The 57671-nt window shown below is 63.6% G+C and carries 44 protein-coding genes, 1 pseudogene and 2 riboswitches (2 of these 47 cut by a window edge); of the genes and pseudogenes, 17 read left to right on the top strand and 28 right to left on the bottom strand.

Translation table 11 applies throughout. The features are described from left to right. A protein-coding gene (locus PAQ31011_RS17570; RefSeq protein WP_039402605.1) for an aspartate carbamoyltransferase crosses the window boundary here: on the bottom strand, nt 1–173 show its beginning. 1111 nt of this gene lie to the left of the window's left edge; only the first 173 of its 1284 coding nucleotides appear in the window; the start codon lies at nt 171–173; the stop codon falls past the left edge of the window. Between the two features lie 135 nt (nt 174–308). Between PAQ31011_RS17570 and PAQ31011_RS17565 the strand changes: the two genes are divergently transcribed. From PAQ31011_RS17565 to PAQ31011_RS17550, 4 genes are all read left to right on the top strand, one after another. Then, a complete protein-coding gene (locus PAQ31011_RS17565; RefSeq protein WP_150577039.1) occupies nt 309–1229 on the top strand; it encodes a LysR substrate-binding domain-containing protein in 921 nt (306 codons plus the stop codon). A gap of 194 nt (nt 1230–1423) precedes the next feature. Beyond that, nucleotides 1424–3382: an aconitase family protein gene (locus PAQ31011_RS17560; RefSeq protein ID WP_150577038.1), complete on the top strand. Its 1959-nt coding sequence runs from the start codon at nt 1424–1426 to the stop codon at nt 3380–3382. A gap of 295 nt (nt 3383–3677) precedes the next feature. After that, on the top strand, nt 3678–5096 hold the full coding sequence (locus PAQ31011_RS17555; RefSeq protein ID WP_150577037.1) for an MFS transporter: 1419 nt from the start codon (nt 3678–3680) through the stop codon (nt 5094–5096). A gap of 35 nt (nt 5097–5131) precedes the next feature. Beyond that, nucleotides 5132–5725, top strand: coding sequence for a class I SAM-dependent methyltransferase (locus PAQ31011_RS17550; protein WP_150577036.1), 594 nt, complete (start codon nt 5132–5134; stop codon nt 5723–5725). Nucleotides 5726–5781: 56 nt separating this feature from the next. Here the strand turns inward: PAQ31011_RS17550 and PAQ31011_RS17545 are convergent, their stop codons facing one another. Continuing rightward, nucleotides 5782–6705 (bottom strand): LysR family transcriptional regulator, encoded by a 924-nt coding sequence (locus PAQ31011_RS17545; RefSeq protein WP_150577035.1) that lies wholly within the window; start codon nt 6703–6705, stop codon nt 5782–5784. A gap of 327 nt (nt 6706–7032) precedes the next feature. On the opposite strand from PAQ31011_RS17545, the gene PAQ31011_RS17540 reads away from it, so the two are divergent. Beyond that, entirely contained in the window at nt 7033–7629 is a 597-nt protein-coding gene (locus PAQ31011_RS17540) for a hypothetical protein (RefSeq protein WP_150577034.1), read from the top strand. A gap of 36 nt (nt 7630–7665) precedes the next feature. Here PAQ31011_RS17540 and pepN read toward each other — a convergent pair whose 3' ends face one another. After that, complete coding sequence (gene pepN / locus PAQ31011_RS17535; RefSeq protein WP_150577033.1) at nt 7666–10377, bottom strand: aminopeptidase N; 2712 nt, start codon at nt 10375–10377, stop codon at nt 7666–7668. Between the two features lie 234 nt (nt 10378–10611). Here pepN and PAQ31011_RS17530 point away from each other — a divergent pair, with 234 nt between their 5' ends. Then, nucleotides 10612–11220: a DUF4136 domain-containing protein gene (locus PAQ31011_RS17530; protein WP_150577032.1), complete on the top strand. Its 609-nt coding sequence runs from the start codon at nt 10612–10614 to the stop codon at nt 11218–11220. Between the two features lie 73 nt (nt 11221–11293). Here the strand turns inward: PAQ31011_RS17530 and PAQ31011_RS17525 are convergent, their stop codons facing one another. The 7 genes from PAQ31011_RS17525 to xdhA all read right to left on the bottom strand — a co-directional run bounded on the left by PAQ31011_RS17525 (nt 11294) and on the right by xdhA (nt 21478). Next, complete coding sequence (locus tag PAQ31011_RS17525; RefSeq protein ID WP_246179639.1) at nt 11294–11851, bottom strand: TMEM165/GDT1 family protein; 558 nt, start codon at nt 11849–11851, stop codon at nt 11294–11296. A gap of 13 nt (nt 11852–11864) precedes the next feature. Continuing rightward, a riboswitch (yybP-ykoY riboswitch) is annotated at nt 11865–12049 on the bottom strand. 331 nt (nt 12050–12380) lie between these two features. After that, nucleotides 12381–13718: a guanine deaminase gene (guaD, locus tag PAQ31011_RS17520; RefSeq protein ID WP_150577030.1), complete on the bottom strand. Its 1338-nt coding sequence runs from the start codon at nt 13716–13718 to the stop codon at nt 12381–12383. A 19-nt stretch (nt 13719–13737) separates the two neighbouring features. Continuing rightward, entirely contained in the window at nt 13738–15183 is a 1446-nt protein-coding gene (locus PAQ31011_RS17515) for an NCS2 family permease (RefSeq protein WP_246179638.1), read from the bottom strand. 250 nt (nt 15184–15433) lie between these two features. After that, nucleotides 15434–16474 carry an adenosine deaminase gene (locus PAQ31011_RS17510; RefSeq protein WP_150577029.1) on the bottom strand — a complete coding sequence of 347 codons (1041 nt, stop codon included), beginning with the start codon at nt 16472–16474 and terminating at the stop codon, nt 15434–15436. A gap of 100 nt (nt 16475–16574) precedes the next feature. Further along, entirely contained in the window at nt 16575–17654 is a 1080-nt protein-coding gene (gene xdhC / locus PAQ31011_RS17505) for a xanthine dehydrogenase accessory protein XdhC (RefSeq protein WP_150577028.1), read from the bottom strand. After that, nucleotides 17654–19993, bottom strand: a complete 2340-nt coding sequence (gene xdhB, locus PAQ31011_RS17500; RefSeq protein WP_150577027.1) for a xanthine dehydrogenase molybdopterin binding subunit — start codon at nt 19991–19993, stop codon at nt 17654–17656. Before xdhB ends, xdhC begins: the two co-directional genes overlap by 1 nt. Before the next feature lie 12 nt (nt 19994–20005). After that, nucleotides 20006–21478 carry a xanthine dehydrogenase small subunit gene (gene xdhA, locus PAQ31011_RS17495; RefSeq protein WP_150577026.1) on the bottom strand — a complete coding sequence of 491 codons (1473 nt, stop codon included), beginning with the start codon at nt 21476–21478 and terminating at the stop codon, nt 20006–20008. A 225-nt stretch (nt 21479–21703) separates the two neighbouring features. Between xdhA and PAQ31011_RS17490 the strand changes: the two genes are divergently transcribed. After that, a complete protein-coding gene (locus PAQ31011_RS17490) occupies nt 21704–22669 on the top strand; it encodes a LysR substrate-binding domain-containing protein (RefSeq protein WP_150577025.1) in 966 nt (321 codons plus the stop codon). A 111-nt stretch (nt 22670–22780) separates the two neighbouring features. Here the strand turns inward: PAQ31011_RS17490 and PAQ31011_RS17485 are convergent, their stop codons facing one another. From PAQ31011_RS17485 to PAQ31011_RS17470, 4 genes are all read right to left on the bottom strand, one after another. Further along, nucleotides 22781–23293: a disulfide bond formation protein B gene (locus PAQ31011_RS17485; protein WP_150577024.1), complete on the bottom strand. Its 513-nt coding sequence runs from the start codon at nt 23291–23293 to the stop codon at nt 22781–22783. Between the two features lie 209 nt (nt 23294–23502). After that, nucleotides 23503–24879 carry an amidase gene (locus PAQ31011_RS17480; RefSeq protein WP_150577023.1) on the bottom strand — a complete coding sequence of 459 codons (1377 nt, stop codon included), beginning with the start codon at nt 24877–24879 and terminating at the stop codon, nt 23503–23505. Between the two features lie 2 nt (nt 24880–24881). Next, nucleotides 24882–25550: a GntR family transcriptional regulator gene (locus PAQ31011_RS17475; protein WP_150577281.1), complete on the bottom strand. Its 669-nt coding sequence runs from the start codon at nt 25548–25550 to the stop codon at nt 24882–24884. Between the two features lie 73 nt (nt 25551–25623). Next, nucleotides 25624–26310 (bottom strand): DUF2848 domain-containing protein, encoded by a 687-nt coding sequence (locus PAQ31011_RS17470; RefSeq protein ID WP_150577022.1) that lies wholly within the window; start codon nt 26308–26310, stop codon nt 25624–25626. Between the two features lie 499 nt (nt 26311–26809). Here PAQ31011_RS17470 and PAQ31011_RS17465 point away from each other — a divergent pair, with 499 nt between their 5' ends. Continuing rightward, a complete protein-coding gene (locus PAQ31011_RS17465; protein ID WP_150577021.1) occupies nt 26810–28597 on the top strand; it encodes a cation:proton antiporter in 1788 nt (595 codons plus the stop codon). A 117-nt stretch (nt 28598–28714) separates the two neighbouring features. Here PAQ31011_RS17465 and PAQ31011_RS17460 read toward each other — a convergent pair whose 3' ends face one another. From PAQ31011_RS17460 to PAQ31011_RS17450, 3 genes are all read right to left on the bottom strand, one after another. Then, entirely contained in the window at nt 28715–29281 is a 567-nt protein-coding gene (locus tag PAQ31011_RS17460; RefSeq protein WP_150577020.1) for a PaaI family thioesterase, read from the bottom strand. 212 nt (nt 29282–29493) lie between these two features. After that, entirely contained in the window at nt 29494–30225 is a 732-nt protein-coding gene (gene ribB / locus PAQ31011_RS17455; RefSeq protein ID WP_150577019.1) for a 3,4-dihydroxy-2-butanone-4-phosphate synthase, read from the bottom strand. Nucleotides 30226–30322: 97 nt separating this feature from the next. After that, a riboswitch (FMN riboswitch) is annotated at nt 30323–30499 on the bottom strand. A 279-nt stretch (nt 30500–30778) separates the two neighbouring features. Further along, on the bottom strand, nt 30779–30979 hold the full coding sequence (locus PAQ31011_RS17450) for a heavy-metal-associated domain-containing protein (RefSeq protein ID WP_046292611.1): 201 nt from the start codon (nt 30977–30979) through the stop codon (nt 30779–30781). Nucleotides 30980–31267: 288 nt separating this feature from the next. Between PAQ31011_RS17450 and PAQ31011_RS17445 the strand changes: the two genes are divergently transcribed. The 5 genes and pseudogenes from PAQ31011_RS17445 to PAQ31011_RS17425 all read left to right on the top strand — a co-directional run bounded on the left by PAQ31011_RS17445 (nt 31268) and on the right by PAQ31011_RS17425 (nt 38731). Beyond that, complete coding sequence (locus PAQ31011_RS17445; RefSeq protein ID WP_150577018.1) at nt 31268–33841, top strand: heavy metal translocating P-type ATPase; 2574 nt, start codon at nt 31268–31270, stop codon at nt 33839–33841. A gap of 174 nt (nt 33842–34015) precedes the next feature. Further along, complete coding sequence (locus PAQ31011_RS17440; RefSeq protein ID WP_084104181.1) at nt 34016–34822, top strand: endonuclease/exonuclease/phosphatase family protein; 807 nt, start codon at nt 34016–34018, stop codon at nt 34820–34822. Nucleotides 34823–34829: 7 nt separating this feature from the next. Continuing rightward, a pseudogene (cueR, locus tag PAQ31011_RS17435) lies at nt 34830–35219 on the top strand (Cu(I)-responsive transcriptional regulator); the annotation flags it as partial. A 509-nt stretch (nt 35220–35728) separates the two neighbouring features. Further along, the gene (locus PAQ31011_RS17430; protein WP_072617503.1) at nt 35729–35869 is read left to right on the top strand and encodes a DUF3563 family protein; all 141 of its coding nucleotides are present in this window, start codon (nt 35729–35731) and stop codon (nt 35867–35869) included. A gap of 594 nt (nt 35870–36463) precedes the next feature. Beyond that, nucleotides 36464–38731 carry a TonB-dependent receptor gene (locus PAQ31011_RS17425; protein WP_246179637.1) on the top strand — a complete coding sequence of 756 codons (2268 nt, stop codon included), beginning with the start codon at nt 36464–36466 and terminating at the stop codon, nt 38729–38731. Between the two features lie 122 nt (nt 38732–38853). On the opposite strand, the gene PAQ31011_RS17420 is transcribed toward PAQ31011_RS17425, so the two are convergent. From PAQ31011_RS17420 to PAQ31011_RS17400, 5 genes are all read right to left on the bottom strand, one after another. After that, nucleotides 38854–39297, bottom strand: coding sequence for a DUF995 domain-containing protein (locus PAQ31011_RS17420; RefSeq protein WP_174990173.1), 444 nt, complete (start codon nt 39295–39297; stop codon nt 38854–38856). Between the two features lie 336 nt (nt 39298–39633). Continuing rightward, on the bottom strand, nt 39634–40299 hold the full coding sequence (locus PAQ31011_RS17415) for a DUF799 domain-containing protein (protein ID WP_217424872.1): 666 nt from the start codon (nt 40297–40299) through the stop codon (nt 39634–39636). After that, nucleotides 40296–40673 (bottom strand): DUF4810 domain-containing protein, encoded by a 378-nt coding sequence (locus tag PAQ31011_RS17410; protein ID WP_150577014.1) that lies wholly within the window; start codon nt 40671–40673, stop codon nt 40296–40298. Before PAQ31011_RS17410 ends, PAQ31011_RS17415 begins: the two co-directional genes overlap by 4 nt. A gap of 141 nt (nt 40674–40814) precedes the next feature. Continuing rightward, entirely contained in the window at nt 40815–41456 is a 642-nt protein-coding gene (locus PAQ31011_RS17405; RefSeq protein WP_052253211.1) for a CsgG/HfaB family protein, read from the bottom strand. 247 nt (nt 41457–41703) lie between these two features. Beyond that, nucleotides 41704–43014 (bottom strand): Nramp family divalent metal transporter, encoded by a 1311-nt coding sequence (locus tag PAQ31011_RS17400; protein ID WP_150577013.1) that lies wholly within the window; start codon nt 43012–43014, stop codon nt 41704–41706. A gap of 154 nt (nt 43015–43168) precedes the next feature. Here PAQ31011_RS17400 and imuA point away from each other — a divergent pair, with 154 nt between their 5' ends. The 4 genes from imuA to PAQ31011_RS17380 are packed head-to-tail and all read left to right on the top strand — an operon-like array spanning nt 43169 to nt 49539. Beyond that, a complete protein-coding gene (imuA, locus tag PAQ31011_RS17395) occupies nt 43169–44089 on the top strand; it encodes a translesion DNA synthesis-associated protein ImuA (RefSeq protein ID WP_150577012.1) in 921 nt (306 codons plus the stop codon). Beyond that, entirely contained in the window at nt 43992–45725 is a 1734-nt protein-coding gene (locus PAQ31011_RS17390; protein WP_174990172.1) for a Y-family DNA polymerase, read from the top strand. The genes imuA and PAQ31011_RS17390 overlap by 98 nt, the downstream gene beginning before the upstream one ends. 21 nt (nt 45726–45746) lie before the next feature. Continuing rightward, the gene (locus PAQ31011_RS17385) at nt 45747–49169 is read left to right on the top strand and encodes an error-prone DNA polymerase (RefSeq protein WP_150577010.1); all 3423 of its coding nucleotides are present in this window, start codon (nt 45747–45749) and stop codon (nt 49167–49169) included. Between the two features lie 58 nt (nt 49170–49227). Next, entirely contained in the window at nt 49228–49539 is a 312-nt protein-coding gene (locus PAQ31011_RS17380; protein ID WP_150577009.1) for a HigA family addiction module antitoxin, read from the top strand. 27 nt (nt 49540–49566) lie between these two features. Here the strand turns inward: PAQ31011_RS17380 and PAQ31011_RS17375 are convergent, their stop codons facing one another. The 6 genes from PAQ31011_RS17375 to PAQ31011_RS17350 form a co-directional block, all read right to left on the bottom strand. Further along, a complete protein-coding gene (locus PAQ31011_RS17375) occupies nt 49567–50937 on the bottom strand; it encodes a nucleobase:cation symporter-2 family protein (RefSeq protein ID WP_150577008.1) in 1371 nt (456 codons plus the stop codon). A 589-nt stretch (nt 50938–51526) separates the two neighbouring features. Next, nucleotides 51527–53026, bottom strand: a complete 1500-nt coding sequence (locus PAQ31011_RS17370) for an HDOD domain-containing protein (protein ID WP_150577007.1) — start codon at nt 53024–53026, stop codon at nt 51527–51529. Nucleotides 53027–53044: 18 nt separating this feature from the next. Further along, a complete protein-coding gene (locus tag PAQ31011_RS17365; protein ID WP_052252588.1) occupies nt 53045–54784 on the bottom strand; it encodes a putative bifunctional diguanylate cyclase/phosphodiesterase in 1740 nt (579 codons plus the stop codon). 561 nt (nt 54785–55345) lie between these two features. Further along, a complete protein-coding gene (cuyB, locus tag PAQ31011_RS17360; protein ID WP_150577006.1) occupies nt 55346–56074 on the bottom strand; it encodes a cysteate racemase in 729 nt (242 codons plus the stop codon). An 87-nt stretch (nt 56075–56161) separates the two neighbouring features. Then, a complete protein-coding gene (locus tag PAQ31011_RS17355) occupies nt 56162–57064 on the bottom strand; it encodes a transporter substrate-binding domain-containing protein (protein ID WP_150577005.1) in 903 nt (300 codons plus the stop codon). A 219-nt stretch (nt 57065–57283) separates the two neighbouring features. Next, nucleotides 57284–57671, bottom strand: the end of a protein-coding gene (locus PAQ31011_RS17350) for a D-amino acid dehydrogenase (protein WP_150577004.1). Its footprint extends 869 nt past the window's final position; the window shows 388 of its 1257 coding nt (coding positions 870–1257); the start codon falls outside the window, past its right edge — the gene reads right to left on this strand; the stop codon is at nt 57284–57286.

Raw genomic sequence — 57671 nt, 5'->3', positions numbered from 1 at the left:
TCACCGACGAATTTCTCCACGATGCTCGGCATCGTGCGATATTCGCTGGAATCTTCGGGCAGCAGCCACGTGTCGAGGGCGCGCCGACGAACGCCGATGCGCTCGGCGAAGGTGTCGCGGGTCATGTTCAGGCGACGCATCGCGTCGCGCAGGAAAGTCTGCTGTGCACTCATGGTCGGGTCGGCAGGAATGTGTACGCGATGCGTATAATAGGCGTCGATTCGTTGTTTGTCCAGCAAAAGACGTGCCCCTCGCGGGGCCGCGCCAGCCGGGCGTTTCCGGCATTTCCGGTGTATTGCCGTACGGGTATGGAAAACCTTCTCCGCAAGCTTGACCTCACTTCTTTGCGTCTTTTCGTGGCCGTCTGCCAGGAGCGGAGCATGGCGCGTGCCGCCGAGCGCGAATTCATCGCGCCTTCGGCCATCAGCCGTCGCATTGCCGACATCGAAGCCATCGTGGGACTCCCGCTTATTCAGCGTCACCAGCGCGGCATCACCGTCACGCCGGTGGGCGAGACCGTGCGCCGTTACGCCGAACGTATTCTAGGCACGATCGAATCGCTGGGCGCCGAGCTGTCCCAATTTCACGAAGGGGCGCGCGGCAGCGTGCGCATTGCGGCCAATCTCTCGGCCATCGTGCAGTTCCTGCCGGAAGACCTGGCGGCGTTCGGGCGCGTCTTTTCGGCGGTGGACGTCGAACTCGACGAACAGCACAGCAACGAGGTGCTGCAACGCGTGGCCGAACGCGCGGTGGACGTGGGCATTTGCAACGCCGTCGAAGGCATCGAGGCGTTCACGATGGTGCCGTACCGCCGCGACCGGCTCGCCATGATTCTGCCGGCGGGGCACCCGCTCGCAGCGCGCACCGGTGAGATCCCGTTTTCCGCGTGTGCCGGAGAGACGCTGGTGGGGCTTCAGGGCAACAGCGCGCTCACGCAGATGCTGCGACAGCAGGCGAGTGCGGCGGGCGAGTCGTTGCGTATCAAGATTCGCGTCTCCAGTCTCGATGCCCTGTGTCGCATGGCGCACGCCGGACTCGGCATCGCCATCGCCCCCGAGCAGGTGGGGCAGTTGTACGTCGGCAAGCTGGATGTGGTGGTGCGCCCGCTCACGGACGAGTGGGCGCATCGCCAGCTCTGGCTGGTCTTCCCGTCGCGCGAGCAATTGAGTGCGACGGCGTCGGCCGTGGTGAATTTCCTCGCACAAGGGCAGGGCGGGGCCTCCGCCTGAGCGCGCATCAGCGGTAGCGAACCCGAACCCGAGCGCAATCGCGCCATATTCGGTCATATCAGGCCATAGCGCGCCAAGGCGCACCGAACCGCACACGGCTGATCCCCTTCGTCATCGGTCACGCCCGCCTTGCCGAAGCGGCACGGCAGGGCGACGACACGGCCGCTATGCTGTCTTCCGGAGGTATTTGCCGCATGGAAGACATCATTCGTTTCGACGGCCGCGTGCTGTTTCTGTCCGACGACCCGGCCATCGTGCGCCGCCAGTTGTCCGGCGAGTCCGTCTCGCGCGCCGAGGCCGGCGCGCTGCGCGACAACGTTTCAACGGACGAAATCACACCCGTCACCGTCATGCTGACGTACGACGAGCGACTCGGACGCTATCCGTACGTCGGTTTCAAAGCGGGAAACGAGATGCCCGTGGGCGAGCACGAGGTGCGTCGCGGCGGCTTTCAGGTCACCGTCGCAGGCAAGCGCTACGGCAAAGGGTCGTCGCGCGAGTCGAGCCCGTTGGCGGAGTTGTCGGCGGGCATCCGGCTGATCGTCGCCGAGAGCTTCGAGCGTATCTATCAGCAGAACTGCGACAACATCGGCATTCTGACGACGACCGACTTCGGCGTACTCGATCGCATTCTCGCGGGCGAAGCCATTCCGATCACCGAGTTCCTCAAGGGGCGCGACGCCCTCACGCAGCAGATCATCCGCAGCGGCGGTTTGCTCGCCTACAGCAAGTTCGCGGAGTGGCCTGCGCCGCTCGCGCATGACGACGCAGCGAAGACACCCACTCAGCCGCCGCGCACGCTCGTCGAGAAGATCATGGCGCGCCGCCTGCATCCGGCCACGCCGGGCGCCGAGCATGGCGACGGTGTGTTCGTGCGCGTCGATTGGCGTTTCTCGCACGACTACTTCACGGGAATGTGTGCGCATCTGATGCATCGCGCGTTCGGTGAGCCGGCGGCGCTGTACGATCCGGCGCGCATCATCGCGTTTCAGGACCATCTGGTGCTCGCGGAGCAGAGCTTCCCGCACGTCTCGCAAGGGCTGTTGCCCGGTGTCGCGAATCTGACGAGCGGTCATCGCGAGTTCGTCGCGCGCTACCCGGTGCTGGCGCACGGGCAACTGGCCGACGACGGTGAACACGGTGCCGACGGCATCTGTCACGCCCTCATGGCCGAGCGCTACGCGTTGCCCGGCCAGATTGTCATCGGCACCGACTCGCACACGCCGCACGCGGGTGCGCTCGGCTGCCTCGCGTTCGGTGCGGGCGCGACAGACATTGCGAATAGCTGGGTGACGGGCTACGTGCGCTGCAAGGTGCCGCAGACATTGCGTATCGAGATTGACGGCGATCTCGCGCCCGGCGTGACGGCCAAGGACGTCGTCCTTCATCTGCTGCGCCTCGACGCGATCCGAAGCGGCGGTGCGATCGGCCTCGTCTTCGAATATGCGGGCAGCGCCGTGCAGGCCATGTCGGTCGACGAGCGCGCCACGCTCACCAATATGGTGGCCGAGCTGGGCGGCTTTACCGGCATCGTCGCACCGGATGAGAAAACGGTGGCGTTCCTCAAGGAGCGGCGGGGCATCGACTTCGCGCTCGAACCGTGGATGACGAGCGACGCCGGCGCGAGTTATCGCGACGTGATCCGCATCGACGCCACCTCGCTCACACCGATGCTCGCGCGTCCCGGCGATCCGGGCAACGGCGTGGCGCTCGCCGAGCTGGACGCCCCCGTCGCCATCGACATCGCCTACGGCGGCTCCTGCACCGCAGGCAAGCGCGACGACTTCGACGCCTATCACGACGTGCTCGCGTGGGGCGTCGCCCACGGCCTGCGCGTTGCACAGGGGCGTTCGTTGTTCCTGCAATTCGGCACGATGGACGTGCGCGCCTACTGCGAAGCGCGAGGCTATCTGAAGACGTTCGAAGACGCCGGTGTGACGCTCATCATGCCCGGCTGCGGCGCATGCGCGAACTGTGGCCCGGGGCAATCGACGTCTGCCGACCAGGTCACCATCAGCGCGATCAACCGCAACTTCCCGGGACGCTCGGGACCGGGCAGCGTGTGGCTCGCGAGTCCTTACACGGTTGCGGCGAGTGCGCTGGCGGGGCGCATCGTCAGCTTCGACGAATTGAAAGCGACGGCGTTGCAGTAACGCGCGTCGCGACGGTTTCGCTGTGTGCGACGCATGCTGCTGCGCATCGACGATTCGACACGATGTGCTGCGCAACGTCGCACCAGAAAGATGCCGTGCTGTTGTTGGTGAACATCGCAATTTTTCGTAGTACGTGGCAAAGGTGACTGGCGCGGTGTCATTCGTGGCACAATTTCGGCCTCGCGCCTGTCGATTCATGGTGTATCCGATGTCCGAAGAGACGTCGGACTGTGAGCAGTTCGGCCATGACCGAACGGGCCCGGAGACGATTTTCATGCCATCCCCCGACGTATCAATGCCTTCCATGCCTCGCGCCGCTCAAGCAACGACAGCGGCAACCCGCCTGACCGCAGGCGACATTTCCGCCCGACTCGACCGTCTGCCCCCGACCCGCACTGTGTGGAAACTGGTGGTGCTGCTCAGTCTCGGTTTCTTCTTCGAACTCTATGACCTGCTCTACACCGGCTACATCGCACCGGGTCTGGTGAAAAGCGGCATCCTGACGCCCACGACACCGGGCCTGTTCGGCACGACCGGGGTGGCGAGCTTCATCGCCGCGTTGTTCTCCGGCCTGTTCATCGGCACCATCGCGTGCGGCTTTCTCGCCGACCGCTTCGGGCGTCGCGCGGTGTTCACCGGCTCGCTGCTCTGGTACACCGTCGCCAACGTCATCATGGCGTTTCAGGAGACGGCCACCGGTGTGAACTTCTGGCGCTTTGTCGTGGGCCTCGGCATCGGCGTGGAGCTGGTGACGATCGGCACCTACATTGCGGAACTCGTGCCCAAGCAGATTCGCGGACGCGCCTTCGCGTGCGAACAGGCCGTCGGGTTCACGGCGGTGCCGGTCGTGGCGTTCCTTGCGTATTGGCTCGTGCCGCGCGAATTCTTCGGTCTGGAAGGCTGGCGCTGGGTGGTGCTCATCGGCGCGCACGGTGCGGTGTTCGTCTGGTGGATTCGCCGTGCCCTGCCGGAAAGCCCGCGCTGGCTCGCGCAGAAGGGACGTCTGGACGAAGCGGATCGCGTGCTCTCGGCGCTCGAAGCCAAGGTCGAGCGCGAGTACGGCAAGCCGCTGCCCCCGCCGGGCGTGCCGGAGCCGGTCGTGCCCAAGAGCGCGTTTCGCGACATGTGGGTGCCGCCGTATCGCAAGCGCGCCATCATGATGATTCTGTTCAACATCTTCCAGACGGTCGGCTTCTACGGCTTCGCGAACTGGGTGCCGACGCTGCTCATCAAGCAGGGCATCACCGTGACGACGAGTCTCGCGTATTCGAGCGTGATCGCGCTGGCCGCACCTGTGGGTCCGCTGATCGGGCTGTGGATGGCCGACAAGGTCGAGCGCAAGCACGCCATCGTGTGGACGGCGGGTATCGGCATCGTGTGCGGGATGGTGTTCTCGCAGGTCACGTCGTCGGTCATGCTGATCGCGATGGGCATTGGCCTGACGCTCGCGAACAACATCATGTCCTACAGCTATCACGCGTATCAGACGGAGTTGTTCCCCACGGGCATTCGTGCGCGCGCGGTCGGTTTCGTCTATTCGTGGAGCCGCTTCTCGGCGATTTTCACGGCGTTTCTGATTGCGTCGGTGCTGCGCAATTTCGGCGTGACCGGTGTGTTCGCGTTCATCTCGTGCGCGATGCTGATCGTCATGCTCGCCATCGGTCTGATGGGCCCGCGCACGAAGGACATCGCGCTGGAGAAGATTTCGCAATAAGCTGGCGTTCCCAGCCTCCCCCGGAGATCCCGACCATGGTGGACCTGAAGACAGAAGCGGCCTACGAGGCCAATGCCGAACGTTACAGTGAAGACTGGCTTGAACAGCCGCCGCCCGACGACATGTACGCATTGCTGATGCGCCATTTCGTGCCGGGCGGCAAGACGGTCGATGTGGGATGCGGGAATGGGCGCGACGCCGCGTGGCTGGCGCAGCAAGGCTTCGACGTCACTGGTTACGACGCCTCGCCGGCGTTCGTGGCGGTGGCGCGCAAAACCTTCCCGTGGGTGACGTTTCACGTCGACCGTCTGCCGTTGATGGAAAGCGTGACGGCGCAGTATGACAACGTGATCTGCGAGACGGTGCTGATGCATCTGCCTGCCGATGAGATCGCGCAGGCTGCCGACCGGCTGTGGACGCTGGTGCGCCCCGGTGGTGTGCTCTACGTGTCGTGGCGTGTGACCGAAGGTGCCGACCTGCGTCACGACGATTGCCGTCTCTACAGTGCTTTCGATTCCGCCGTGGTGCGTGCGGCGCTGCACGAGGGCGTCGTGTTGCACGAGGAGGACGTCACGAGCGCGAGTTCGGGAAAGCGTGTCTGCCGGTTGATTGTGCGGCGTCCCGGCTGACGCGACGACAGCGCGACAATAGCGCGACGGCGACATCCCACCGCTCGCGCACGCCATCAGATCAATTCAATTTCCGGCAGCGTCAGCAGACTCGTCTCGCGCATGATCGAGACGAACTCGCCGATGTACGGGCGTGCCGTCGTCGCCGGTAGCGTGGTGGCCCACAGCTCGGCCGTCAGCCCTTGCGGCGTGATGGGCCGTGCACTCACATAACGACGTTCCAGATACCCGGTCACGGCCCACAGCGGCAGCGCGGCCAGCCCGCGACGGCTCGCGACCAGTTGCAGGATCGCCACCGTCAGTTCGGTCGTGCGGCGTGTCGGCTCGATGCCCGCAGGGCGTAGCACCTGACGCACGATGTCGAGCATGTCGTCGGGCACCGGGTAGGTGATGAGTGTCTCGTCGCGAAAATCCTCGGCATCGACGTGCGATCTGCTTGCCAGCGGATGATCGTTCGCCATGAGCGCGATCATCTGAAAGCGGAACAGCGGATGGAAGTCCACCGCCTCGCCTTCCTCGTGTTCGGAGATGATCGCCAGATCTGCGCGGTCCTGATGCAACAGCCCGATCGGGTCGGCATGAAAGCCCGACACGATGTCCAGTTCCACTTCCGGCCAGCGCTGACGAAACGCGTCCATCGCGGGCATCAGCCAATCGAAGCACGTATGGCATTCGACGGCGATGCGCAATGTCCCCTGCGTGCCTTGTGCGAGCCGGGTGAGATCGCGCCCCGCTTCGTCGACGGCGGGCACAACGTCTTCCGCCAGCGCCAGCAGACGCTTGCCCGCCGGGGTGAACACGAGCGGGGCCGACTTGCGCACGAATAGCGGCAAGCCGTAGAAATCTTCCAATGCCTTGATCTGATGCGAGAGAGCGGATTGCGTCAGGTGAAGCCACAACGCCGCGCGGGAGACGCTGCCGGTGTCGCGCAACGCCAACAAAGTCTGCAAGTGACGAAGTTCGATGGGGGTGCGTTGCATGAATGAAATTAATGGTAAATGCCAAAAATTGTCGTTCAGATAATACATGGGCACCCGGGATACTGCCAGTCACACTGCGCCGAAAGAAAAACGCTGCCGACGCAGAAATGCGGGGCAGCGTTTTTCATTATTGGATCGGAGCGCGCGACGCCGCACCTGTCAGGGTTGACAGGTGCGCAATTGCATTTCGTTGACTAGACTGCGCTCCAAATGGCGCGCATGCATGACACATATTAGAAATAGCAAATTGCGCGCCCGATGCGGGTGGTGGCAAGACACGCTCGCGGCAACGACTCAGGTTTGTAGAGCAGAAGTCGGGAAGTGCGCATGGAAGAGTTCATTCTACTTTCGCGCGGTGATCTCGTGCCGCCAGTTTCCGTCGACAGCCGCTATCCAAGGGTCATGATCGACGAACAGGGAACGCCGGAGCGTGCCGCGTTGCACTATGACGGCAGTATGAAGGCGTCGTGCTACGACGGTCAGAAAACGTGGCACTTTCGACCTGTCGACGTGCGTCTGGATTTCGTGGAGGGCGCGCCCCACTGGTGGAGCGTGCGTGCTGAGGTGCGCTCGCCGGCCGCGTCCAACTTTGCGTTCGACGAGTCACTGCGACTGACGTTTCGCTCAAGTCTGCCCAACGGCGACTACGAGATCGAGAGTCCGCCCGATGCCGACGTGATGATGATTTACCAGTTGACGTTTCGTGATCCGCCCACCTATCCGGGGCAGGACGTGCATATCACGGTCAGCGCGATGAGCGGCAAGTTGATGTTACGCAACGATCCCCGCAACCTTCTCATGGGCGGGGCGTTCGATGAGGTGGTGATTCCGGTGCCGGGGCTGCAACCGCTGATCGGTGTGGGGGAGCGCTGGCCTTACAAACTTTGTCTGAGGAACGGAAGCTTCGAAGTCATGCGGCCGTGACGTCGGTGGTCGACGGCCGCATGGCATCGTCATCGATCAGGCAAGCGCCTTCTCAACGATCTCACGCACGTCCTTCGACAGTGCCTGATGCTGCGCCACCCGCTGCAAGGCGTCACGCATGCGCTCGCGCAGCGCCGGCGTGTATTTGCGCCAGCGGTCGAGCACGCGGGCAAGTCGTGCGGCGACTTGCGGGTTGAGCGCATCGAGCGCCAGCACCTGCTCGGCCCAGAACTGATAGCCCGAACCGTCGGTGGCGTGGAACTGCGCCGGGTTGCCGCTACAGAAGCTGAAGATCAGCGAGCGGGCGCGGTTCGGGTTCTTCAGCGTGAAGGCCGGATGCCCCATGAGCGCACGCACCGCATCGATCACGCAGTGGCTACCGTCGCCGCGTTGCATCGCCTGGAGGGCAAACCACTTGTCGATGGCGAGCGGCTCGTTCTCAAAGCGCTGATAGAAGTCCACGAGCGCTTCGGCCGCATGGTTCGGGCCGTGCGCAGCGTCGCCTTCACGGGCCGCACCGCCGCGTTGCACCAGCGCGGTGAGCGCGGAGAAGCGGTCGGTCATGTTGTCGGCCGTGTCGTATTGCGTGCGTGCGGTTTGCGCCACACCGGCGTCCGACAGTTCCATCAGATACGACAGGGCGAGGTTCTTCAGTGCACGCTCGCCAGCCGACGCGGCATCGGGCTGATACGGGCCCGGCACGCGATGGTTGTGATACGCGGCAAGCCATTCCGTGTGCAGCGACGCGGCCAGACGTTGACGCAGATACTGACGCGCGGCGTGAATGGCGGCCGGATCGATCTCCGTCATCTGCTCGCCGAGATACGACTCGGCCGGCAGCGTGAGGGCTTGCGCGCGGAACGCCGGGTCGAGCGTTTCGTCGCGAAGCACCTGGCGGAAGGCTTCGAGCACGTAGCTGTCCACGCTCGGCAACTGGCCCATCTGAATCGATTCGACGAGGGCGAGCAACTGACGCGTCGCCAGACGCTGCCCGGCTTCCCACCGGTTGAACGGATCGCTGTCGTGCGCCATCAGGAACGCAAGTTCGTCGATGGTGTACTCGTGTTCGACGATCACCGGAGCCGAGAAGCCGCGCAGCAGCGAGGGCATCGGTGTGTGGGCGACGTCGATGAACGTAAAGCTTTGACGCTCCTGCGTGAAGTCGAGCACGCGCGTGGTGGACGCCGGTGCATCGGCGGCTTCACCGGCGAGGCGCAGCACCATGTCGCGGCCGTCGCGATCGAGCAGACCCACGGCGAACGGAATGTGGAACGGCTGCTTGACGAGCGTCTCGTCCTGCAACTCGACGCCGACCTTCGGGCAGCGCTGCGTGAGCGTGAGGGTGTAGGTGCGGGCGGCTTCGTCGTAGACGGCATCGACCGTCACTCGCGGCGTGCCGGCCTGGCTGTACCAGCGACCGAACTGCGTGAGGTCGCGGCCGTTGGCGTCGGCCATCGCGGCGCGGAAGTCGTCGCACGTGACGGCCTGACCGTCGTGACGCTCGAAGTACAGATCCATGCCGCGACGGAAGCCGTCACGGCCGAGCAACGTCTGATACATGCGCACGACTTCGGCGCCTTTCTCGTAGACGGTGACCGTGTAGAAGTTGTTGATCTCGACGTAGCTCTCGGGGCGTACCGGGTGCGCCATCGGACCGGCGTCCTCCGGGAACTGCGCCTGACGCAGCACGCGTACGTCGTCGATGCGCTTGACCGCGCGGCCCGACTCGGAGCCCATCATGTCGGCGGAGAATTCCTGATCGCGGAACACGGTCAGGCCTTCCTTGAGGCTCAACTGGAACCAGTCGCGGCAGGTCACGCGATTGCCGGTCCAGTTGTGGAAGTATTCGTGGCCCACGACCGCTTCGATGTTGCCGAAGTCGTCGTCCGTCGCGGTGGCGGCGTCGGCCAGCACGTACTTCGTGTTGAAGATGTTCAGGCCCTTGTTCTCCATCGCGCCCATGTTGAAGTCGCTCACGGCGACGATCATGAAGCGATCGAGATCGAGCACGCGGCCGAAGCGCTCCTCGTCCCAGCGGATCGAGTTGATGAGCGAATGCATGGCGTGTTCGGTCTTCTCCAGATCCTGCGGCTGGACCCAGACCTGCAGCAGCTTTTCGCGGCCGTCGCCGGCCGTGATGCGTTCCTCCCGGCAAACCAGACGGCCCGCGACGAGTGCGAACAGATAGCTCGGCTTCTTGAACGGGTCGTCCCAGACGGCGAAATGACGTCCGTCCGGCAGATCGCCCTTGTCGATCAGATTGCCGTTGGCGAGCAGCACCGGATACGCTTCGCGGTCGGCGCGCAGCGTCACGGTGTACGTCGCCATCACATCCGGACGGTCGAGGAAGTAGGTGATCTTGCGGAAGCCTTCGGCTTCGCATTGCGTGAAGAAGTTGCCGCCGGAGACGTATAGCCCCATGAGCGACGTGTTCTCTTGCGGACGACAGCGGGTGACCAGCGTGAGCTCGAACGTTTCGGGCGGTGCAACGACGGTCAGCGTTTCTTCGCCGGTGCGGTAGCCGGACCACGGCTTGCCGTCGATTTCGAGGCTGACCAGTTGCAGGCCCTGGCCCACCAGTTCGAGGTCGCCGCCGGGGCCAGCCGGGTTACGGTGGATGCGCAATCGGCTGGTGACGGTGGTCACGTCGGCGGCGAGGTCGAAGTCGAGTTGGACGGTGTCGATCAGATACGCCGGGGGCGTATAGTCGGAACGTTGGATGACACCTGCGAGGTCGGTTCTGAGCATGGACGGTAATGTGCGGACGGCCAAGGATTCACAAATTGTAACGGAGTGGCGCACGCTTCGTGTCCAAGCCGCGAATTTGCTGAATTTTCGTTCAACGCAACCGTCAAACGATTCGGATGTGCGCGAGAGGCCGTCCTATGCTTAAATCGTCGCAACATAACGACCCACGAGGCTGATCGGACGCAGCGGCACCGAGGCGTCTACAGCGGGTTTCGGAATCGGGAGTACTGAATCATGTGGAAACGATGGGGAATGGCGACGTTGGCCGTCGCCAGCGTGTTGCTGGCCGGATGCGCCAGCACAGTGACCAGCCAGGTCACGGCGTTCGGCACTTCGCCGGGCTTCGAGGGGCCGCGCACGTATGCGCTCACGCGCACCGCCGAGCAGCAGAACAATCAGGAACATGCGACGTACGAGCAGTGGCTGCGTAATCGCCTGGCAGGTGACGGTTTCAGTGAGCAAAGCCCTTCGAGTGCGCACTATCTGATCGGCATGTCCTACGGCATTACCCAGCAAGTGATGCGCGTGACGGAACCGGCCTACGACCCGATGTTCGCGCCCGGTCCGTGGGGACCGTGGGGCCGTCCGTGGGGCTGGTACGGGTATCCGTACGGCGCGCCGCCGGCGTACATCCAGCGCGATTACCCCTATGGCCTTGCGGGCTTGCAACTGCGCTTCACGGACCGTCCGACGGGCAAGGAGGTGTATCGCGTGCAGGCCGAGACGAGCGATGCCGGCACGTCGATGGCCTCCGCCATGCCGTTCCTGATCGATGCGGCGCTCAAGCAGCTACCGTTCCCGAGCGGACAAACCGTCAACGTCCAGCAGAAAGTCGGACAGTGACGTTCTGACGGATGTGATGGATGAAGAAAGACCGGCCGATCCCAGGCCGGTCTTTTTTTGTTTGCAGAAGTGCTTACTGCATCAGCGTGATGACGCCGAGTACGAGGAAAATCACGGCCGCTACGGCGTGCACGGCGCGGGTCGGCAAGCGTCCCGAGAACTTGTGGCCGACGAGCACGGCAGGCACGTTCGCAAGCATCATGCCGAGCGTCGTCCCGGCCACCACGCCGAAGAAGTCCTGATAGCGCGCGGCGAGCATGACCGTTGCGATCTGAGTCTTGTCGCCCATTTCGGCGATGAAGAACGTGACGACGGTCGAGAGGAATACGCCGAACTTGCGACGCGTGTTCGCTTCTTCGTCGTCGAGCTTGTCAGGGACGAGAATCCAGATCGCCATGCCGATGAAGGAGGCCACGACGGCCCATTTCATGATGGCCGGGCTGATCGCCGTCGAGAGCCATTCGCCCACGGCACCGGCAAAGGCATGGTTGATCAGCGTGGCGACGAAAATGCCGAGAATGATCGGTACGGGCTTCTTGAAGCGCGCAGCGAGCACAAGGGACAACAACTGGGTTTTATCGCCGATTTCGGCAAGCGCGACCACACCGGTCGATACGAGGAATGGGGACACCTTATTTTTCTCCGCCGGGCCGTGTACATGCGAGCCAATGACAATGCGTCCCGGCCCGGGTGGCGGAAGCATCGTCATCGGTCTCGCCAGGCCCGAGGGCTGCGCACGCCATAGCCGGAATCGGCCAAGTCTGTTGACGTACGCCCCTGCCGAAGACTGATGTCTATGACAGGGCGGCTACTCCCCAATGAATCGAGGCGGATTATAGCATTGGCGCAGAGCCATCGCGCAAGCGACGTTTGCGTGACAGTGCGGTAACCGGCTGCGTTAAGCAAAAAAGGGACGGCCGACGGCTGCTGAATGCAAAAAAGGACGGCCGACGGCTGCTAAATGCAAAAAAGGGCAGCCGATGGCTGCCCAAGGAGATCCCCGACCGTTTGCCCCTTGCGCACGGTCGGCGACCGCGAGGGCGCGTGCGCCGCCAGAGCGATGACACCCGCTCCCTCGCGTAAGACATCAGGTCCGTGGCACGCGCCAACAGACCGGATCGGTGCAACGACTGCGATCAGTGCATCAGGCCGTCATTCCATCAAGCGGCCACGCGGCGATGGACCGGCTTGCCAGCGGCATACGTCGTGGCAATCGCGCGATCGTCGCCGAGCATGGCGAATGCGAACAGCAACTCCTCCAGCGACTCGGCCAGCGCCGTACGACGCGCGAGCAACGGCGTCGCCTTCGGGTCGAGCACCACGAAGTCGGCCTCGGCGCCCACGGCGAGCGTGCCGATGGTGCCGTGCAGATCCAGCGCGTGCGCCGCGCCCTCGGTCGCGAGGTAGAACATGCGTTCGGCCGAGAGGTGATACCCCGACAGGCGCGCGACCTTGTGCGCTTCGTTCATCGTTTGCAACATCGAGAACGTGGAACCGCCGCCTACGTCGGTCGCGAGCGTGACCGGCATACGTGTGGCTTCGGCGGCGGCGAAATCGAACAGGCCGCTGCCGAGGAACTGGTTGGACGTCGGGCAATGCGCAGCCACCGTTCCCGTCTCGAACATACGGCGGCGATCATGCTCGTCGAGCCAGATGCAATGCCCGTACACGGCGCGCTTGCGCAGCAGCTTGTAGTGATCGTAGACGTCGAGATAGCTGCGATGTCCCGGGAACAGCGAGCGCACCCATTCGACTTCGTCGGTGTTCTCGGCGACGTGGCTCTGGATGAACACGTCCTGATACTGCTCGGCCAGTTCACCGCACACGCCCAACTGCGCTTCGGTCGACGTCGGCGCAAAGCGCGGCGTGAGCGCGTACAACTGACGCCCCTTGTTGTGCCAGCGCTGAATCAGCGCTTCGCTGTCGCGTGCGCCGGTCTCGGCCGTGTCGCGCAGGAACTCGGGGCAGTTGCGGTCCATCATCACTTTGCCCGCGATCATGCGCAGGTTGCGCGAATCGCTTTCCTTGAAGAACGCGTCGGCCGAGCCGGGGTGCACCGTGCAGTACACCAGCGCACTCGTGGTGCCGCCGCGCAGCAGTTCGTCGAGGAAGAATTGCGCCACATCTGCCGCATATTCCGGATTCTCGAAACGTCGCTCGGTCGGGAACGTGTACTTCTCGAGCCAGGGCAGCAGTCCCGGCGCGGGCGACGCGATCATGTCCGTTTGCGGATAGTGGATGTGCGTGTCGATGAAGCCCGGCGTGATGACCTTGTCGCGCAGATCCTCGATGGGCGTGCCGGCGGGCAGCGTCGGCGCGACCTTGGCGTAGTCGCCCACGGCCGTGATGCGGCCGTTCTCGAATGCGACGATCCCGTCCGTGTGGTGGACGGTGCCCGGCGTGCCGTCGAGATAGGCGCGCGCCGGATCGTGCGTGAAGTAGACCAGTTGCGCGCGGACGGCGCGCAAGGCCTGCGTCGTCGTGTTTGTGGTGGACATTAGCAGGGTCCTTATGTCGTTACATTTGCGTGAGCAGCAGCACCGCGAGCGCGGCGACGATCCACATCGCAGGCTTGATTTCCTTGATGCGTCCCGTGAACAGCTTGAGGACGACGAAGGCGAGGAAACTGTAGGCGATGCCGTCGGTAATCGAATACGAAATCGGAATCATCACGAGCGCGATGAAACTCGGGATGGCTTCGTCCATCCGATGCCATTCGATGCGCGCGACAGATTCCATCATAAACACACCGACGAGAATCAGCGCCGGGGCCGTGGCGATGGCCGGCACGAGTGAGAGCATCGGCGACAGGAACAGGAACGGCAGGAACAGCAGCGCACAGACAACAGCCGTCAGGCCCGTGCGTCCGCCCTGAGCGATGCCCGCAGCCGATTCGATGTAGGCGTTCGCCGGGCTCGTGCCGAGCGGGCCGGAGATCAGCACCGAGAACGAGTCGACGATCATCGCCTGACGCATATTGCGCGGATTGCCGTCGCGATCCTTCATATTGCCGGCTTCGGCAATGCTCATGAAGGTCGAGAGGGTATCAAAGAACGCCGTGAAGAGCATCACGAAGATGAAGGGCATGTACGCCACTTTCAGCGCGCCCAGCAAGTCGAGCTGACCGATGCCCGAGAAGTCCGGCGCAGCGAAGAAACCCTGGAAGTTCACCAGCGTGGCCGTCGCGATTTCCTTGGGGAAGTAGCCGCTGCCGTCGCCCCAGAGGCGGCCGATGGGCACCGCCATGAGGGTGGTGACGACGATGCCGATCATCAGCGCGCCATTCACGCGACGGGCGACGAGCACGGTCGTAAGCGCGAGGCCGATGAGGAACGTGACGGTCGGCGGCGACAAGTGCGCGAGGCGCACGACCGTGACCGGGTCGCTCACCACGAGCTTTGCATTGACCAGCCCGATCACCGTGATGAACAGGCCGATGCCGCACGAGATCGCGTAGCGCAGGTTCGCGGGAATCGCTTCGACGACGAAGCGTCGCACGTTGAGCGCGGCGAGCAGTGCGAACAGAATGCCGGACCAGAACACGCAGCCCAGCGCCGTCTGCCAGGGCATGCCCACGCCGTGCACCATCGTGAAGGCAAACAGGGCGTTCAGACCCATGCCCGGTGCCACCAGCACCGGATTGCGCGCGTAGAGACCCATCGCACAGCTGCCGAAGAAGCTGATGAGCACGGTAGCGGTGAGTGCGGCAGGAAAGGCCATCCCCGTCTTCGACAGAATGGCCGGGTTCACGACGATGATGTACATCGCCGCGAGGAAAGTCGTGATACCCGCTATCACTTCGGTGCGGAACGTGGAGCCGAGCGCGGTGATACCGAAATAGCGGTCGAGTGTCGACGTCGGTTGCGCGCCCGCCACGCGCGTGTGGTCGTGTGCCGCGTCCGGTGCAGCCGGGGCTGCGTCCAGCGCTACATTACTCGCCGGGGGGCTGAGCGATGAGTCCATGGGGTGTTGTCTCCGATATGTTCTATGTGATGAGCGCCCGGTATTGCGCGGTGTGGGGGCACCTCGCGACGTGTATCAGGGCACGCTCGAAAAATAGCATCGGGTCCCGTTGAAAATATTCCTTATGGGGAATGTTCCACATCATCGGGAGGTAATGTGGCGACGCACACACACGCGGATTTGCGCCGCGCAGGCATAAAAAACGCCCGAATGATTCGGGCATTTGACGTTCGGCGAAGCTAACGGGCGATCAGACCGTCTGCGCGGCGCGGAATCGCTCCAGTTCGCCGACCAGACGCTGCTTCTCGCTGTCGTCGATGAACGACGCCTCGAAGCTGTTCGCGGCCATCGTGTAAGCGTCGTCGAGCGTCATGTCGAGCGCGTCGAACGTGGCGAGGAAGTTCTCGTTGAGATAGCCGCCGAAGTACGCGGGATCGTCCGAGTTGATCGTCACGGCCAGCCCGCGTTTGAGCAGTTGATGCAGCGTGTGCTGTCCCATGTGATCGAACACTTTGAGACGCACGTTCGAGAGCGGGCACACCGTCAGCGCGATCTTCTCGCGGGCCAGGCGATCGAGCAGCGCTTCGTCTTCAATGGCGCGCACGCCATGATCGACGCGCTCTACGTGCAGCATGTCCAGTGCTTCGTGAATGTAAGCGGGCGGGCCTTCCTCGCCAGCGTGCGCCACGATGCGCAGGCCAAGCGCACGGCAGCGCTCGAAGACACGCGCGAACTTGTTGGGCGGGTGGCCTTGTTCCGACGAATCGAGTCCCACGCCTACGAGACGGTGCCCGTGGCTGTTGAAATACGGCAGTGCCGTTTCCAGCGTCTGCAGGGCGTCCTCTTCGGGCAGATGGCGCAGGAAGCACAGAATCATGCGGCTGGTGATGCCGTGCTGCGTCTCGGCTTCGGCCAACGCGCGCTCGATGCCGTTCACGACGGTGGCCATCGACACGCCGCGCGACGTATGCGTCTGCGGGTCGAAGAAGATTTCCGTGTGACGGATGTTGTCGGCGACGGCGCGTTCCATGTAGGCACGCGTCATGTCGTAGAAGTCGTCTTCGGTGAGCAGCACGCTCGCGCCGGCGTAGTAGATGTCCAGAAAGGACTGGAGATCGGTGAAGGCGTAGGCGTCACGCAGGGCTTCGACGCTCGGATACGGCAGCTTGACCTGATTCCGCTCGGCAAGCCGGAAGATCAGCTCGGGCTCCAGCGTGCCCTCGATATGCACATGCAGCTCCGCTTTGGGCATGGCGCAAAGGGTCTTGGCGAGTTCTGGCGTGAGTGGCATGGAGATGTCTTGTTGGGGGGATGGGCGGGATTTTACCGTCGCAAGCGTTTGCCGGTCACGTGGGCGATCGATCCGGTATCCCGGACGCCGGGGCCATGCATCAGGCAGGGACGCCGCTAACCTGCACGCCAGCGGGTGCGCTCAGCCGCATCTGTTGCTCACGCACGCGCAACAGCTGCGCTGTCACGGCAATCGCAATCGTCGCGGGCGCTTTGCCGGAGATGCCCGCCACGCCGATGGGGCAGATCATCTGCTCGAAGCGCTCGGGTGGCACGCCCCGGTCGCGCAGACGATGTTCGAACTGACGGCGCTTGGTCATCGACCCAATCAGCCCGAAATAGGCGAAATCGTCACGTTTGAAGATTTCCTCGCACAGACGCTGGTCGAGCGCATGGTTGTGCGTCATGACGAGGAAGAACGCGCCCGGCGGCGCTTCGGTGACGACGGCCTCGGGCGTATCCGTGGATTCGACGACGGTGTTCGGTGGCACCGTCTCTGGGAACGTTTCGGTGCGCTCGTCGGCCCACGTGACGCGGCACGGCAGCGTGGCGAGCACTTGCACGATGGCCTGTCCGACGTGCCCCGCACCGAACAGCACGATGTGAAAGTCGCTCGGCGCAAGGCGCTCGCTCAGCCACAGCCAGCCGTCGCTGCCTTGCCAGAAGGAACAAGCGGCGTCGTCGGCGTCGCGGGTGAGGGTATGCGGGTGGGCGAGGGGTTCGTCGGCGTCGAGTTCGGTCAGCATGACCGGGCCGCCCTGATGCTGACTCGCGGCGGCGTCTGCGCCGGGCGCGCCGAAGGCTACGCTGCGCAGGCTGGCTTCGCCTGCTGCGAGACGCTTGTGCAGCGCGCTCACCCAGGCCAGGTCGGCCAGCGTGAGCACTTCGAAAGCGAGGGTGACGGCACCGCCGCAGCACTGCCCGAGGCTCGGGCCGAGGGCGAAGCGCTCGACGTGACGTGCGCCTTGCTGCCCGTACTGACGCAGCAACTGACGGGCGACGTCCATCGCCCGCCATTCGAGATGGCCGCCGCCGATCGTCTCCCACACGTGCTCGCGCGTGACGAGCAGATGGGTGCCCGCCTCGCGCGGCGCGGACCCCTCCACGCGCGCGATCGTCACCAATACGGCGGCTTCACCGCGTACGAGCAGTTTGTGGGCGGCGTCGACCCAGCGATGCATCAGGCGGCGCTCCGCGTGCGCAACTCGGTGATCGCCATGAGCAGCGCTTCGGACGTGGCCGGGGCGTTCAGCACCGGTTCGTCGCGATAGTCGTTCACGCTGGCCACGGCGTCGCGCAACGCATTGAAGACCGAGAACGGCAGCAGCAGCGGCGGTTCGCCGACCGCCTTGGAGCGATGGATCGAGTCCATCACGTTGGCGTTGTCGAACAGGTTCACGCGGAAGTCCGTCGGGCAATCGCTGATGCCGGGGATCTTGTACGTGGAGGGGGCGTGCGTCATGAGCTTGCCGTCCTTGTTCCACCAAAGCTCTTCCGTCGTCAGCCAGCCCATGCCCTGAATGAACGCGCCTTCGACCTGTCCGATGTCGAGCGCCGGGTTGATCGACTTGCCGGCGTCGTGCAGCACGTCGGCGCGCAGCAGACGCCACTCGCCGGTGAGCGTGTCGAGAATGACTTCCGAGACTGCCGCGCCGTACGCGAAGTAGAAGAACGGGTTGCCGTTCATCGTCTTGGCGTCCCACGACAGGCCCGGCGTGGCATAGAAGCCGTCCGACCAGAGTTGCACGCGCGCCCAGTAGGCGGCTTCCACGAGATCGGGGAAGGGGATGTGATTCCCGTTTGCACTCACGACATCGTTGGCGAACGTCACTTCGTCGGCGGCGCAGCCGTACTTCTGTGCCGCGAATTCCGCCAGACGCTGACGAATCTGCCACGCAGCGTTCTGCGCGGCCTTGCCGTTCAGGTCCGCACCGGTCGAGGCGGCGGTGGCCGACGTGTTCGCGACCTTGGTCGTGTCGGTTGCCGTCACGCGCACGTGCGAGAGGTCGACGCCCAGTTCGTGCGCGACAACCTGCGCAACCTTGGTGTTCAGGCCCTGACCCATTTCGGTGCCGCCGTGGTTCACGAGCATCGAGCCGTCACGGTAGACGTGCACCAGCGCACCGGCCTGATTGAAGGCCTGCACGTTGAACGAGATGCCGAACTTGAGCGGGGTGAGCGCGAGGCCCTTACGCAACACCGGACTCGTGCGGTTGAACGCCTGCACGGCGTCGCGACGCGCGCGATAGTCGCTCGTCTGTTCCAGCTCGGCGACCAGCTCGTGGATGATGTTGTCCTTGACGAGTTGGCCGTACGGCGTGGTGTTGCGCTCGGTCTTGCCGTAGAAGTTCACGCGGCGCACGTCGAGGGCGTCTTTGCCCAGACGTCGCGCGATGGCGTCCTGCACCACTTCCATGATGAGTGCGCCCTGCGGGCCGCCGAAGCCACGGAAGGCCGTGTTCGACTGCGTGTTCGTTTTGCCGCACAGGGCGCGCAGATCGGCGTCCGGCACGAAGTAGGCGTTGTCGAAGTGGCAGATGGCGCGCGTGGCGACCGGGCCGGACAAGTCGGCCGAGAAGCCTGCGCGCAGCGTCATGTCGACCTTCGCGCCGGTGATGCGGCCGTCGTCGTCGAAGCCGACGTCGTACTCGAAGTAGAAGCCATGACGCTTGCCCGTCATCATGAAGTCGTCGTCACGATCCAGACGCAGCTTGACGGGGCGCTTCAGACGCGAGGCGCACAGCGCGGCCACGCACGCGAACAGGCCCGATTGCGATTCCTTGCCGCCGAAGCCGCCGCCCATGCGTCGGCACTCGACATGCACCTGATGGCTATGCCAGCCCAGTGCGTGGGACACGAGCGCCTGCATCTCGCTCGGGTGCTGCGTCGAGCAGTAGATGTGGATGCCGTCGTTTTCCTTGGGGATGGCGTACGAGATCTGCCCTTCGAGATAGAACTGCTCCTGCCCGTTGCATTCGAACGTGCCGCTGATGCGGTTGGGCGAGGCTTGCAGGGCGGCGTCGGCGTCGCCGCGACGCAGTTGCATCGGCGGCAGCACACCCGCGCCAGCGGCCTTGGCGGCCTGTGGCGTGAGGATGGCGGGCAGGTCTTCGTATTCGCCCTTGGCCAGACGCGCGGCGCGACGGGCAGCGTCATGCGATTCGGCGACCACGGCGAACATCGGCTGGCCGATGTACTGGACGACACCGTCCGCGAGGATCGGATCGTCGTGGATGACCGGGCCGCAGTCGTTCACGCCGGGAATGTCGGCGGCGGTGAGCACGGCGATGACGCCCGGTGCGCGGCGCACGGCGTCGAGATCGAGCGAGAGAATGCGGGCGTGCGCCTTGGGCGACGGGCCGAGCGCGCAGTGCAGCGTGCCTTGCAGCTCGGGGATGTCGTCGGTGTAAGTGGCTTCGCCTGCGACGTGAAGCTCGGCCGACTCATGCGGACGCGAGCGGCCAACCTGCGCAGCGGTCTGTACGGTCTGCGTCATGAAGCCTTCGACTTGCGTGTTCATGGGCGGCTCCGGTTAGACGTTGGCGAACGCGTTGACTTCGTGTGCCGCAAGCGGCGCATCGTTACGCGTTTCCAGGAAAAAACGATACAGCAGATTCTGCGCACCGGCCAGTCGGTAAGCGCTCGTCGCGCGCATGTCCGAGAGCGGCTGGTAGTCCGTCGGCAAGGCGGCCATGGCGGCTCGCACGGTCGCTTCCGTCCACGGCTGGCCGTTCAGCGCGGCTTCGATGGCGCTGCCACGCTTGGGCGTCGCTGCCATGCCGCCGAAGGCGATACGGGCTGAGCGCACGATGTCGCCGTCGAGTTCGACCGCAAACGCGGCGCACACGGCGGAGATGTCCTGATCGAAGCGCTTCGCGAGCTTGTACGTGCGAAAACGTTGCGCCGACACGGGCAGCGGCACGCGAATCCCCTGTACGAATTCGCCCGCTTCGAGGGCGTTCTTCTGATAAGCGATATAGAAGTCTTCGAGCGGCATTTCGCGCACCACGCCTTCGCGGTGCAGCACGATACGCGTGCCGAGCACGATCAGCGCGGGCATCGAGTCGCCGATGGGCGAGCCGTTCGCGACGTTGCCGCCCAGCGTCCCGGCGTTGCGGATCGGGAACGACGCGAAGCGCTGACGCAGTTCGGCCAGCTCCGGATAGTGAGTGACGAGCGCATCGAACGCATCGTTGAGCAGGGCTCCCGCACCGATATAGATGCCGTTCGGACCCTCGGAGATCTCACGCAGTTCCGCCACCTGACCGATGTAGATCAGATGCTTCAGATCGCGGAATTGCTTCGTCACCCACAGGCCGACGTCGGTGCTGCCGGCGAGAATGCGTGCGTCCGGATACGCGGCGCGCAGACGGCCCAGTTCGGCCAGCGTGCGCGGGGCATGGAAGACGTGACCGTCGTGCTCGTACGAGAGCGTGTCGCCGCGTTGCAGCGCCTGCACCTGCTCTGCGAGCGCCTTGCGGTCGAATTCGTGACGCGGCAGGTCGTACATCTTCTGGGCGGCGTCGACGATGGGGCGGTAGCCCGTGCAGCGGCACAGGTTGCCCGACAGGACGTCGTCGATCTCACGGCGGCTCGGGCAGCCCGCTTCGACCGGACGGTTCAGATACATGGCCCACAGCGACATCACGAAGCCCGGTGTGCAGAAACCGCACTGCGAGGCATGGCAATCCACCAGCGCCTGCTGCACCGGGTGCAGCGTGCCGTCGGCGTGGCGCAGGTCTTCGACCGTGAAGAGCGCTTTGCCGTCGAGCGTGGGCAGGAACTGGATGCAGGCGTTGACCGCGCGCAGCGCCACATTGCCATCGTCGGCCAACTCGCCGATCACGACCGTGCAGGCGCCGCAATCGCCCTCGGCACAACCTTCCTTGGTGCCGGTGCAATGCAGGTCTTCGCGCGTGTACTGAAGCACGGTGCGGGTCGTGGCTTCGCCAGTGACCTCGTGCACCTTGCCGCGGTAAAAGAAGCGGATGGCTTGTGTCTCCATGATTCTCAGTGTAGTGCAGTGCAATTGTGGACGCGCCGGCGTTGCTGCATAGGTCTTTTAAGGGCCGGCGTGGGGATGAGCCGAAGATAGCACCGGCGGCACAGGGAAATATTTCGCCGCCATGATGATGGCTATTCGGACGCCCCGATGACCCATCCTTGTCATAAACTACGGCTCAACACGCCGTTTTCCGGTCTTCAACACGCCTTCAGAGCGCCCCTGCACATGCAAAGACCCCGCGAACAGATCGACGCCTACCTGCTGCGGGTACTCCATACGCTGCTCACAGAGCAAAGCGTGTCGCGCGCCGCGCTCAAGCTCGGCCAGTCGCAGCCGGCCATCAGCAACTCGTTGCGCCGTCTGCGCGAGATCACCGGCGACGCCATTCTGGTGCGCGGCAAGAGCGGCATGGTCGCCACCGAGCGCGGCCGGGAGCTGCTGGGCTACGCCACCGACGCGCTCGCCGCCATCGAACGGATTACGCACCCGACCACGGAGTTCGCGCCGCAGACCACCACGCGGGCGTTCCGGCTCGGTGCGCCGGACTATCTCGACGCCGTTTTCCTGCCCAACATCGCCGAAGTGCTGCGCCGCGACGCGCCGTCGGCCCGTCTGCACGTGCAACCCATCAACGCGGGTTTCGACTATGCAGGCGCGCTGGAAAATGGCTCGCTGGACGTGGTGATCGGTAACTGGCTGGAGCCGCCGCCGCAGTTGCATATGTCGCGTCTGTTCGACGATGAAGTGGTATGTATGCTCGGCGCACAGCATCCGTTGGCCAACAAGGGCATCTCGCTCAAGCACTATCTGGAATTGCCGCACCTGGCCCCCATGCCGTATGTGGCCGAGCGTCAGAGCTTCATCGACGGTTTTCTGGCCGAGCAGGGCCTGCGTCGCAATATTCAGATGACGATGCCGTACTTCGGGCTCGTGCCGTACGTGCTGATGCGCACCGATCTGGTGTTCACCACCGGGCGTCAGTTCGCGCAGCATTACGCGCGCTATCTGCCGATCCGCGTGGTGCCGTCGCCGATCAACTTCCCGCCCATGCGCTTCTATCAGCTGTGGCACGAGCGCACGCATGCCGCGCCTGAGGTGACGTGGCTGCGCCGGCGGATCGCGGAAGTGGCGACCGAACTCGACGCCGCCAGCGGTGCAGGAGAGCCGACTCCGGCGCTGGTACGACCCTGACATTCGGACTACTCGGACTGCTCTGACCGTTCGACCGTCTGCCAAAAAGCCAACGGCCGTCGCCCAGAGGGGCAGACGGCCGTTGTGCGTTTGGGCGGTACGCGAGGCGTTTTAGCGCAGCGAAATGGCGCGGCGCGGACGATGCAGCGCCAGCGCCAGGAAGATGACGACGAATGCCGCGAGCGACCACATCGGCAGCGTCAGGCCGAGGATCGGCGGGTACATCGTCTGGCACATGCCCTGCACCTGGAAGACCTGCGGCAACAGGCGCGAGGTCGGCAGCGCGTCCACAAATCCTTCGACGACATCGTAGCCGCAGCTCACCATCGGATTGGCCTGCACGTAGATGAGATACGCCGATGCGGCCATTCCGCCAATCGCCGAGAGCGCCGCGAGCACGCGCGCTACCTTAATTCCTGCCCAGCCACGCGAGACAGCGCCGACCAGCCCGAAGATCGCGATCAGCACGAGCGCGTAGCGCGCCAGAATGCACAGCGGGCACGGGTCTTCGTGAAGCACGTACTGGAAGTACAGCGCACCGCCCAGCAAGGCAAGGCAAACCACGGTGAGCAGGAGATACAGCAGACGTTCGCGGCGAAAAGCCGGGTCGAGTTGAGCGTTCATTTCACTTCAGGCGGTAGGCCATCACGAATCCCACGAATCCCGCTCATCCCCGCATGACGCCGGGCGGCAGGCACTTGGGCTGGGATTGTAACCCCAGCCCGATTCGCATGTGAGATGAAAAATTGCGGGATTTTTCGGAACTTTCCATCAAAAAATCGGACGTTTGCGCGCATTTTTGCGCGAAATCGTCCGAAAGTTGAGGATTGCGTTCAGCGGGCCGGGCGCAGTGCCTGCTCGATGGCGCGGGCGACCGGGAACAGGCGTGCGTCGTCGCCTGCGGCACCGCTGACCATCAGGCCGATGGGGGCTTCGCCCTGACCCTGGCACGGCAGCGAGAAGGCGCAGCCGTCGATCATGTTGATGGCCGTCGGGTTGCGCAGTACGAGGGCGTTGGTGGCGGTAAAGGTCTCGTCGCTGGCTTCGAGCGGCGCGATGGCTGGCGGCGTGAGCGGCACGGTCGGGCACAGCACGGCGTCGAAGCTTTGCCACACGGGATTCGCTGCTGCGATGAGCGCGGCGCGGGCGTTGATCAGATCGACGTAGTCCGCAGCACCTGCCGGTTCGCCCTTGCGAATGCGTACCAGCACGCGCGGGTCGTAGCCATCCGCACGTTCGGCCAGCAACTTGCGATGCCAGGCGTATGCCTCGATGGGCGAGAAGCCGAAGCGGTTGATCGCGGGCAGGGTGTCGAACGGTGCGAATTTGAACTCGACGAGCGTGGCGCCTGCCTTGGCGAGCGTGGCGAGGGCGCGCTCGTAGATGGCGAGCGCGGCGGGTTCCGCGCCGTCGAGCACGAAATTCGTCAAGACGCCGAAGCGCATACCACGCAGATCGCGCGGTGCAGCCGGTGTTTCATTTGGGACATTGCCCGACAGAATCGCGTCTACCCACGCACAGCAATCGACCGAGCGGCCGATGGGGCCGACGGAGTCGAGCGTGGTCGAGAGCGGCAGCGCGCCGTCGCGCGGCGTACGCGACGCCGTCGGCTTGAAGCCGGTCAGGCCACAGAACGCGGCGGGAATGCGGATCGAACCGCCGGTATCCGTGCCGAGACCGACGGCGGCCATGCCATCGGCCACGGAAGCGGCTGCGCCCGACGACGAACCACCGGCAATGTGCCCGACCTCGCGCTGCCACGGCGAGCGCGGCGTGCCGTAGTGCGGATTCAGGCCGAGACCGGAGAAGGCGAACTCGGTCATGTTGGTGCGACCGACGATCACGGCACCCGCCTGACGCAGACGCGCGACGGCCAGTGCGTCGTGCGTGGCGGGGGCAGCGTCCGAGAGCACTGTGGAGCCTGCGCGTGTGACCTGACCCGCAACGTCGAACAGATCCTTCACCGAGACGGGAATGCCCATTAGCGGCGACAAACGGGCACCGGCGCGACGCAGGGCGTCGAGGCCGTCGGCGGCGTCGCGAGCGGCTTGGGCGTCGACTTGCGTGAAGACGACGCTGCCCTGACCGGCCGGATCGGCGATGCGGGCGAGCGCCTGCTCGGTGAGGGCACGGCTGGTGGTGCGGCCTGCGTCGAGCGCGGCAGCGAGGTCGGACAGGGGGCGTTGCAGATCGATGGCGTCGTGGCTCATGTTCAGATCGCTTTCAGAATATGGGTGCGGAATTCTTCGATATGACGGGCAATGGCCCGGCGGGCGCGTTCGCCGTCATGGGCAGCCAGCGCTTCGAATAGTTCGAGGTGTTCTTCATAGACGCCTTCCAGATGGCTCGGCGTCGACAAGGCAAGAAACCAGAAGCGCAGCGAGCGCTCGTGCAGGCCGCGCAGCAGTTCGGCAAGCGTCTGGTTGCGCGAGGCGCGCGAGATCGCCAGATGGAACTCGCGGTCGATGCGCATCATGGCGGCGACGTCGCGCGCCGCGATGGCTTCGCGCGAGCGGGCCAGCACGGCTTCGATGGCCGCGAGATCCTCCGGCGTGGCCGCGCGGGCGGCCAGCTCGACACAGTACGTCTCGTTGACCATGCGCACGTCGATGATTTCGAGCGCGTCGTTCAGCGAGACGGGGGCGACCATGGCCCCCTTGCGCGGCAGGATGACCAACAACCCTTCGAGTGCCAGACGGTGCATCGCCTGATGCACGGGCGTGCGTCCCAGTCCCGTCGACTGCATCAATTGCGCTTCGTTGAGCGTCTCGCCGGGGCGCAGACGCAACGTGATGATGTCGTGCTTGATGGCTTCGTAGGCGCGCTCGGTCAGGCTGCGGCCGTCGTGAGTCGCGGACGGCACGGACGGCTCGGGCGGCATGCGGTTGGCGTCGCCTGCGACTTCTGTCTGGCGGGGCTCGGAAAGTGTCTCGTTGGGCATCGGGTGGGGGCAGTCAGTCGGCAATCGCCAGCGCCTGCGTGGCGTAGCGGTGCCGGATCGTGCGGCCGAGGACCGGGTCGTGCAGCTCGATCTCGAACTGCTCGCCGCCGGCCACGCCGCCAATGGCAGCGAGTGTGCCACAGAACATTGCTGCGCCTGCGGGCAAGCCATCCGGTCCGAGTTTTGCCATCAGTTCTTGCGGCGAGAGCAGGCCCGCGACCGTGCCTTCCTGATAAAGACGCCGCTCGCCCGCACGCGTCACCCAGGAGCGCAGTTCCAACTGATCCCAGTGCGCTGCGACATCGGCAAAGCGCCATGCCTCGCGCGCCACGGGCTTGGCGCAGACCTGTTTGGAGACGGTGACGCCATAGGCTTCGACTTCGCGGTCGGTGTGGTCCGAGCCGACGCTCACGAACAGTTCGTCGCCGTGGCGGACCAGCACGCATTCGGCTTCGCCGCTGCTCGTCTCACCGACGACGTCGATGGCGTCGTCCTGAGCGAGCAGGGCGGGGGCGAGGCGATAGAAGCAAGGCGTGGTCGACGGGCGGCGTACGCCGAGTGCGGCAAGTTCGGCGATGTGATGCTCGACCGCGTGCCGGTCGCGTCCGGCCCATCCGGCGATGATCAGAGTGTCGACGGCAACGTCGATACGAAGGCCAGCGCCGTCACCGGGCACCGTGAAAGACAAACGGGAACTCATACGTCAACCACTCCAGGGAATCACACAGTGAAATTCAATTGATATTTATGTGATATTTCACAAGGAGGCGAGACAAAAATCAAGAAAAAAAATTTCGCGCGACGGTATGAAAAACGGGAATTTTTTATGAAAACCCCCGTCAATCTTGGGTTGCGCGCGTGTCAGGCCATCGCGTATATTGATTCGGCGCCCGTTTTGGGCCGAATGTTCGTTGGCTTTTCCGTTCCGGTGTCCGAACCGGAGCCCTTTGATACGAGGGCGACGGCAATGGGTTCGGCGGCGGGTCCGTCCGGACTTGCGGGGAATCGGGCGAACGAACGCAACGTCTATCAAGCCGGCAGGCAAGCAGCTCATACGCTGCCCACGGCTGGCTTCCCACCTTCATCAAGCATCACGTCTCGTGTTGTCGCTGCGCCTCCCGGGGGAGACGCGGCGTGTCACCGGCGTGGGGTCAAGAACATCAATATCGGCGCAACGCGCTGCGGGGAGAACGTATCGGATGCATCACGCCATCGACTTCATTCAGGATCTGGCCGTCATCATGCTGCTGGCAGGCATCGTGACGGTCATCTTCAACCGGTTCCGGCAGCCAGTCGTGCTCGGCTACATCGTGGCGGGCGTGATCATCGGGCCGTACACGCCGCCCTTCGCGCTGATACATGACGAGAAGACCATCGGGATCCTTGCCGAACTCGGTGTCGTGTTCCTGATGTTCTCGCTGGGTCTGGAGTTCAGCCTGCGCAAGCTCGCCCGGGTGGGCGTGACGGCATTCGTAGCGGCGATCACCGAAATCGTGCTGATGCTCTGGATCGGCTACGAGATTGGCCGCTTCTTCGGCTGGAAGGCGATGGATTCGATCTTCCTCGGCGCAATGCTCGCGGTCTCGTCGACGACCATCATCGTCAAGGCGCTCGACGAACTCGGCATGAAGCGCGAACGTTTTGCGCAACTGATCTTCGGCGTGCTGATTGTGGAAGACGTGCTCGCCATCGGCATGATCGCGTTGCTCTCGGGCATCGCCATCAGCGGTCAGGTCGACGCGGGCGAAGCCACCTTCACGCTGGGCAAGCTGCTGCTGTTCATGGTCGTGTCGCTGGTCGTGGGCATTCTGCTGGTGCCGCGCATTCTCGGCTATGTGGCGAAGTTCAAGAGCGACGAAATGTTGCTGGTTGTGGTGCTCGGCCTGTGCTTCGGCTTCTGTCTGCTCGTCATTCAGATGGGCTACAGCGTGGCGCTCGGCGCGTTCCTGATCGGCGCGATCATGGCCGAAGCGCGGGAGTTGCACACCATCGAACGCCTGGTCGCGCCACTGCGCGACATGTTCAGTGCGGTGTTCTTCGTGACGATCGGCCTGTTGCTCGACCCGCATGTGCTGGTCACTTACGTGTGGCCGATTCTGGTGATCACGGTGGCCGTGGTGGTCGGCAAGATCGTGTCGTGCGGGCTGGGCTCATACCTCTCGGGGCAGGACGGCCGCACGTCGATGCGCGTGGGCATGGGGCTGTCGCAGATCGGTGAGTTCTCGTTCATCATCGCATCGCTCGGCCTGTCGCTGAAGGTGACCAGCGACTTCCTGTACCCCATTGCGGTGGCCGTCTCGGTCATCACCACGCTGCTCACGCCGTACCTGATCAAGGGGGCCGACCCGTTCACCGGCTGGCTGGGCCGTGTGATGCCGGGGCGTCTGTCCTATGTGCTCGGGCAGTACACGCAGTGGCTGCAAAGCATTCAACTGACGGGCGACAGCGCAGCGCTCGTGACCATCGTGCGTCGTATCGTGGTGAGCGTGGCGATCAATCTGGCGCTCGTTGTGACGATCTTCCTCGGCGGCGCATTCTTCTATCGCCGTCTTGCCGAGCTGATGAAGCCCTGGGTCGCAGACCCGAGCCTGCAAAGTGCGGTGGTCTGGGGCGGGGCGCTGGTGCTGTCGCTGCCGTTCCTGATCGCGGTGTACCGCAAGCTCAAGTCGCTGTCGTTGCTGCTCGTGGAGTTGTCGATCCCACCGAGCCTCACGGGCCGCTACACCTTCGAGGTGCGCCGCGTGGTCGCCGAGATTCTGCCGATCGCTGCGATGGTGGGTGTCATTTTGCTGGTCGCGGCGCTCTCTGCGAGCATCTTGCCGTCGACCGAGATGATCGTGCTGATCGTGGCAGGCACGCTGGTGCTTGGGGTCATCATGCGTAGCTGGTTCGTGCGTATGCACGCCAAGCTCCAGATCGCGCTGAAAGAGACGCTCGAACATCAACCCGATGGCGAGCATGGTGGCGGGGGATCGTCGTCACACTGAAGTACTGGGGGAGGTGCGACGCTTGATCTCGCCCCACCGTCAATAAAGTCAAAAGCCCGCCGGGGATGTCCTCGGCGGGCTTTTTCTTTGGGACGATGCCTGACCTATGCCTTCTTCTTATGCCTTCTTCGGCGGGAAGTCGAAGATCAGGCAGGTGGTCGTAGCGTGGGCGTAGAGCGTGCCGTCCGGCCCGACAATGCGGCCTTCCGCAATGCCGACCTGACGCCCCACCTGAATGACCTTGCCTTCGGCGCGCACGACGGGCACGTCGCGCGTGAGGGCGCGGACCATGTTCGTCTTGAGTTCCAGCGTGGTGTAGCTGCGACCGGCGGGAAGCGTCGAATGGATCGCGCAACCAACGGCCGAGTCGAGCAGCGTGGCAAACCACCCGCCGTGGATGGAACCGAGCGGGTTGTAATACGGCAAGGCCGGACGTCCCTGAAACACGGCGCGGCCATTGGCGATTTCCACGGCGATGAAACCCAGCGTCTCGCTGATCGGTGGCATTGGCAGCTTGCCGTCGAACATCGCGTCGAAGATTTCCTGGCCGGTCAGGCCGATCACGTCGGACGGCGTTGCGACGCCATAACGCGCGGGACCATTGCGCGTGACGCGCTCGCGCACGGCGGCTTCATCGGCTTCCCATTGGGCCAGAACGGCGGCGGCTTCCGGTTTGGTGCTCATGACGTCTTCCTCGTAACTTTTATGATGCTAGGCAATCGGTTTTTCAGCGATTATAGAATTCGCTACGCCCGAATGTGTAGTTCGCGTTAGAGGGAAGCGTCGACCGATCGGTGACGAGGATGCCGGTGGCGCGAGGGAAGTGGAGCGACAACGGCGTGGTGTGCCGTTGCCGCAAGGGCCGTCGCGATCGGACGGCGCGCAATCGCTTGCGATCAGGCGGCTTGCGCGTGGCTCAGGCGATAAGTGGCCAACTCATCGATGGTCAGAATCGGCAGATCGTGTTGCTTGGCGAAGCGCTCGATATCGGCGCCACGCGTCATCGTGCCATCCGGATTCATCAATTCGCACAGCACGGCGGCCGGCTTCAGGCCGGCGAGGATCGCGAGGTCGACGGAGCCTTCCGTGTGACCGCGACGCGTGAGCACGCCACCCGGCTGCGCGCGCAGCGGAAAGACGTGGCCGGGGCGGGACAGGTCGGAGGGCTGGGCGTCGTCGGCGATGGCGGCGCGGATCGTGGTGACGCGGTCGGCAGCGGAAACGCCGGTGCTCACGCCCTGACGCGCTTCGATCGTCACCGTAAAGGCGGTGCCGTAACGGCTCTGGTTCTGCTCGACCATCGGCGGCAGATCGAGGCGGCGCAGCGTCTCGTCCGGCAGACACAGGCAGACGATGCCGCTGCATTCGCGGATCAGCATGGCCATCGTGGCGGGCGTGATTTTCTCGGCGGCGACGATCAGGTCGGCTTCGTTCTCGCGGTCCAGATCGTCCATCAGAATGACGGGACGGCCTTCGCGCATGGCATCGAGTGCAGCGGGCAGACGGACTTCCACCGGCGGCAGATCGACGAATGCGGGATAGGCATGCAGGTCGTCGGTGGCGGCGGTGTCTTGCGGAACAGCTTGGGTAGCTTGGGCAGCTTGGGTGTTGCGGGTACTGGTGGACATGAAACGCTCCTCGCGTAAGTCAATCGGGCGAAAAACGTTTTCGGGGCATGCGAACGGACGTCGCCATGGGATGGCATCCCATAGCACGCGGGTATCGACGCATCTTCTCTCATCCGGACTATGACCGTCGGCTCTGGCTTCGCACCAGATCTGCTGACCCTGTCGATGTCGCGAAAGCGACGGTGACAAGCGCTCGCGGGCTCATGACGACGCAGCGAACTGCGCGATGTCACATACCGCCGGTGGGGACTTTCACCCCGCCCTGAAGACGTGTATGCCGTACGAACGTTGCGTTGCATCGCGTGGTAGTTACGCATTGCGCGGCGCCATTACGTATGCGGCGAGACAGAGCGTAGCACAGGGAGTGAGAGGTCTGCAGGGAAGGCCGCGCGGGGCGCGTGGGATTGCGCATCGGCCACAAGATGCGGGGAGCCGCTTGTGTCCGTGCTTGGGTGGGCTTGATGTGCCTGAGTTAGCTGACTGGGCCGAGGGCGTCGCACTTCCGTCGAACGATGTTCAGGCCAAACTTGGACGCCCGTCAGCCGTCACTCAATCAGACGCTGGTGCCCTTGACGGTGTAACCGGCGTCGGTAATGGCGGCGCTGACCTCTGCGGGCGACAGGTCGCTTTGGACGTCTACGCGACCAGCACCCAGATCGACGTTGACCTTCGCGTCGGCATCCAGCTCGGTGATCGCACGTGTGACGGCTTTGACGCAATGGCCGCAGCTCATACCTTCGACTTGGACTTGCATATTGCTCTCCTTGAAAGACGATTCCGTTGACGGTGACACTGATCAGGTGAATGGATAATAGACCTTCCCATGGAGGTAAGCTCAAGCGCTTTTTCAGAGGAATCGCGTGTCGGGTCAGACGTCCCCCAAACATGGCCGGTTCCGGTGGCGCTATCGTTGAAGTGTGACGGGTGTGATCCCGCTGTTTCCACCCGAATGCGTGACAAGTTGCCGCACAGTGCTTGACCTTCCTGTCATGGCAAGGTCTATGCTTTGACGCATGATGACAGTCCTCCTGGAGGCCTATAAATGACTCAGAACTGGTCGGTCGGTATTGAAGGCATGACCTGCGCATCGTGCGTGACGCGGGTGGAGAAGGCCTTGCGGCGCACGCCCGGTGTGGCGAGCGCCAATGTGAACCTCGCGACCGAAACGGCAGCGGTGGAGGCGGCGGCGGGCGTCGCACCGGCCGCGTTGCTGGGGGCGGTTGAGGCCGCCGTGAGCGACGCCGGGTATCAGGTTGCGGAGCAATCGTTCGAACTGGCCATCGGCGGCATGACATGTGCCTCATGCGCGGGGCGTGTGGAAAAGGCGTTGCGCAATGTGCCGGGCGTGGTCGAAGCGAACGTGAATCTGGCGACCGAGCGTGCGGCGGTGCGTGGCGTGCGCGGCGTGGTCGATGTTGCAGTACTGAGTGCTGCCGTCGAGAAGGCGGGGTACGAGGCGTCGGTCGTTACCGACCCTGCGCAAGCGGCATCGGCGGATAACGGTCCGGCATGGTGGCCGGTGGCGGTCGCTGCTGTGCTGTCGCTGCCGTTGTTGTTACCGATGCTTGTCGAACCGTTCGGTGTGCATTTGATGCCGCCGCCGTGGGTGCAGTGGTTGCTCGCCACGCCCGTGCAGTTCTGGTTGGGCGCGCGCTTCTACCGGGCGGGTTACAAGGCGGTGCGTGCGGGTAGCGGCAACATGGACTTGCTGGTGGCGTTGGGCACGTCAGCGGCTTACGGTCTGAGCTTGTATGAGTGGTGGCGCGCGCCGACGGACAGCATGCCGCATCTGTATTTCGAAGCGGCGGCGGTGGTAATCACGCTGGTACTGCTGGGCAAGTGGCTCGAAGCGCGGGCCAAGCGGCGGACCGTGGAAGCGATTCGGGCGCTGGCGGCGCTGCGTCCGGAGACGGCACGTGTCGTGCGCGACCCGCACGGTGCGGCGAGCGAAGTCTCGGTGCCGCTCGCACAGGTCAAGGTGGGCGACTGGGTCGTGGTGCGCGCCGGTGAGCGTGTACCGGTCGACGGTGTGATCCGCGAGGGTGCCAGCCAGCTCGACGAATCGTTGTTGACCGGTGAGCCGTTGCCGATCGACAAGGCCGATGGAGACAAGGTCGTCGGCGGTTCGATCAACGGTGCAGGCACATTGCGTGTGGAGACCACGGCGGTGGGGGCCGATACCGCGCTGGCCCGCATCATCCGCATGGTCGAGGACGCGCAGGCGGGCAAAGCGCCGATTCAGCGGGCCGTGGATCGTGTGGCGGCCGTTTTCGTCCCGGTGGTCGTGTTGATTGCCGTCGTGACGGTCATCGCCGGTTGGGCGCTGGGGATCGGTCTCGAGGCGGCGCTGCTCAACGCGGTCGCAGTACTGGTCATCGCCTGTCCCTGCGCATTGGGGCTGGCGACGCCGGCGGCGATCATGGTCGGCACCGGCGCGGCCGCGCGGCAAGGCATCCTGATCAAGGACGCCGAGGCGCTGGAACTGGCGCACCGGATCAACGTCGTGGCGTTCGACAAGACGGGGACACTCACGGAAGGCAAGCCGCGTCTCGTCGCGCACTTGCCTGCGGAAGGGACGAGCGCCGACACGCTGCTGCGGTGGTCCGCTGCGGTGCAGTCGGGAAGCTCTCACCCACTGGCCAAGGCCGTGACGACGGCCGCCGAGGAAGCCGGGCTGGCTGCGGCGGTGCCGGTCGCCTCCGACATCGCCGCGTTGCCGGGGCGTGGCATGCGAGCCGACATTCAGGAAGCGCAGGGCGCGGGGGTATTAGGCGACGCAATGAGTGGTCGTCACACGCTCCAGTTGGGCAATGCGCGATTGCTCGACGAACTGGGTATCTCGCAGGGCGCGCTGGCATCGGAAGCCGTGCGGCTGGCGGGGGAAGGCCGGACTGTCTCGTGGCTGGTCGAGACCGGCAGTGCCGGGACTGGGGCGGTCGCGGGGGATGATGCAGATGAGCGCGCCAGCGGTGGTCGTCTTCTCGGATTGCTCGCATTTGGCGATACGCTCAAGGCAACCGCTCGTCCGGCCATCGACCGCCTGCACGCGCTGGGCGTGCGCTGTGTGATGGTGACGGGCGATAACGCAGGGAGCGCGAAGGCGGTCGCCAACGCGCTGGGGCTCGACGAGGTGCATGCCGATGTTTTGCCGGAGCACAAGGCGGAGGTCATCGCGCAACTCAAACGCGATGGCGCGGTCGTAGCCATGGTCGGCGACGGGATCAACGACGCGCCGGCACTGGCTGCCGCCGATGTCGGCATTGCCATGGGCTCGGGCACGGATGTGGCGATGCAGACGGCGGGCATTACGCTGATGCGTGGCGATCCGCAGCGGGTTGCGGACGCCATCGATGTGTCCCGTCGCACGTGGTCGAAGATCCGTCAGAACCTGTTCTGGGCGTTCGCGTACAACGTTGTGGGAATTCCGCTCGCGGCGTTCGGCATGCTCAGCCCGGTGATTGCCGGGGCGGCCATGGCGCTGAGTAGCGTCAGCGTCGTCAGTAATGCGCTGTTGTTGCGCCGCTGGCGTTCGGCCGATCAGGAGACGGCCTCCGCGTCGGCAGGCCGCACCGGAAAGTCGGATGCCGTGGGTGAGGCCCGCCGGGCGGGCGTCTGAGCAGGTTCCCACGGGCATAAGGTGAACGGCGCATAATGAAACGATCAGGGGCGACGTCCTGGAAGCAACCTTCCGATACGTCGCCCGGATTTCCACCTGACTTGAAATTCGCCGAAAGCGACATCATCTAGGTGATATCGTCTGTCTTCCGGCACGGAGTCAATGCTGCCGCCTATGAATAGTCTGCATATTGCGAGTTACAACATCCACAAGGGCTTTTCCGCGTTCAACCGCTTGCGCGTTCACGAACTGCGCGCGGGGCTGGAGGGGCTAGCACCGGATCTCGTCTTCCTGCAGGAAGTGCAGGGCATGCATCAGCGCCATGCGGTGCGTCACACCAACTGGCCGGTACAACCGCAACACGAGTTTCTGGCGGGCGCGATGTGGCGTGATCATGCTTACGGACGCAACGTCGTCTATGAGCACGGGCACCATGGCAATGCGATTTTGAGTCGTTATCCGATCGTCAAATCGGACAATCACGACATCACGACCTATAGTTTCGAAAAGCGCGGCATGCTTCATTGTGAAATCGCCGTGCCGGGGCTGACCCAGCCGCTGCACTGTCTGTGCGTGCATTTGTCGCTCGCAGGGCAGGGGCGTCGGCGTCAGTTCGAAATGTTGACGGAGCGGGTGGCCGATGCCATTCCTGCGGATGCGCCGCTGATCATCGCGGGCGATTTCAACGACTGGAGCAATCAGGCGGACCGTTTGCTGGCCGAGAAGCTGGCGTTGACGGAGGTGTTTCAGAACAGTGCCGGGCGTCCGGCACGCAGTTTTCCGAGTGGATTGCCGCTGTTGCGACTTGACCGAATCTACGCGCGCGGCTTTCATATCGAAGGGGCGCAAGTCTTGCACGGGCGCCCCTGGTCACGGATTTCCGATCATGCGCCGATCAGTGCCCGACTCGTGCCGTCGGATACCGAGAAGGACATGAACGGTTCCTCTCTCCCGTCGTTCAACCCTCGTTCCCCCCAGTGAGGTCGCCATGAACATCGGACAAGCGGCGCAGGCCAGCGGCGTTACGGCCAAGATGATCCGGTACTACGAGAGTATCGGCCTGATGCCTCCGAGCCCTCGCTCCGAGGCAGGTTACCGGCGATATGGCGAGCAGGATCTGCATCTGCTTCGGTTCATTCGTCAGGCGCGTCGGCTCGGTTTTGGTATTGACCAGATTCGCCAGTTGCTGGCGCTCTGGCAGGACCGGGGGCGCTCCAGCGCGCAGGTGAAGGCGCTGGCACAGTCCCATGTGGACGAACTTAACCAGCGCATCGGCGAACTGGTCGCCATGCGCGACACGCTCTCGCATCTGGCGATGCATTGCCACGGCGACGATCGCCCCGACTGTCCGATTCTGGAAGGACTGGCGTCGGCAGACCTGCCTGGCAATCTGGGCGCAAAGAGCGATTGCGCGACGAATGCCGCGACCACTTGCGGCACTGCGACGACACAATCAGGCACCGTACCGGCGACGGCTACGGGAGCACCCGTTGGCGGTGCCGTAGGTGACGGTGACACCCAAGTCGCACGCCACGTGCCCTAAGGACGCTACGGCGGCCCAGGCCGCGACAGCCACGTGATGGTATGGATCCGTCACGTGGCAAACTTCATTTTTTAGGATGGCGCGCCGCAACAGCGGCGCTTTTTTTTGTCTTTCGAATTTTTATTGTGCGGTGCGACGGCATGCCGCAGTGGGTCATTTTGGTACTGTTGTTTTATATATATTATTGATTTTTAATGTAATTTTTAGGAATCAACTCCATTCGAAGTGACGCTCTAGCAGAATTTGTTGGTTTTTCCCATATAGGGGCTAACCCTTAACGGGAAAACCCTATATAATGCGAAGCACTGCTGCGATGCAGCACACTAATGAATTGGAGAAACGTCATGTTTGCCGCCCTGTTTGAAGTCGTGAACACTTGGTTTGAAACTGCTGAGCGCCGTCGTCGTGAAGCATTCCTGGCTGAGTCGAAGGACATCATTGAGCTGGAACAACGTATCCGCGCGCTCGAAACCGCCGGTTACTAAGCAAGTCAGAAGTCCTTCCGGACGAGCGGTCGCTGCTGGCGCAACCAGGCAAGTCGATCGTCTTATCGGGCGGTTCCCGTCATCGCTGTGATGACGTGCGACGGCCCCAACCGTGAGTTCGGATGCCATTCCCGCTGTTCCGGGATTGGCCACACAAGCCCGCCGCTTCGGCGGGCTTTGTCGTTTACGTCATCGTCTCGCTGTATTTCCCTCGCTGTCGTCGTCCCCCTCACCCCCCTGCTGAAACTGATAGGTTTTTCTCAACGGTTCAGTGAGTCGATTGGCGTGGGTACGCGCTCATGTGGGCGTCACCCGCATGAGCACTCAATTCGTCACTCTATTTCCCCAAGTTCATCGTCGACGTGCCCACCGTTTCGCCTGTTGTTTTTAGTAATGGTATTGATAATCATTTCTATTATTATTAAACTTCCGCCGAATTGAGATGTCGTGCAGTGCCCGGCGACGCTCTCGAAGGCGCCGTTGTCGTACGCAGTTTTCCTCTCTTGTGGAAAGGGACTCGCCACCGACCGGCAAGTCTCTTCTCAGTCCAGGCATCGGTTCGTTGCCGGGGCGCACTCCAGCAAGCTGTTCCTCATGTCGCTCGTTTCCCGTTCTTCCCGTTTTGCCCGAGTTTCTCGTGCTGGCATCGTCACGCCGAGCGCAAGTCAATGGCCCGCGCTGCGCCCGCTTGTCGTCGCGTCGGCATTGACCTTCGGCTCGGTCGTTTTCGGTGGCAACGCCATGGCGCAGTCTGCGCAGGCGGGCGATGCTACCGGGGCCACACAGGCCGGTGCGCAGAGTCCCGTGGCATTGCCGACGGTGACCGTGCAGGGAGATCGGGAGAAGTCGCCGAACGACACGCAGCCGGCCTATGTGGGCGGACAGGTGGCACGCGGTATGAGCTTTGGGGTGCTTGGTAATCAGAGCACGCTTGATGTGCCGTTCAGCATGAGCGCGTACACGTCGAAGATGATCGAGGATCAACAGGCGCGCACGCTTGCCGACGTGCTCGATAACGATCCGTCGGTGCGTATGTCGCGCGGTTTCGGCAACTTTGCACAGACGTTCGTGATTCGCGGTTTCACGCTGGCCGGCGACGACATTTCGCTTAACGGACTCTACGGCATCACGCCGCGTCAGCTGGTTTCGACCGAAGCACTTGAGCGTGTCGAGCTGTTCAAGGGGGCGAACGCGTTCCTGAACGGCGCGTCGCCGGGCGGTTCGTCCATTGGTGGCGGGGTGAATCTGCAACTGAAACGGGCAGAGGACACGCCCCTTAACCGTGTGACCATCGATGGTAGCGGTTCGGGCGAATTCGGTACGCACATCGACGTCGGCCGCCGCTTCGGCAGCGAAGGCCAGTTCGGCATTCGTGTGAATCAGGCGATTCGCGACGGTGAGACCTCGGTCGACCGGGAGCACTCGAACTCGCGGACGACGGCGGTCGCACTTGACTGGCGCGGCGACAAACTGCGTTTGTCGGCGGACTTCCTTTACCAGAAGCAGCACATCGGTTCGGGCCGGGCGCTGTACAACTTCTCGGGCAATGTGCTGCCGCAACCGCCGGCAGCGACGTCGAACTACGCGCAGTCGTGGAGCTACACCACGCTGGAAGACAGCGTCGGTATTCTTCGTGCCGAGTACGATTTCCTGCCGCACTGGACGGCCTACGTCACGGGCGGTATCCGGCACACGAACGAGAACGGTGAGTATTCGAATCCGACGTGGAAGGGCGCGTCGAGCCCCATTACGGCAACGCGGCTGAATGCACCGCACCAGGAAGATGCGCTGTCCGGTGAAGTCGGCGTGCGCGGTCGTTTTACGACCGGTCCGGTGTCGCATTTCTTTACGGCAGGGGCGTCGGCGACGCGCCTGGACTCGCAGTCTGCGTTCACGTTCGCGCCCGCGTTCAATACGAGCTTCGTCAATCCGCCGCAGGTGGCGTATCCGGCGACGACGTCGCAGGGCGGCAATCTGGACGACCCGCAAACGACGGCGCTCACGTTGCTGCGTAGCGTCTCCGCGTCGGACACGCTGGGCTTCTTCAACGACCGTGTTTTGGCGACGGTTGGCGTGCGTCATCAGTCGATCGGTGTGAACAACTACGGTTACACCGGCGTGCAAACGCTGGCTTACAACGACGCCATCACCACGCCGCTGTTCGGCATCGTCGTCAAGCCGTGGCAGAACGTGTCGTTGTTCGCGAACCGTAGCGAAGGTCTTGCCGCAGGGACGACCGCACCGCAGGGGACCTTGAACTACGGTCAGTCGCTGCCGCCGTATCGTTCGAAGCAGATCGAATTCGGGGCGAAGTACGACACGGCGCGTTTCGGTGCTTCGATTGCGTTCTACCAGATCGAGAAGCCGTCGGCTTATACGAACGCGTCGAATGTCTATGTGGCAGACGGGCTTGAGCGCCATCGCGGCGTCGAGGCGTCGGTGTACGGCAGCCCGGTTAAGAATGTGCGCGTGATTGCCGGGGTGTCGTACATCAACGGCACGCTGCTCAATCAATCGAGCGCGGCGACGAACGGGAATCGTCCGGTCGGCGTGCCGACGTTCCAGTACAACCTCGGCGCAGAGTACGACATTCCCTGGGTGCAGGGCTTGACCTTGAGCGCGCGCTGGATTCACACGGGACGTGAGTACGCGAACATTGCAAACACGGCGTCGATTCCGGCATGGGATCGCTTCGACTTGGGCGCGCGCTATGCCACGCAGATTTACGGCAAGTCGACGACGTTCCGTCTGAGCGTGCTCAACGTGACGAACAAGGCGTACTGGTCGAGCGTGTCGTCGAGCAACTACCTGACGCTGGGCGCACCCCGCACGTTCCTGCTGTCCATGACGACGGACTTCTAAGCCATCGCGTTAAGAAGGCCTCGCAACCTAACTGCCTCGCTGACAACAGAAAGCGCAGCTTGCAGTCGCGCCCCGGAGCTGTCCGCAGCCCGGGGCGTTTTTTCGTCCGCTTATCGCGCAGGTCATTTCTCGATGCTGAACTCGGTCGCTATCGCTGCGCCGTTGGCCAGAGAGGTGACGCCGTAGTACTTATCGCCCACCTTGAACATGAAGCGGCACCAGTTTTCGGTGAGCGCGCGCCATTCCATATTCACGCAATACGCGCCGTTATCGTTGACCGACCAGGTACCGGTGGCATGCGCGACCTGCACGCTGCGTCCACCCGAACCGATATTGCCCTTGTTATCGCTGGTCGCATTGAGCGATCCGCCAGACTCGTTGACCCACTTGCGCGTGCTGCCGTTCTGGATGACGTTAGTGACGTGCGCGCCGGGCATTAGCGAACGCAAGTCGTCGACACTGAGTTGCTGGCCGTTGGCGTCTTTGATGTCGGAGAGATGCATCGGATCGGCACAAGCGAGTCCGGGCACTGAGAGGAGGGCCGCGACCGCGGTGAGGCAGAGCATGCGCGGGGGCTGCGGGAAAGAGGATGCGAAACGGTGAACCATGATGACTCCCGGACGAGGCTTGCCGACACACACGCAAGCCGACGAAGTGCCCCCCTGACGGGGCGCGTCGTCTGATGCTTTCGTCCTCGCGCTGCGGCGAGGTCTCGCTATCGGTCCGGGCGATGAGCCGCCGGGAGGACCGGCCGTCTCATGCGTTACCACTATAGGTGACGGTGCGAAATCTGCCCAGTGTGGCACGCCGCCGGGAAGACTCGACTTCGCGGCGGCGCGTGTGGCTACTGGGTATCGCTTGAAACGTCCCGACACATGCCGGGACTTCTCGGGTCGCGCCGATCAGTCAGTGCCGTACTTCGGCGAACGCGGACCGTAGAGCATGCCGTTGGGACGTCCGGCGGACAGCAGGCGCGCATTGGCTGTGCCTGCGACCGTGTAACCGGCGTTCGACACGCTGTTGACGATCTGTTTGATCGCGGCCGTGACCAGCATGCCGATCAACCCGCCGCCACTGTTGTTGTTGCCCTCGTTGTTCGACGCGCTGGCTGCACCGCTCCACAGCTTCGCACCGTTACGCAGATCGATGAGGTCGGCCGAGACCGTCACAACCGTGGCGCTGTCGAGCACCATGTATTTCGTGCCGTACTGACTGATCTTGATGTAGAGCGCGGCATCTGCACCGAAGATCTCGCGCAGCTTGGCCGGGCTGACCTGATGGATGTCACCGGCGACGGTCAGGCCGTTCTGACGGAACGATTCGTCGACCAGCGTCACCGGCATCACGTAGTAGCCGGCTTCGCCCAGCGGTACCGTCACTTGCGAGAGCACGCTGTAAGTCGCGTCGATATCCGGCGACTCGTTCAGCGGCGGCAGCACCAGAATCGACTTCGGCTTGCTTTCCTTGAACGCGGTGTAGTCATACGGCTTGGCCTGATGCACAGCGCAGCCGGTCATCACGGCAGCCAGCGCGGCGACCGTCATCCATTTGCAGAGTCGGGCGATCATTGCTTGGCCTCCGGGGTCTTGTTCTTAAGCAGGAAGTCGATGTAGCCGGCCGACTCGGGGAACAACTGCTTTTCGGTCTGGAACTCTTCGACCATCTTGTCGGACTTGCCGACCGAGGCGTAAAGCAGGCCGAGATGAGCGTGATACCCAGGGGGCGCAGCGTGATTGGATGCCTTGATCTTTTCCAGATCGCGCTCCAGCGCAATGATCTGAGCTTCCTTCGATTCGCCCTTGAAGTATTCGTAGACTTGCGGCTGGTAGCCTTCCCAGTCGTACAGCGGCTTGGGCGGTGTGGCGCAGCCGGAGAGCGCGAGGATGGCGCTGCCGGCGATGGCGGCGACGGCGATCCGGCCGGACGAGAACGTGCAATTCATGACGATAGATGTCCTGACTGGCATGCCGCGACCTGCGCGCTTGGTGCCTGCGCGTCGGTACGCGCTTGCCTCTGACGTGCAAGGTCGAGCGCGTGAGGAATCACGCGCTACGGCATGCTGCAAAAAAGGGTGTCGGTGCGCTTACTTGCCCGGCTTCCAGGCGCCGCTTTCGATACCGGCGACGAGTTTGTCGACGGCTTCGCGCATGGCGAGGTCAAGCACCTTGCCATTAAGCGTAGAGTCGTAGCCTGCGGTGCCGCCGAAGCCGATGACTTCGCGATTGGAGAGTGCGAATTCGCCCGCGCCGCCGCTCGAGTAGACGACCTCCGACGTGGCGATATCGACCACGTTCAGATTGACCTTGGCGTAAGCGATCTGCTCGCGGCCACGGCCGAGAATGCCGAAGAGTTGCTTGTCGCCCACTTCCTTGCGGCCGAACTCGACCACGTCGCCGGTGATCACGTAGTCGGCGCCCTTGAGTGTCTGCTGCGTCTTCTTGATGTCGGCTTCCTGACGGATCTCGGCCATGTTGTCGCGGTCGAGCACGTTGAAGCGCTGAGTCTGTTGCAGATGGGTAATCAGAATCGTCTTGGCCTGGCTGCCGAGGCGATCGACGTTATCGGAAAAAACGCCGCGCATATACGCGGAACGGTTGTCGAACTTGCCGACGGCGATCGGCGTGCGCACGCCGACATACGGACGGCTGGCACTCTCGACCTTGGCGACTTCCACGGTACGCGAGCTTTCGGTGGCGCAACCGCCGAGCACGGCCATAGCGAGCATGGCAGCGCTGAGCAGCGCAATGCTGGACTTCCTTTTCTGCACGGTGATACCCCTGAGTGTGTTGTCACCCGCCGGACGATGCGTCGTGGCATCGTGCCGATGCGGACATCTGAATCCCTTACCTATTTGATGTGGCTTGTAGTAAGAATTGGTAAGGGGTGCTGATGGTAGCACGCGTTATTGATGCGTTGCGATGCCTACGCATGTCCTGCATGTCCTACGCATTTCCGCGTCAAGCAGATCGTTCTCAGCCCAGCCCGAAGATCAGCAACAGATTGGTCGCGGTGATGACAGCAAAAAGGCACCATGCGAACACCTGCGTGGGACGCCCGATCGTATTGCCGTTCATCACGCGTTTATCGCTGACCGAGCGAATGAGCGGCCACATGGCAAACGGCAGTTGCAGGCTGAGTAGCACCTGACTCCACACGAGCAGTTTGCCCACAGCACCGTCGCCGAGCCACAGCACCCCGATCAGCGCGGGCACGAGCGCGAGTCCGCGCGTAATCAGCCGGCGCTGATAGCACGGAATCTTCATGTGCAGGAAGCCGTCCATGATGACTTGCCCGGCGATGGTGCCCGTCAGTGTCGAACTTTGCCCGGAAGCGAGCAGAGCGATGCCGAACATGAAAGCGGCAGCACCCCCCGCAATCGGCGTGATCAACTGATACGCCTGCTCGATATCGGTGACGTTGGTCTGACCGCTGGCATGAAACACCGAGCCTGCAAGAATCAGAATGGCCGCATTCACGCACATCGCGATCAGCAGCGAGACCCAGGTATCGATGCGCACTAACGCGAGCGTGTCGTGCACGTCGCCGCGTTTGCCGCCGACGACCCGCCGGGTCTGCACGACGGACGAGTGCAGGTACAGGTTGTGCGGCATGATCGTCGCGCCGACGATGCCCAGCGCCAGCACGATGGCGTCGCGCCGGTCGTGACTGGGTGCACCCGGGACAAGACCTGCGGCCACCGCGTGCCAGTCGGGCGGCACCATCGCGACCTGTGCGATGAAGCAGAACGCCATCGTGCCGATCAATCCGAAAACGATGGCTTCGATCTGACGGAAGCCCTTGCCCTGTAGTCCCAGCACGATCATCGTGTCGAGCGCGGTGAGCACGATCCCCCACGCGATGGGCACGCCCAGCAGCAGCTTGAAGGCCAGTGCGCAGCCGAGCACTTCGGCGATATCGCACGCAATGATGGAAATCTCGGCCGTGATCCATTGGATGAAACGGCCCGTGCGGCCGTAGCGTTCGTAGCTGGCCTGCGCGAGATCGCGTCCGGCGACCAGTCCCAGACGTGCCGCCAGCATCTGCAGAAAGATGGCGGCGAGACTCGAGAGCGCCACGACCCAAAGCAGTGAGTAACCGAATTGCGATCCGGCCTGAATGTCCGTCGCCCAGTTGCCGGGATCCATGTAGCCGATGGCGACGAGCAGTCCGGGGCCGGCGAAGCGTTTGAGTTTGGTCCAGCGCGATTGACGCGCGTCGATGACGATGCTGCCTTTGACCTCGGCGGGGCAGAAGGGAGCGGTGGCAGTGGTCGGGAGCGGCATGAGGAGTGGGTTGCGTGCAATGACGCTCACGTTAGCCGGGCCGGCGTTTGCCCGCAAGCGCGATCGACGTGATGAGCGTGATGGGGGCGGCCATGAAGATGCTGTCGACGACGAATGAACTGCTATACTGTATATTCATACAGTATTCGGGCGCATGATGACCCTGCCGCTTTCCTCCCCTCTGCCTGCCGGGCTATGGCGTGCCAGTGAGCTGGCGCATTGCCATCGCGCGGGCCACACCACCGGTTTCGCCGCGCTCGACGCCGAGCTGCCCGGCGCGGGGTGGCCGCATGGCGCGGTGACGGAACTGCTGAGCGATCGTCCGGGCATCGGTGAATGGCGTTTGCTGGCACCGGCGTTGCGCGATCTGACGCAGGCGGGAAAGCCGGTGATGGTGATTGCACCGCCGATGCTGCCCTATGCCCCGGCGCTGGCGGGGTGGGGCATCGATCTGCGGTGGCTGAGCGTGGTGATGCGTCCGGCTTATGCGGCGTCCCGGCAGACGCGTACCTTCCGGGGGCGGCGCGGGGCGGGTGGGCAGGGAATGAAGCCCGAGGACCGCGACATGTTGTGGTGCGCCGAGCAGGCGCTCAAGAGTGCGTGCTGCGGGGCGGTGCTGACCTGGCTGCCGGCCGCGACACCTGAGCAGCTTCGGCGGCTTCAGGTGGCCGCAGGTGGTGGCGAAACACTGACCTGGGTGATGCGTCCGCCGGCGGCTGTGTCGAGCGCGTCCGCCGCGCCGTTACGGCTGGGACTCGTCGTCGCAGAGGAGAGCCGCCTCGGCGTGCAGTTTCATAAGCGTCGTGGGCCGCCTCGTGCCGAACCGCTCTGGCTGACGTTGCCTGCACCTTATACGCGTGCGCCGCAATCGCTGACAAGGGGCGCGGACGACGAAACGCCGCTGCATGCCCAGCCCGATCCGGCACCGTCGCCCGTGCCGTCTACGGTGTCTTTTGTTTCTGCTTCCGGAGTCTCGCATGGCCTGCTGGATCGCCCTGCATCTGCCCTGTCTGGCACTCGAGATCGCCTCGCCGCTCACGTCACTCACGTCGCGCCCATCGCCCATACGGGCTGATGGGCTGGCGGGGACGGAGGGGACGGGCGGGACGGGCGACGTGCAAGCCGACACGACGGTCGTGCTGGCGCAGTCGCGTGTCTGGCAGGCGAGCGAGGCGGTGCAGGCGGCGGGGGTGCAGCCGGGCATGCGTCGCGGCGGTGTGCTTGCGTTACTGCCGCAGGCGCGGTTTCACGATCGCGACGAAGCTGCCGAAGCGCTCGCACTTGAAGCGCTGGCGCTGGCGTTGTTGCGTTTCGGTCCCGATGTGGCGATTGCCGCGCCGCAGTGTGTCTTGATCGACGTCGCGCCGAGTTTGCGTCTGTTTGGTGGATTGGCGTCGTTGGCGGCACAGGTGCTGGAAAGTGCCGAAGCGCTTGGGCACCGGGCATCGCTGGGCATCGCCGCGACGGCCAGTGCCGCAGCGTTGCTCGCACGCGCCGCAGAGGCCGGGGTAGCGCACGTCGACCCCCATGCGCCGACGTCCCAGGACATGCAGGCCGCGATGAAGTCGCGCGCGTCGCGCCGCTCGATCGTGCCGGTGTCGAAGTCGGCAGCGAAGCCGGCGGTGACGTCCGGGGCGGCGCTATCGTTCTCGTCAGGGCATCCTGAGCCACTGCTGCCACCGCCATTTGCGGCGCTACCGGCGCAACTCGATCCGCTTCCGGTGGCGTTGTTGCCCGAAGCGCAGCCGTGGCTCGACTGGCTCGCTCAGATCGGTTGCGCAACGTTGGGCGAATTGCGCACGCTGCCGTCGGCGGGTGTGAGACGCCGCTGCGGTGCCGCCTTACTCGCATCGCTCTCACGTGCCTATGGCGAAACACCGGAGGCCCCGGCGTGGTATCGCGCGCCGCCGCATTTCGAAGCTGTGTTGCCGTTGCCGTCGCTCACGCACGACGTGGAGGTCTTGCTGTTCGGGTTGCGCCGTCTGCTCGCGCAACTGACGGGATGGCTCGCCGCCGGACAACTGGCCACGCGGGCATTGACGCTGATTCTCGAACACGAGCCGCTTGGCCGGGAGACAGTGGCGCCGACGCGTTTCGACATCCGTCTGGCCGAAGCGAGTGCCGCACCGGGGCACTTGTTGTCGTTGTGCAAGGAGCGCCTGGCCCGTTCTCCGCTGGTCGCACCGGTGCTGACATTGCGGCTCGACGTGACGCAAACGGCGCAGTATGTCCCGCAAAGTGGTTCGCTGCTGCCTGAGCCGGGCCGAGAGCGGCAGGATTTCGTGCAGTTGATGGAGCGTGTTGCGGCGCGTCTGGGTGATGAGCACGTGCGGCGTTTGCAGGTGCGTGGCGATCATCGGCCCGAAGCGGCGTTCGTGAGTGTGCCTTATGGCGTGAGTCCGGAGGCCGGTTCGACGTCTGCGTCGAACCGCCATTTGCCGGATACGGTGAGCGCACTGCCACCGCGTCCGGCGTGGTTGCTCGACGCGCCACAGCGACTCAGCCTGCAGCAGGAGCGTCCATGGCGGCAGGGACCGTTGCAACTGGTGAGCGGCCCGGAGCGTATCGAAGCCGGTTGGTGGGAGCCGGGCACCGTCACGCGCGATTACTTCATTGCAGCCGATACGACGGGGGCACTGCTGTGGGTGTTTCGGGAGCGTCCCGTGAATGGGGCGGACGCTGCCTGGTATTTGCATGGCCTGTTCGGTTGAGACGGACGGGGACGCAATCTTATGAATGTCGACGATTTTCTCCCGTGGCAAGGGCCGACCGAAGGGCTGGCCGCCAACGACGACGGTGCCGATACCCCCGATGCCGACCCCTCCGTCCCGCGCGGACAGGAGGACGACAGCCTGCCCGCGTATGCCGAATTGCACTGCTTGTCGAACTTCTCGTTTCAACGGGGGGCGTCGCACCCGGAGGAGTTGATCGCACGTGCCGTGCATCTGGGGTACACCGCGTTGGCGATCACCGACGAGTGTTCGTTAGCCGGTGTGGTTCGGGCGCTGGCGGAATCGGCCAAGCATGAGCCACCACTGGTGTCGCTGATCGTGGGGAGCGAGTTTCGACTGACGCCGGAAGCAGATGTGTCGTCTGCTTCGGCAGCGATAACGTCATCCGATGCTTCACCCGCCGCGAGGAACAAGCAGGTCTCGTTGGGACTCACCGATGCAAGCGCACCGAATCCCGACGCATCGGATGGACTTGATGCCCTCGGCACAGTGCATCTCGTAGCCCTCGCTCAGCATCGCGAGGGTTACGGCAATCTGTCCGAGATGATTACGCTCGGGCGTATGCGGGGGCCGAATCGGAGCTATCGCCTGCACGCGAGGGATTTCAGCGCGCCGGACGAGGCACACGCCCATCTGCGCGGATTGCGAGGTTGTCTGATCATCCTCGTGCCGGATCCCGACGCGAGTCATGAGCGGACGTTGGCGCAGACTCGCTGGGCAGCGCAGACCTTTGGCGAAGGGCGTGTGTGGCTGGCGCTGGAGCGTCGTCATCGTGCCGACGACGAAGCGCAACTGGCACGCTTGCGTGTCATTTCCGCCGAGTGTGGCGTGCCGCTCGTCGCGACGGGACACGTGCTCATGCATGTGCGCTCGCGCAAGCCGTTGCAGGACACGCTCACGGCCATCGGGCTGGGCAAGCCGGTGCAGGCTTGTGGGTTGTCGCTCGCGGCCAATGCGGAGCAGCATCTGCGCACAAGGCTGCGGCTCGCGTGGCTTTATCCGAAAGACGCATTGGCCGAGACGGTGGCGATTGCCTCTCGCTGCCATTTCGACTTGCGTAGCCTGCGTTACGAGTACCCGGAAGAGCTGGTGCCTGCGGGGCATACGCCGGAGTCGTATTTGCGTCAGGAGGTGGAAGCGGGCGCGAAGCGACGTTATCCGGGCGGGCTGCCGTTAAAAGTGCGCCAGCTCATTGAGAACGAGCTGGCACTCATCCGAGACCTTGAGTACGAGCCGTACTTCCTGACGGTCTACGACATCGTGAGCTTTGCTCGCAGTCAGAGCATTCTCTGTCAGGGCCGAGGTTCGGCAGCCAATTCGGCGGTTTGTTATTGCCTTGAGATCACGGCCGTGAATCCCGACGAGGTGCAGTTGCTGTTCGGGCGGTTTCTCTCGAAGGAGCGCAACGAACCGCCGGATATCGATGTGGATTTCGAGCATCAACGGCGCGAAGAGGTCATCCAGTACATCTACAAGAAGTATGGCAACGACCGGGCGGCGTTGGCTGCGACGGTCATCAGTTACCGCATGCGTAGCGCAGTGCGCGACACGGGGCGGGCGTTAGGCATCGATCTGTCGATCGTCGAACAGGTGGCGCAGAGTCAGCAGTGGTGGGACGGCAAGGAGAATCTACTCGCGCGCATGGCGGCGCAGGGGCTGTCGCCCGACGCGCCGACGACACGGTTGTGGGCCGATCTGGTGGCCCGTCTCATCGGTTTTCCCCGGCATCTGTCGCAGCACGTGGGCGGCTTCGTGATCGCTCGCGACCGACTGTCGCGGCTCGTGCCGATTGCGCCGGCGGCGATGGAGAACCGCTACGTCATTCAATGGGATAAGGACGACATCGAGACCCTCAAGCTGCTCAAGGTGGATGTGCTTGCGCTCGGCATGCTGAGCGCATTGCGTCGCACGCTCGATCTGTTAGGGGAGTGGCGTGGCGCACCGATCGGGCTTGCCGATATTCCGCGAGACGATCCGGCGACGTACGGCATGATTCGCCGCGCCGACACGGTGGGCGTTTTCCAGATCGAGTCGCGAGCACAGATGAGCATGCTGCCGCGTCTTAGACCGGAGACGTTCTACGATCTGGTGATCGAAGTCGCGATTGTGCGTCCCGGGCCGATTCAGGGCGGGATGGTGCATCCGTATCTACGCCGCAAGCAGAAGAAAGAGAAGGTGGTCTATCCGCGTGAGGAAATCAAGGTCGCGCTGGAACGCACACTGGGCGTGCCCATCTTCCAGGAGCAAGTGATGCAGATCGCGATGATCGCTGCCGATTTTTCGGCGGGCGATGCCGATCAATTGCGTCGCTCGATGGCCGCATGGAAGCGTAAGGGTGGACTGGAGAAGTTCCAGACGCGCATTATTTCCGGCATGTTGAAGAACGGTTACCCGCTTGAGTTTGCCGAGGCGATCTGTCGGCAGATCGAAGGCTTCGGCGAATACGGGTTTCCCGAGAGTCACGCGGCGAGCTTTGCGTTGCTTGCCTACGCAAGTGCATGGCTCAAATGTCACGCGCCGGAGATGTTTCTGTGTGGCTTGCTCAATAGCTTGCCGATGGGGTTTTATTCGGCGTCTCAACTGGTGCAGGATGCACGTCGGCATCGTGTTGAAGTTCGGGCGGTGGACGTATGCGTGAGCGATGTCGAGTCGCGTCCCGAAGTCAGAATCACCCGATATGGGGAGGCACGCCGTCCGGCGGTGCGGTTGGGCTTATCGCTGGTTAAGGGACTGTCCACCGAGGGGGCGAAAGCCATCGAAGATGCACGTCGGCAACGGCCCTTCACCGATATCGACGACCTCACCGCCCGAGCGGTACTATCTCGCCGCGACCTCGATGCGCTGGCCGCTGCCGATGCCTTGTCGGCGTTGCTGGGTGGACGTCGTCAGGCACGCTGGACGGTCGCGGCGTGGCAACCGCCCACGCCGCTATTGGGCGCAACGGTTTTGCGCGACGCCGCGCCCGGCGGCGCAGACGAACAGGTGGCGCTGCCGCCGATGCCCGAAGGGCAGGACATCGTGGCCGATTATGCGAGTACGGGGCTGACGCTCCGGCGTCACCCGCTGATGCTGTTGCGCGAGAAGCTGAACAAGATGCGGGTGCGTACGGCGAAGGAGTTGCAGTCCGAGGGGGTGAATGGGCGACGTGTGCGCACCGTCGGTATCGTGACGGGGCGACAGCGCCCGGGCACGGCCAACGGCACGGTCTTCGTGTCGCTGGAAGACGAGACGGGCGTTATCAATGTGATCGTCTGGCCCGATCTGGTGGAGGCACAGCGCAAGGAGTTGCTGGCGTCGTCGCTATTGGGGGTGGAAGGGGTATGGCAGCGCGAGGAACGTGTGACCCATCTGGTCGCGCATCGCCTGATCGATCTCTCGTCGATGCTCGGCGAACTCACGATCTCGAGTCGGAACTTTCACTAAGCGGATTTCGATAGGATGGTGTGCTTTGGGTTTGACGAAACGTCGATGGAGGACAATCATGACTCGACAAATACCGCTGGCAACACCGGGCGAGATTCTCGCGCAGGAGTGGCTCGGCCCGATGGGTATCTCGCAATACGCACTGGCGAAGGCCATTGATGTGCCGCCTCGCCGGATCAATGAGATCGTACTCGGCAAACGGGCGATTACCGTCGATACAGCCCTGCGTTTGGGAGCGTTCTTTGGCGTGGATGCACAGAGCTGGCTCAATCTACAAAATCAGTACGATGCTGAGATCGCGCGCGCGGAGATGGTTGACGTGCTGAAGACGATCAAGCACCGCGCCCGGGCGTTGCTCGCAGCCGCATGAGGTGCGGCTGCGTCGCGCAATCCCCCTTCAATGTGCAGCGTCCGCCTGTTTCCCCGCTTCCTGTGCGAGCGCGTTCGCTTCCTCTTCGCTGCGCAGGCCATTGAAGTGGGCATTGAGCAGGACCGCGCTGATCGACGCGAGCAGAATACCGCTGTGGAAGAACGGGGCGAGTGCGTGCGGTAGCTTCATGAAGAACTTGTCCGACGCTACCGGAATCATCCCCACGCCGATGCTGATCGCAATGATGTACAGGTTGTAACGGTTCTTCGACAGATCCACCGTCGACAGAATCTTGATGCCCGTGGCCGTCACCATGCCGAACATCACGATACCCGCGCCGCCGAGCACGAATTGCGGCACCGAGGCCACCACGTGCGCCACCTTCGGAAACAATCCCAGCACGATCAGAATCAACCCGCCCATCGCGCACACCCAGCGACTCTTCACACCCGTCACGCCGACCAGCCCCACGTTCTGCGAAAACGAGGTGTACGGGAACGTGTTGAAGATGCCGCCGATCACGGTGCCGAGGCCGTCGACACGCAAGCCGCGCACCAGTGTCTTCTGATCGACCGGACGCCCCACGATGTCACCCACCGCGAGGAACATGCCGGTCGATTCGATGAACGTCACGAGCATCACCAGCGTCATCGTCGCAATGGCAATCGGATCGAAGCGCGGCACGCCGAAATGGAACGGCATGACGAAACCGAACCACGGCGCTTCCGACACCCCCGCAAACGACACTTTGCCCAGCGCAATCGCGACGATCGTGCCGAACAGAATCCCCAACAGCACCGCGATATTGGAGAAGAAGCCGCGCACGTATTTCGTGATGAACAGGATGCAGAGCAGCACAGCAAACGACACGCCCAGATACAGTGGGTTGCCGAAGTCCGGGTTGCCGAAGCCGCCGGCCGCCCAGTTGATGCCCACGCCCATGAGCGAAATGCCGATCACCGTGATCACGGTGCCCGTCACCACCGGCGGGAATAGCCGCAATAACTTCCCGATGTAAGGCGCGATCAGAATGCCGATGATCCCGGCGGCAATCGTCGCACCGTAAATGTCGAGCAAGCCGAGATCGGGATTCGTGCCGATGGCAATCATCGGTGTGACGGCGGTGAACGTCACGCCCATCATGATCGGCAGACGCAGACCGAAGATCCACAGGCCGAGTGTTTGAATCAACGTGGCGATCCCACACGCAAACAGGTCCGCGTTGATGAGAAACGCAATCTGATCGACCGACATCTTGAGGGCGCCGCCGATGATCAGCGGCACAGCGACAGCCCCTGCATACATCACCAGCACGTGTTGCAATCCCAGCGTGAACAACTTGGGGAGCGGCAGGCGCTCGTCGACCGGATGTACCGGTGCAGCAGCAGATTGCGTCATGTCTTCTCCTGGTCCGACGGTACGAATTGATTTGCTTGGCGAAACCGAGCGTAAATTTTTTACCGAGGCGCAGCGAGTCGTGTCAAAAAACACCCGGTCTCACGACGGGCGACAGACGACCAGTGACCGACGCGCAGTCATGGAGAAAAACTGCGGTCTGGCGACATAGTACGCCTGAGTGCCGACGGCGATGTTCGAACGCGTGAAAGCCTTGTGCAGTAAGGGCTTGCGAGCTGTCCGAGGTGACGATTCGTTTGCCGGGCAAGCGACCGCCCGTATGCAAAATGTCCTACGCCGCACGGACGCCGCCGGACGGACGTATCGGCACATATCGGATTCGCAATACCAAAGATTGCGTCTGACGTATGAAATGCCGAGACACCGTGCCCAGACACCGGAGACGGTGACGACATCGCAAACATCGCGGGCACCGATCATCGTGGCGACATCAGGGGGCCGTGGTGCAGAGGCGTGCGTCGGAAGGAGAAACGAAGGCGAAGGTGAGAGCGAACGTGCACGTGAAAGTGAGAACGCCCGCCGACATTTGTCAGGCGGGCGTGGGTGAGACTGTCCGGCGTCGTGAAGCGTGTCAGCGTCCGGCGGTGCCCGACGGCTTACGAGCAAGCGAATCGGTGGTATTTGCACCGGTCGCCGCGTTTTGCTGCGCCACGCTTTCGAGCTTGCTGGAAATCTCATCCCCCATGTAATGCAGGAACTCCATTTCCTTCGCGCCGATGCCGCCCGCACACAATGCGCCGCCCCAGTCGCCGTAAAGCAGCGCCACGGTCTGGTTACGCTGGCGAACCGGCAGCAGGAAGAACGATTTCACGTTCGAGAAATGCTGACGGTGCCACAGCGGAATGCGCGGGACGATGCGCGGCTCGCGGGCATTGTCGATCAGGATCGCCCGGCCGTTGGTCAGCGCGAGATGGAAGACGTCCGGCTCGAACGCTTCAGGGAAGGTCAGCCCCAGCAGCGGCTGGACTTCGCGGCCGATACCGAAGCGCATCTCGAAGACCTTGCTCGCGGGCGAGCGCACGAAGGCAGCACAGTTCACGAAGCCGAGCGACTGAAGAATCGCTTCGAGCGTGAGGTTGAGCAGGCCCACGGCATCGGTCTCGCCGGTGGCGGCGCGCACTTCGGAAAGCCCGTCGGCCAGACGTCGCGCCGAATCGAGCGGCTTGCCCGCCGGCGGTTGACGCGTATTCGACGCGCCCGTGCTGATGGCGATGAATTCCTGGTGGCTCGTGTCGCGCGCCATCTCTTCACCGACCGACACCACTTCGCTGATGTCCAGCGCCAGACGGTCTGCATAACGCTCTGCGAGTTCGGCAAGGCGCTCAGGATCCGCACCGCGCGTAAGCTCCGTCACCATCTCGTTGGACATGTTCGCCACGGCGCACAGCCAGTCGGCGTGCGAGAGCGGAGCGTCGCCTTCGAGATCGATCGGACGCATGCTCGTCGCAATCGACTCCGGCAGGCCCCACTTGCGCGCAGCGGCCTCGGCCAGTTCGGGGAACGTGATGCCGAGCACTTGCTCGCAGGCGTCGCTGTCGCTGATGCCCTGCTCGGCGGCAATTTCCTGAATCTCGACCCATTCGTTCGGGAAGCAATACGTCACCAGCAGGCGCGCTACGTGATGCAGCAACGTGCAGACGACGGCTTCTTCACCGTCGCGAATCCCGTTCTTGGCCGTAATATCGCGTGCGAAAGCGCCTGCCAGCGTGGCACGCGCCAGTTCGCGCGCCATGTCGTCGCGGCGTGCGGCGACTTCGCCGAAACCTTCGAGCAGCTTCAGGCTCAGGGCGAGGTGGCCGATCGTGTCGACGCCCAGAATCATGATCGCGCGTGAGACCGTCGTCACGTTGCAGCCGAACGGCGCATACATGGCGGAGTTGGCCAGACGGATCACTTTCTGGGTGAGGGCGAAATCGGAGAGCACGGACGACGCGAGGTCGGCCGTACTGGTGTTCTCGCTTTGCATGGCAGACACGATGCCCGTGACCGAGCGTTGCAGCGACGGGAAGTCGCCGCGCTCGGCCATGCGCTGCCACAACAATTCGAGCGTTTTTTCTTTGGTAAGGCTCATGGTAGCGGGGTTGTCCGGTCAGTGGCCGGCATCCACGTTGAGACGCCCGCTCGCAAAGGCCGCCTCCAGTTCTCCCGCAGGCAAGGCCTTCGATACCAGCCAGCCCTGGATGGAATGGCAGCCGCGATCGATCAGCATCTGCCGTTGTTCTTCCGTCTCGACCCCTTCGGCCACCGCCGACAGACCCAGCTCGCGTGCCAGTCCCAGGACTGCCGTCACAATCGTACGGTCGTTCGGTGACGTGGGCATGTCTTTGACGAAGCTGCGGTCGATCTTGAGCGCGGAGAGCGGGAAACGCTTGAGGTATCCGAGACTCGAATAGCCCGCGCCGAAGTCGTCGACGGCGAAGCGCACGCCCAGTGTCTGCAACTCGCGCAGCACCAGATTGGCCTGCTCCGGGTCGCGCATGAGCACGCTTTCGGTAATTTCGAGCACGAGGCGGTGACCTTCCACGCCGGAATCAGCAATGGCCTGCCACACAAGGCTCGGGAAAGACGGATGGTGAAACTGTTGTGCCGAGACGTTGACGGACATGTAGATCCCGTCGAGCCGGGTGCGATCCCAGCGCGCGAGCTGCATGCACGCGGCGCGAAGCGCCCAGCCGCCCAGCAAGTTGATCAGACCGTTGGCTTCGGCCAGCGGAATGAACTCGGCGGGTGAGACCGGACCGAGCGCCGGATGCCAGCGCATCAGCGCTTCGACACCCTTCACGTTCAGCGAAATCGGGTCGCAGATCGGCTGGTAATGCAGGCTGAATTCACCATTGTGAATGGCCTCGAACATCGCCGATTCCAGCGAAAACGCCTTGCGGTGCAAATCGCCCAGATCATCCGTGTAGACGAACAGGCCGTTGCGACCGCGATCCTTGGCGCAATACATGGCGGCATCGGCGTGCTTGATGAGCAGGCCGGCCGAGTCGCCGTGTTGCGGGTAGAACGAAACACCGATACTGGTCGTCAGGTGCAGCAACTGGTCGCCGACCTGGAACGGCTGCTGCACCGCCGAGAGCAGTCGCTTCATGATGCCGCTGAGCGCCTGTTCGTTGTCGCAGCCGGGCAGCACCAGCACAAACTCGTCGCCGCCCATGCGCGCGGCCATGTCCGTCTCGCGAATCTGCGCGATCAGACGTTGGCCCGCGTCGCGCAGCAGTTGGTCGCCCACGTCGTGGCCGAGCGAGTCGTTGACCTTCTTGAAGCCATCCAGATCGAGCAGGGCGACGGCGAAGTTCGGACCGCCTTCACGCGCGTGCTGGATCGTCTCCACGATGCACTGCTGAATATATTGACGATTGCCGAGCCCGGTGACCGCATCGCGCACCGCCAGATCGGACAGGCGTGCTTCGTTTTCCTTGAAGGCGGTGATGTCTTCGCCATGCACCAGGAACGACGCGCTCGCGCCCGCGATGCGGGGCGTGTATTGGGCGATGCGCAGACGCATCCAGACCCGGTCGGTCAGACCGCGCAGCAGACGCACGGTGCACTGTTGAGGGCCAAGCGTCTGGGCGGCGGAAAAGGCGTCCTGCAGCAGGGGAACGTCTTCGATGCCGGTCAGCTCGAAGAGCGTGGCGTGATCGATGTACTCACGCGAGTATTCGAGCAGGCGCAGGGAGGCTTCGGCAATGAAAAGGAAACGGCCATCGGCACCCACATGTGCCGATAGTCCGCCGGTCAGCTCGACCAGCGCCCGGGACAATGCCGGGGCCGGCGCCGTGGCATTGGCCTCGGCGATTGCCGGTGCCAGGGTCGAAGGTTCGACCAAAGGCACACCGGCTGGGAGTCGATCTGAACTCATTGTTGTTGTCTGTACATGCATCACGTCGAGCGCGCTGCCGCTCATGTGCTTCCCCGTTCAGGCAAACGCGCTCATGGCCGGACCTTGGTCCGGCGGGTGTTCGATGGATTGTGGGCCATTATAGCTAAAGACGCCAGCGATTTTGATGGCCTCAACCCCCGTTTTACCCCCGTTTCACGCCGCTTTCCGCCCGAATTCCCGTGTTGGATTTTTTCCTACAAGACGATCGGGATTTTTTCCTGCAAGGCCGGTGGCGTTCGGTCTACGTACGACCCGAATCGTCCGCCCGGTTCACCTCCATGCCGCCGGTGCAACCCCGGCGCGATCATCGTGCGTGCGCCAGTCTACCCAAGCGCGAGCGACTTGAGGGGACCGCAATCGTGGATTTTTATCATTGCGATGCAACATCGCAACAGCCGCACAAGCCCCGCGGTGCTTCGCTGTGCCATGAATTCGCGGCGGATGAGAGTCGCGCAGGAAAATTGAGAATCGGGAGACGGTGGGGGTAAGGGCAACGGCGTTGCGGACTCAGGCGTGCGCCTGCGTCTCGTGCGCGAGCGACCAAGCGATGCATGCGCGGGCGAGTGCCGCGGACGCGTCCAGCCCAAATCGTCCGAGCGGTGTTTCACACGTGGCAAGCGCCACCGGGATTTCGGTACAGCCGAGAATCACGCGTTGCGCGCCGGCCGCCAGCAGTTGCTCCATCGCCATTGCAAGCGCCTCACCGCCGCGACGAATTTCCCCGGCCTTGGTGAGCCGGATACCTTCGTTCACGAGCGTCTGGTGCGCGAGCGGGTCGCTCGCCGAGACGAAACGGTAGCCCAGCGCTTCGAGCCGCGGCCGGTAGACGTTGGCGTGGTGAGTGCCTTCGGTCGCCATCAGGCCGATGGGCGCGCCCGGGGCCACGCAGGTGGACAACTCACCGGCGACGGCTTCGACCACGTCGAGCACCGGCAGACGGGTGCGATGTCGCAGCGCGTCGAGCCAGGCATGGGCAGTGTTGCACGCGATGGCGATACAGCCGACGCCCGACTGCTCCAGCGCATGCACGCCGTCGAGCATGCCGTCGAGGGGCGACGCGCCGTCGCGCAGCAGGGCTTCGGTCCGGTCGGGGATCTGCGGTACCGAATACAGGATGAACGGGATGTGGTCCTGGTCGCGGTTGGCCGGATGTTGATCGACGATCTTGCGGCAGAGGTCGATACCGGCGGCGGGGCCCATCCCACCGAGAATGCCGAGCGTGGCGTGCGAGTTCATGATGATGGTGAATCTGCGGGAACTGCAAAAAACGGGATCGCGAAGTGCAGGGACCGTGGTCCCCGCACAACGCACACGCCGTCAGGATCAGTCGTAAGCCTTCGTGATCGGATCCTTGAACATGGCGCGCATTTCAGCCGTCATCGGGTAGTTCATGTTCTGACCCTTCGGCGGCACCGGCTGCGTGAACCACTTGTCGTACAGCTTGGTCATTTCGCCGGACTTCTCCATATCGGCGATGACCGTGTTCACGACCTTGGTGAACGCCGGGTCATCCTTGCGCAGCATGCAGGCGTAGTTTTCGAACTGGAGGTTCGGGCCGACAACTTCGTAGCCTTTCGCTTCGTCAGCCGACAGGGCGGCGCGCTGACCGTAGAGCAGCGGCTCGTCCATGACGAACGCCAGTGCACGGCCTTGCTTGACGGTCAGGAAGCCGTCCGAGTGTTCCTTCGTCTGGATCAGGTTGAAGCCGATTTCGCCCTTCTTGCCGGACAGAATGCGGTCAGCCGTGGTGCCGGCCGTCGTCGCGATGGTCTTGCCCTTGAGGCTGTTCAGGTCGGTGATGCCCGAGCCCGTCTTGGCGATCATCTTGATCGAGTACAGGAAGATGTTGTGCGAGAAGCCGACTTGCTTGGCGCGCTCGAACGTGTGCGTGGTCGAGCCGCACTCCAGGTCGATCGTGCCGTTTTGCATCAGCGCGATACGGTTTTGCGACGTGATCGGCGTTTCGGTGATCTTCAGGTTCGGCATGTTGAGGTCTTTCTTGACCGCGTCGACGATCTTGAGCGCGATTTCCTGCGAGTAGCCGATCGTCTTGCCGCTGTTGTCCGAGTAGGAGAACGGAATCGACGACTCGCGCACGCCGAGGGCAATCACGCCGTTGTCCTTGATCTTCTTGAGCGTGCCGGTGAGTTCCTGTGCGCTCGCGGTGTGCGCGAACAGGGCGGCAGCAGCGCTGACGAGCAGCAGGGGAGCAAACAGCTTCTTCATGGTCTCTTGTCCTATCGGAAGTGGTGGCACGGTGGTCCGCGCCGTTGGAATGTCAAAAGCCTCAAACACCGTAAACACAGATACAACTTGATACGTCCCCCAACGGTCCCCGTGGGAGTGACGCCGCATCGCCCATGTGCCGCAACCCGCCTTCGGGTCGAAACGCTCTGGCGCACAAGCGTGTTATCCGGCCGGCCCGCTATGGTCCAGCCTCATCGCTCATGCAGCCAGCCGGGCAAACCCTGCAAGATCGACGGCAGGACGCTTGCCGTCGATCGCGTCGGCGATGGCGCGTGCAGCGCCCATCGACAACGTGAAACCCAGTGCGCCATGGCCGACGTTCAGCCACAGATTGCCGACCTTGTCCGCACGTCCGAGCACCGGCCGGCCGTGCGGCGTGGACGGACGCATGCCGGTCCATTCCAGCGGTTCGGGCGTGCCACGCAGCGACGGGAACAGGCCGGTCGAGAGCGTGCGCAGCGCGTCGATACGATGCTTGACGATTCGATAGTCGTAGCCCACCAGATCGGCGATCCCGGCCACGCGCAGATGCTCGCCGAGGCTCGCGTAGACCACCTTGTTGTCGGCGTCCGTGACGGAAACCTGC

Source organism: Pandoraea aquatica, assembly GCF_902459565.1.
Taxonomy (GTDB): domain Bacteria; phylum Pseudomonadota; class Gammaproteobacteria; order Burkholderiales; family Burkholderiaceae; genus Pandoraea; species Pandoraea aquatica.
The sequence above is the reverse complement of the archived record's forward strand: the minus strand, read 5'-3'. Positions and strand labels throughout refer to the sequence as shown.

Excerpts from the sequence above, each read along its gene's own strand:
- PAQ31011_RS17565 (WP_150577039.1), top strand. The coding sequence starts at position 309 with ATGGAAAACCTTCTCCGCAAGCTTGACCTCACTTCTTTGCGTCTTTTC.
- PAQ31011_RS17560 (WP_150577038.1), top strand. The coding sequence starts at position 1,424 with ATGGAAGACATCATTCGTTTCGACGGCCGCGTGCTGTTTCTGTCCGAC.
- PAQ31011_RS17555 (WP_150577037.1), top strand. The coding sequence starts at position 3,678 with ATGCCTTCCATGCCTCGCGCCGCTCAAGCAACGACAGCGGCAACCCGC.
- PAQ31011_RS17550 (WP_150577036.1), top strand. The coding sequence starts at position 5,132 with ATGGTGGACCTGAAGACAGAAGCGGCCTACGAGGCCAATGCCGAACGT.
- PAQ31011_RS17545 (WP_150577035.1), bottom strand. The coding sequence starts at position 6,705 with ATGCAACGCACCCCCATCGAACTTCGTCACTTGCAGACTTTGTTGGCG.
- PAQ31011_RS17540 (WP_150577034.1), top strand. The coding sequence starts at position 7,033 with ATGGAAGAGTTCATTCTACTTTCGCGCGGTGATCTCGTGCCGCCAGTT.
- pepN (WP_150577033.1), bottom strand. The coding sequence starts at position 10,377 with ATGCTCAGAACCGACCTCGCAGGTGTCATCCAACGTTCCGACTATACG.
- PAQ31011_RS17530 (WP_150577032.1), top strand. The coding sequence starts at position 10,612 with ATGTGGAAACGATGGGGAATGGCGACGTTGGCCGTCGCCAGCGTGTTG.
- guaD (WP_150577030.1), bottom strand. The coding sequence starts at position 13,718 with ATGTCCACCACAAACACGACGACGCAGGCCTTGCGCGCCGTCCGCGCG.
- PAQ31011_RS17515 (WP_246179638.1), bottom strand. The coding sequence starts at position 15,183 with ATGGACTCATCGCTCAGCCCCCCGGCGAGTAATGTAGCGCTGGACGCA.
- PAQ31011_RS17510 (WP_150577029.1), bottom strand. The coding sequence starts at position 16,474 with ATGCCACTCACGCCAGAACTCGCCAAGACCCTTTGCGCCATGCCCAAA.
- xdhC (WP_150577028.1), bottom strand. The coding sequence starts at position 17,654 with ATGCATCGCTGGGTCGACGCCGCCCACAAACTGCTCGTACGCGGTGAA.
- xdhB (WP_150577027.1), bottom strand. The coding sequence starts at position 19,993 with ATGAACACGCAAGTCGAAGGCTTCATGACGCAGACCGTACAGACCGCT.
- xdhA (WP_150577026.1), bottom strand. The coding sequence starts at position 21,478 with ATGGAGACACAAGCCATCCGCTTCTTTTACCGCGGCAAGGTGCACGAG.
- PAQ31011_RS17490 (WP_150577025.1), top strand. The coding sequence starts at position 21,704 with ATGCAAAGACCCCGCGAACAGATCGACGCCTACCTGCTGCGGGTACTC.
- PAQ31011_RS17485 (WP_150577024.1), bottom strand. The coding sequence starts at position 23,293 with ATGAACGCTCAACTCGACCCGGCTTTTCGCCGCGAACGTCTGCTGTAT.
- PAQ31011_RS17480 (WP_150577023.1), bottom strand. The coding sequence starts at position 24,879 with ATGAGCCACGACGCCATCGATCTGCAACGCCCCCTGTCCGACCTCGCT.
- PAQ31011_RS17475 (WP_150577281.1), bottom strand. The coding sequence starts at position 25,550 with ATGCCGCCCGAGCCGTCCGTGCCGTCCGCGACTCACGACGGCCGCAGC.
- PAQ31011_RS17470 (WP_150577022.1), bottom strand. The coding sequence starts at position 26,310 with ATGAGTTCCCGTTTGTCTTTCACGGTGCCCGGTGACGGCGCTGGCCTT.
- PAQ31011_RS17465 (WP_150577021.1), top strand. The coding sequence starts at position 26,810 with ATGCATCACGCCATCGACTTCATTCAGGATCTGGCCGTCATCATGCTG.
- PAQ31011_RS17460 (WP_150577020.1), bottom strand. The coding sequence starts at position 29,281 with ATGAGCACCAAACCGGAAGCCGCCGCCGTTCTGGCCCAATGGGAAGCC.
- ribB (WP_150577019.1), bottom strand. The coding sequence starts at position 30,225 with ATGTCCACCAGTACCCGCAACACCCAAGCTGCCCAAGCTACCCAAGCT.
- PAQ31011_RS17450 (WP_046292611.1), bottom strand. The coding sequence starts at position 30,979 with ATGCAAGTCCAAGTCGAAGGTATGAGCTGCGGCCATTGCGTCAAAGCC.
- PAQ31011_RS17445 (WP_150577018.1), top strand. The coding sequence starts at position 31,268 with ATGACTCAGAACTGGTCGGTCGGTATTGAAGGCATGACCTGCGCATCG.
- PAQ31011_RS17440 (WP_084104181.1), top strand. The coding sequence starts at position 34,016 with ATGAATAGTCTGCATATTGCGAGTTACAACATCCACAAGGGCTTTTCC.
- PAQ31011_RS17430 (WP_072617503.1), top strand. The coding sequence starts at position 35,729 with ATGTTTGCCGCCCTGTTTGAAGTCGTGAACACTTGGTTTGAAACTGCT.
- PAQ31011_RS17425 (WP_246179637.1), top strand. The coding sequence starts at position 36,464 with ATGTCGCTCGTTTCCCGTTCTTCCCGTTTTGCCCGAGTTTCTCGTGCT.
- PAQ31011_RS17420 (WP_174990173.1), bottom strand. The coding sequence starts at position 39,297 with ATGCTCTGCCTCACCGCGGTCGCGGCCCTCCTCTCAGTGCCCGGACTC.
- PAQ31011_RS17415 (WP_217424872.1), bottom strand. The coding sequence starts at position 40,299 with ATGATCGCCCGACTCTGCAAATGGATGACGGTCGCCGCGCTGGCTGCC.
- PAQ31011_RS17410 (WP_150577014.1), bottom strand. The coding sequence starts at position 40,673 with ATGAATTGCACGTTCTCGTCCGGCCGGATCGCCGTCGCCGCCATCGCC.
- PAQ31011_RS17405 (WP_052253211.1), bottom strand. The coding sequence starts at position 41,456 with ATGCTCGCTATGGCCGTGCTCGGCGGTTGCGCCACCGAAAGCTCGCGT.
- PAQ31011_RS17400 (WP_150577013.1), bottom strand. The coding sequence starts at position 43,014 with ATGCCGCTCCCGACCACTGCCACCGCTCCCTTCTGCCCCGCCGAGGTC.
- imuA (WP_150577012.1), top strand. The coding sequence starts at position 43,169 with ATGATGACCCTGCCGCTTTCCTCCCCTCTGCCTGCCGGGCTATGGCGT.
- PAQ31011_RS17390 (WP_174990172.1), top strand. The coding sequence starts at position 43,992 with ATGGCCTGCTGGATCGCCCTGCATCTGCCCTGTCTGGCACTCGAGATC.
- PAQ31011_RS17385 (WP_150577010.1), top strand. The coding sequence starts at position 45,747 with ATGAATGTCGACGATTTTCTCCCGTGGCAAGGGCCGACCGAAGGGCTG.
- PAQ31011_RS17380 (WP_150577009.1), top strand. The coding sequence starts at position 49,228 with ATGACTCGACAAATACCGCTGGCAACACCGGGCGAGATTCTCGCGCAG.
- PAQ31011_RS17375 (WP_150577008.1), bottom strand. The coding sequence starts at position 50,937 with ATGACGCAATCTGCTGCTGCACCGGTACATCCGGTCGACGAGCGCCTG.
- PAQ31011_RS17370 (WP_150577007.1), bottom strand. The coding sequence starts at position 53,026 with ATGAGCCTTACCAAAGAAAAAACGCTCGAATTGTTGTGGCAGCGCATG.
- cuyB (WP_150577006.1), bottom strand. The coding sequence starts at position 56,074 with ATGAACTCGCACGCCACGCTCGGCATTCTCGGTGGGATGGGCCCCGCC.
- PAQ31011_RS17355 (WP_150577005.1), bottom strand. The coding sequence starts at position 57,064 with ATGAAGAAGCTGTTTGCTCCCCTGCTGCTCGTCAGCGCTGCTGCCGCC.